Below are 57,671 nucleotides of genomic sequence, written 5' to 3' on the forward strand. Positions count from 1 at the left end.
GCGTTCACTGTATGGTTTTTGGATAACAATCCAATAGGCAATAAAAAGAGCCCGCTTGCGCGGGCTCTTTTGTTTTAACAGCTAAAGCTGGAAAGGGGCAGACCCATGCGGGTCTGCCCCTTTTTTGTGCCCTCAGACCCTTGTCTATGGCTCTGTCTACAAGGAAGAATGCTCTTCACAGACACACTGGGATAGAGTAGAACCATGCACTACCCCATGTTTTCCCACGCCCCAGAGCCAGTCGATCAGCATCACCAACACAACGGTGAAGAACGAACGGTAGCACTCTACGTAGAGAGCATACTGGAGCCTCACGAAACCTGGGCGGCACTGACCGAATACATTCACCTCTGGTGGCCCAGGCAGCTCCTACAGAGCGAGGAAAGCCATATCGACCTCTCCACCGAGCTACTGCTCGAAGAGACCGCAGACGGGGATATTATTCCTGTCGCACGCATTATCCAGTGCGAGAACGAAGACGTCCTCACCATCGCACCCTACCCGGGTACACGTCTGGGGCGGCTCATGGGCGTAGCTGAAGAATCAGAAGAAAGCCTGAGCTTCATCCTGGATGCTCTAGCCCCGGAGACTGCAGAAGGACCGTTATCCCTGCTCGAAATCAGTAGCGGTACCTACACGGGTCGTGAGGACGAGGAGCTAGGCATCTACGAGGAACAGGAAGAAGCAGCTGCCCTCCTCATGGGCGCCTACAGCCGCTTTATCGGAGCTGAACTCCAGCGAGAAGAACTATAGGGGCCTTCGGATAAAAGAGGTTCTCAACCCCTGTAGAGTGGTATGTCATGAGCGCACAGGACCAGAACACCCCGCAGCAGAAGGACGCACGCCCATCTGGGCGCGGCTGCGTGCTAAAGCCACTGCAGAAGCGGTGCAACCTCAGCATTACACCACTCAGCACTACAGCAAGGCTGACATGCTAAAGCAGAGCAATATCTGGTTCCGTAAACAGGGCGTGCCCCTCATCATTCCTGCACGTCAACGTGCTCTCGATGCGTTCCCACGCTCTGTACCGTGGATCCTGTGGGCTGGCATCATGCATATCTGCTATATCTTCCTGCGCGACCTTCTCCTCTTCGTCGTAGAGGACGTGAAAGGCTCCCTACCGGACTACATCAAAACTCTCACACGCGATAGTACCCTCAGCAACGAAGTGCTCCCAGTGCTCGTACTCGGTGGGATTTTCCTCATTATGCCGATCATCTCCGGTGTGTTCATTGCTCTTGCCCACGTGCTGATGGTCCGCTCCCCGCGGTGGGTTCAAATCACCACGGGTATTCTTACCGTACTTTCTGCTGGAATGCTCTTTACCGCCGGTGTCTTTGCATCCAACACCCTCGACGGCCTCGACTTCGTCTACGACGGCGGCCAAGTATTCCCGCTCATCGTTATCGGAATCTACCTCGCCATCTTCCTGGGCGTAGATACCGTACTCGGCTGGTCCCTTAAGCACGCCATCCACCAGCTTGCATCCCTGCCGCCCATGATCGCGAAAGTACTACCCGTACTCATGGTGTCCGTACTCTTTATCTTCGTGAACGCAGACCTCTGGAAGCTTGCCAACGGACTCAGCTTCCCGCGCACCTGGGCGGTTCTGGGCCTCATGGGGCTACTCGCCGTGTTCGTGGTCGTCACAACCTCCCTGGAACGCACAGCGCGCCTGCTGGGGCGCTCGAGAGGCGACGACATCGCACGCTTTAGCGACAACGACTACGAGCATGCCGCAGCCCTCGAAGGCGGAATCTGGAACACCGCCCAAGACTGGGTCGAAGAGAAGAAAATCCTCGAACACCGACCCCTCAAAATCGCTCCCTGGAGTAACCTCATCATCATCCCCATGATCGGGCAGATTATTCAGGCGACCTTCTTCATGCTGCTCGTCTTCGGATTCTTCATGGGTTTCTCGTCCATCGCCATTAGCGACACCACCATCGAATCCTGAATGAGCATCAAACCCGAACACCTCAAAATCCTCGGCGTAGACACCAACATCAACGCCGTCGTCATCAAGGTGTCCATGATCGTTGCCGTGTTCTCCGGGCTCAGCTTCGTTGCAACCACCAGTAGCGACGAAAAATACGCCCGAAGCTTCCTCAAGCCCATGATTGAGCGGATCAAGCACATCCTGATCATTCGCGATATCTACTTGGGTCTACTTACCTTGCCCAAAAATGAAGTGCTCATACCCCTCGAAGAGGAGAAGAGCACTGAAAAAGAGACTGACAAAGCATAAAGAGCCAAGTCAGGGGGTAAAAGTTAATGGGTCGACAGGTTCATCGTCAGCAGGTTGAACACCAGGTACGCCATCAGAAGAGCCGTCGCACCATCCAAAACGCGCCACGCTGAAGGGCGCGCAAAGAGCGGACGCAACAGGCGCGAACCATAGCCCAGCATCAAAAACCAGATCAGGCTACCGCAGCAGCAACCCAGGTAGTACCACCAACGGCCAGGATCGCCCTGGGCGTTTGCCAGCGAACCTAAAAGAATAGTCGTATCTAACCATGCCAGCGGATTCAAATACGTCACCGCCGCCGTGGTCAGCAGAGCCGCCTTCAACGACTGAGAATCGCCCTCCGCATCATCAACCACGATGGAGTGCGTAGTAAACACGCGGCGGCCAGCCTCAAAACCAAACCACGCCAAAAACGCCGCACCCACATAACGGAACACCTCAATAAACCACGGCGCCGCATCCAACAGGGCACCCAGACCCACAACGCCCAAGCCAATCATCAGAGCATCCGACAGAATGCAGAAAATAATAATCGGGGTAATGTGCCGACCCAAAATACCCTGACGCAGCACAAAAGTTCCCTGGGCGCCAATAGCCGCCACCAAAGAAATCGTGGTGGTAGCGCCCAGAAACAGCAGGGAGAGGGATGCGGACATCGTGAAACTTTCTATGTTGATCAAACGGGGTATGAACCCGCGTACGTAGTGGCGGGTAGCGGCTCTCTTACTACCAGCTTGCCAGGCAAAAGCTCGTGATGCAGGGATAAAGCCTGCGTTAGCGGAAGTGTGAAGTGCCAGAGACGAGAATACGGGAAAAAGGACCCTAAATCTATCTAAATATTTTCACACTGCGTAAGATATTCTTATGACACGTTTCAGTACCGACCAGCTCACCACTTTCGCCACCGTCATTGAATACGGCACCTTCGACGCGGCAGCAGATATCCTGCGAGTGAGCCCCTCCGCCATCTCCCAGCGCATCAAAGCCATGGAACAGATCGCCGGAAAGGTCCTGGTACGCCGAAGCAACCCCGTCACCCCCACCGACGCCGGACAAAGCGTACTGCGCATCGCCCGACAAAGCGAATTCCTGCAGCAAGAAATGGAACGCGAACTCATGGGTGCCGGCGGCTTCCAGAGCATCTCCGTTGCCGTCAATGCCGACTCACTCGCCACCTGGTTCATCGACGCCGTAGGAACCCTCAGCCGCGAAGACAGCATCTTCTGCGACCTGCGACGAGAAGGTGAATTCCACTCCTCCGCCATGCTCCGATCCGGAGAAGTCATGGCAGTCATCACCTCCAAACCCGAAAAAATCCCCGGCTGCTCCGTCGAAACCCTCGGCGTGGCACGCTACTGGTGCGTTGCCACCCCTGACTACGTACAGCGGTACCTACCCGGCTGGCCCAAGACCACGAGCCACGAAGAGCTCAATCATGCCCCCGTTGTCGAATACGACCGTAAAGATTTTGTGCAGGATATAGCACGAGCCCTCATTGAAAAAGAGGTAGGTCTAGAGGCTGAAGAAACCTTTATCCAAAGCCCCACCATCTACATTCCCTCATCTCCGGACTATGCGCGAGCCGTCAGCTCCGGTATTGCCTGGGGCCTCATTCCTGAGGCACAATGCGCCGAAGAACTCGAAAGCGGGCACCTCGTGAAGCTCGCCGCAACCCCCGTAGAATTCCCCCTCTACTGGCAGCGGTGGAATATCAACTCGCCCGTCATGGAGCCCGTAACCCGCCGCGTCCACGAAGCGGCGCGAGGCGACCTGATCTACTAGAAGAGGATGACTTTGGTGAGCTTTATGGAACGTCACCAGGTGGCCCTCTACCTTGGCTCCATGATCGTGGGAGCTGCCTGCGCGGGTTTGAACGGGTGGAGTCACGCTTCTGAACAGCTCGTGCCTTATGCGCTTGGCGCGCTACTGTGGAGTAACTTCGCTCTCATGCCCCTGGCCGGCATGAATGTTGGTCAGCATAAGATGCTTGTGCGCACGGTCGTGCTGGCGGCTACCCTTGGAACCCCGATTCTAGTTGCGCCTCTGGTCTCCCTCTTTATCCCTGAGGGAGGCCCCGTTGCTCTAGCTACAGTGATTGTTTTGCTGGCTCCATGCGTGGATTACGTGGTGGTTTTTACGTGTATTGCCGGAGGGGAATACCGAGGTTTGCTAGCGGCAACACCCTACCTGCTCGGCGCCCAGCTTATATTTATTCCTATCTGGACTAGTATATATTCTTATATAGGAATAATAGATATGAGGGTGGCGGGAGAAATTTTCCCCCTCCCCGCTGAAAGCTACCTCAGCCTCACACCGCTCATCGCACCTCTAGTAGCCGCCTACCTCGCGCAACGCTGGTTAACCCGCTCACCGCAGCGCCAACAAACCTACGAACGCCTACGTAGTATGAGCGATACCGCGATGATTCCCCTCATGTGCCTACTTCTTGCCCTCATGTGCTCCGCCTACACCCCGGCGGTACTGAACGAAACGCAGCTCATTCCCCGACTCGCCGGACTCTACCTTACCTACGCTATCCTCGCAGGAGTCGCTGCATGGCTCCTTAGCAGAATGATGAGCCGACCGGAACGTATCGCCGTAACCTTCAGCGCCGTCACCCGCAACGCCCTCATCATCTACCCCGTCGTAGCGCTCTGTGCACAACGCCTGGCGCACAGCGGGAACCCCGAAGCAAAGCTCATGAGCGCTACCGTACTCACCCAAACCCTCACCGAACTGCTCAGCATGGTCGCCATGACCGCGATCTTCCGGACAGCGCTTCAGAACAGAAAAAGCGCCGCAGAGGCTCCCTAACCCCCTAGCTCCAAACGTAGAGAGGCGGCCGCCCCACACGGGACGGCCGCCTCTCTATAAGCTCTAACGTCTAAACTCTAGCGCCAACGAGTCATCATCAGCATGCTCACCATCATGGCGCCCACACCAACACTCACATTCCACATACCCAAATCAGGAATCGGGAACAGGCCCTGCGTAATGTAGAAAATAATAATCCACAGAATGCCCACCGCCAACAGCGAGAACATAATCACGCGGTACCACAACGGAGTCTGCTCCTTCAGCTGCGTGCCGCTCTCCATCTCACGAGCAATCTCACGCAGACGCAGCTCGCTCGCATCCTCCACCTCAGACTTAGCAGACTTCTGAGACTTCTTCTTGGACGATGCCTTAGCCGAGTTGGTCGACATACTTCCTCCGCTTATTGTTGTATGGGTAACCTAAAAATATATGTTCACACCTATCTTTGCAGACTTACGGGATGATTTCACCTTCTCCGTGCGTTGAAAGATAAGGAACGCCACCCGGCGCCCAAGAACATACACAACCCAAAGGACAAAGGAGAACGCATGAGCCAAGGAACGGCACCCACCGCAGAGCGCCGCCCCCGTACCGTGCTGCACTGGATTATCCAGATTACAGGCGAACTCCTTATTACCGTCGGCCTGCTGCTACTGCTCTTCGTCGCATGGCAGCTCTGGTGGACCAACATCGACGCCGACCGCACCCAATCCCAAGCCGTCAGCACCCTCGTCCAGGAATTCGACTCCAACCCCGCCGAACCCCTCCCCAACTGGGATCCCAACACCCCTCCCGCAGGTCTGAGCGAACCCGGCCACGGCGAAGTCTTCGGCGTCGTCTACATCCCCAAGTTCGGATCCGACTACCAGCGCCCCGCCACCCAGGGCACCAGCTCCGACGTGCTCGACTCCCTCGGACTCGGCCACTACGAAGGAAGCGCCATGCCCGGACAGGTGGGCAACTTCTCCCTTGCCGGCCACCGCCAAACCCGCGGTAAAGTCCTCAACGACATCGACCTGCTCACCGAAGGCGACCACATCTACGTGCGCACCAAAGACGGCTACTACACCTACACTGTCTACAGCCACGAAATCGTGCAGCCCGACCAAGTAGAAGTCATCGAACCCGTCCCCGGACAGCCCGGCGTAGCACCCACCGAGCGCCTCCTGACGCTCACCACCTGCCACCCGCGCTACGGCGACACCGAACGATACATTGTCCACGCCCGCCTCGAATCCTGGCGGCCCGCCGCAGCCGGAGCGCCCGCAGAGATTGCCGCCTCCGTAGCAGGATCCTAAACTCAGAGAGGAAAAGCAAGATGTACGCATGGATTTTCCGCCACCTTCCCGGCCCCCTGTGGGTTCGCATCATCATCGCCATCGCGCTGATACTCGCCGTAGTCTACCTGCTCATGGAATTCGTCTTCCCCCACTTCGCAGAGTACGGCCCCTTTAACCTGAACGTCACCATCAACCATTAGCGCTAAGGACGTGCCATGACCCGCATCCTTGTCATCGACAACTACGACAGCTTCGTCTTCACCCTCGTCGGCTACATCCAGCAGCTCGGCGCTGAAACCACCGTCATCCGTAACGACGAATACGAACTCGACGCCGTTATCAAGCTCGCCGAAGAACACGACGGCGTGCTCGTCTCCCCGGGCCCCGGCGCCCCCGCAGAAGCAGGCGTCATTATTGACACCATCCGCTGGGCAGCCGAAGCGAAGAAGCCTCTGCTGGGCGTATGCCTCGGCCACCAGGCCATCGCGGAGGCATTCGGCGGCACCGTCACCCACGCCCCCGAACTCATGCACGGCAAGACCTCCCGCCTCGTGCACGAGAACGTCTCCGTATTCAAGGACGTGCCCAACCCCTTCACCGCGACCCGCTACCACTCCCTGGCAGTCGTACCCGAAACCATGCCCGAGGTCCTGGAAACCACCTCCACCACCGATAACGGCATCATCATGGGTCTGCGCCACCGTGAAGCCCCCATGCACGGCGTGCAGTTCCACCCCGAGTCGGTCCTGACCGAAAGCGGATACCTCATGCTCGGTAACTGGCTCGAAGAAACCGGTCTGCAGGGAGCCGCAGAGCGCTCTAAGAGCCTCTCACCCCTCATGGCTTAGTAACTTTAGCTTGGATTGCCATCAATGGCTTATATCGCCTCCAGAAGCCCCGTAGCAGGCATGCTACAGGGAAACTGGAGGCGATAACTCTACTCCCTCGCACACTTCCTACCCCGAACCCAGGTACACAAAAAGGGGCGGCACCCCACACCCAACGGTGTGGAGCGCCGCCCCTTTTGCTAACCGCTAGAACCCCTTAGCGGGCGTTAGCGTTTGTGTTGTTCGCATTGGTATTCGCGTTAGTACCCTGAATCGTACGGGTACCCGCAGCAGTGGACGCAGCCGGTGCCGGAGTAGCCGTAGCGGTAGAACGCTGCTGGTTCTGGTTACCGGTCGCCGCCGCAGGCTGAGTAGCCTGCTGGTTAGCCGCGGTAGAACGCTGCTGGTTCTGGTTACCAGTAGTAGCGTTCTGGTTACCGGTCGCCGCCGCAGGCTGAGTAGCCGCAGTAGTCGGAGCGGTCGTCTGAGTCGGAGTAGCAGCTACACGGATCGTCACAGTGCTGTTCTGAGCCACCAGAGTACCCGCCGCAGAGCTCTGCGAAAGCACAGTGCCCGCAGGACGCTCGTTAGTCTGAACAGTCTCAATGTTGGTGTTCAGCAGAACATCCTGAGCGGTCAGAGCAGCAATCGCCTGATCCTTGGTCAGACCCACCAGCGAGGGGACCTTCACCTTACCGGAAGACAGGACAATGTTCACGGTGCTACCAGCCTCAACGGTCTGAGCCCCCTTATCATCGGTCGAGTCCTTCTCAGGGGACAGCTCCACAACCATACCCGCAGGAACGGAAGCGCTCTCCACAGTGGAGACGCGGCCATCCACCAGACCCAGGTCCTTCAGAGCGTTACGGACATACGCCTCACTCTGACCCTGCAGGTTATCCGGCAACTTGACCTTCTCCGGACCGCTCGAAACAGTCACAACCACGGTCGAGCCCTTATTAACCGTAGAACCGACACCCGGCTCAACGTTGATAACGTCGCCCTTCTTGATGTTGTCCGAGTAGCCCTGACGGTACTCCACCACGAAGCCTCGGTTACGCAGCTGGTTATCGGCATCATCGCGGGAAACATTCACCACAGCCGGAACCTGAACCTGCGGAACCTCATTGAGCTTGTTCTGGTAGTACAGAACCGAGCCGACACTGAAAACCAGCAGAGCTACAATCAGAGTACCCACAAGGAAACGAACCCACGCACGCTTACGCGGCGAAGACTCATCGTACTCTGCGTACTCTTCCTCGTCATACAGTTCCTCATCGTCTTCATACTCGAAGAAGCCGTTGAGGCCGCCGTCTTCCACCGAAGCCTCAGTAATCGAGGTGGTGTACGGGGCGTAATCCTCACCCAGGGAAGCAGTAGTCGCCGAAGGAACAAAAGCAGTAGTCATCGCTGCATCCTGAACCACGGTCTCTTCACCCGGGCGAACAACCGACGCCAGAGCCTGAGCGAACTCAGCAGCACTCTGATAACGCTCATCCGGGTTCTTCGCCAGACCCTTCAGAATCACAGCATCCAGACCAGCAGGAACCTCAAGCGGGGTGAACTTGCTCGGAGGCTCAGGGGCATCCGAAAGATGCTTAGCCGCCAGATCAACATTCGACTCAGCGTCAAACGGAGAACGACCAGCAATCATCTCGTAAATCACGCAAGCAGCAGAGTACAGATCGCTACGGGCGTCAACATCCTTGCCGCTCACCTGCTCAGGGGACATGTAGCGTGCGCTACCCATCACCACATTAGCCTTGGTCAGCGCCTCGCCAGCTTCCTCAATGGCACGGGAAATACCGAAATCCATGACCTTAATCTGGCCCGGCTGACCCTTAGCGATATCCTCGCTGGTACGCTCCAGCACCATAATATTCGCCGGCTTAATATCGCGGTGAATGATGCCCATCGAGTGGCTGTATTGCAAAGCACCCAGCAGCTGCTCGGAATAACCCAAAGCATCACGGACCGGCAGATGACCGCCACGGGATAGGATGGAACGCAGAGTATGACCCTCCACGTACTCCATCACGATATAAGGAATAGCGGTGCCCTCTTCCGAAGAAGCAGACTCCCCACCATCCTGCGAAGGGTTATACGAACCGGTGTCATAGACAGCAACAATCGCAGGATTGTTCAGAGACGCCACAGCCTCCGCCTCACGCTTAAAGCGTGCGCGGAACGTATCGTCCTGGGCCTGCTCCGGGCGCAGAATCTTAAGCGCAACCTTGCGGCCGAGGCGAGTATCCTCGGCAGCATAAACGGTTGCCATCGCACCGGTACCGATTACCTCGAGTACCTTGTAACGGTTATCAACCGTGTCGGGAACCGACAGGTCCATAAGTTCTCCTGGATCACTAAAACTAAATCAAAATGTAGGGGCTAACGCGCCGACGCGGAAGCGGAAGCAGAAGCCGACGCAGACGGTGCAGCAGAAGCGCTCGCACTCGAACCCCTACCCGAACTGGAAGAGGCCACATACATGTCTACATTACTACCAACCGTGACCTTGGTGCCAGATGAGGGGGTAGTACGAAGCACCGTACCGGGGGCCGCCGTGTCCGAATTCTCATAATGCAGAGAAACATTCACACCCAGAGCGGCAACAGCCTTCGACGCCTCATCAACGTTCTTACCCTCAAGGTTCGACGGCAGAGTCACCGACTTCGGACCGGTTGAATAGCGAACAGTCACGCTATTACCCTGCTCCAAAGTACCCGTCGGAGAAACCGAAATCACCGTGTTCTCCGGCTGAGTAGACTCAACACCCTCAGTCTTGGGGGACAGACCAAGGTTCTTCAGCTCGTTCACTGCATCCTGCAGCTCGCGACCCTCATAGTTAATCGCGTTGATGGTCACCTTCTGCTTTGCGGCACGGGCAGAAGCAGACTCAGTCGGCTCCACCGTCGAAACGGTACCCGTGTTCGTCGGAACAACAGACGAAGAAGCGCTCGGAACCGAATCAGTCGAACCGCCACCATTATTGGAGGAGAGGACCGTCCAAATACCACCAGCAATCAGCACAATCGCCAACAGCAGCGCAACCCACATCCACACGTTCGGTCCACGCTTAGCCGGAGGAGCAACAGCAGCCTTCACACGACCCGAAGCCGGACGTATGGTCTGCTCACTCGTACGAGGAATAGGTGCCGTCGTCGGCTCCGGCGAAAAACGACCACCAGAACCAAAACGCGGAGTAGCAGAAGCGCTAATCGGCTCCGCCGCCACATCCATCGCAGTCATAGCGACAGTAGAGTCGTCAGCATTCTCCTCAGCCAAGAACTGCGCCAGCGGAGGAACAGCCTTCACCGCTGCCTTCAGATCGCGGCGACGAATCGCATCCACCGCAGACGCCAGAGCGGTCGCATCCTTAGGACGCTGAGCCGGGTCCTTTGCCAACAAGCACATGATGAGCGCACGAGCAGCAGCCGGAATAGTTTCCGGAAGCGGTGGCGGCGGATCATTCACCTGAGCCAAAGCAATCGCAATCTGCGACTCACCCGTAAACGGACGACGACCCACCAGGCACTCATAACCAATAATGCCTAAAGAGTACATATCCGAAGATGCGGTAGCAGCCTGACCGGTTGCCTGCTCCGGCGCCAAATACTGGGCGGTGCCCATCACCTGGCCGGTAGCCGTCAACGGCACCTGATTAGCCAGACGAGCAATACCGAAATCAGTCACCTTCACGCGATCATCCGGGGTGATGATAAGGTTACCCGGCTTCACGTCACGGTGCACCAGACCCTGCGAATGAGCCGCAGCCAACGCGCGAGCAGTCTGAGCAATGAAGTTCAGAACACGGTCCGGCGGCAGGGTAGTCTCGTGCTCAATGATGCTAGAGAGTGGATTACCCGGGACCAGCTCCATGACCAGATACGCGGAGTTGTCCTCCTCGCCGTAGTCGAAAACATTCGCCACGCCGGGGTGGTTCAACAGCGCCGTATTGCGGGCCTCAGCGCGGAAACGCTCCAAGAAACCCGGGTCACCGGTGTACTCCTCCTTGAGGATCTTGACCGCAACGATGCGTCCAAGCACCTTATCGCGAGCTTTCCACACCTCGCCCATACCGCCAATCGCGATACGTTCGGTTAGGGTGTAGCGCCCGCCCAAAGTGATATCAGCCGCAGGCCTCACTTGTTCAACACCGCCTCAAAGAGTTGCTTACTAGTACTGGTTGCCAACTGGGCACCGGTTGCCACGTCAATATCCTCATAAACCACAGCAATCGCAATCTGAGGATCATCAGCCGGAGCAAAACCGGTAAACCAAGAATTATTCAAACCTGCCGTCGTCTCCGCGGTACCGGTCTTACCCGCCACCTTCACACCGGGGACACCAGCGTTGCGTGCAATACCATTATCAACCGAATTGACCATCCACTGCTTGACCTGGTTAGCAATTTCAGGACTAGTGGACGTACGCAGCTTCTCAGGAGAGAACTCCTGCAAAGTGCTCAGGTTGCTGGTCTTCACCGAACGAATCAGATTCGGCTTCATCTGCACACCGCCATTCGCAATCGCCGCAGACATCATAGCCACCTGCAGCGGAGTGGTCTTCACGTCATACTGACCAATCGCCGACTGGGCCAACTGGCTCTGCGTCAGATTTGACGGGAAAGAAGACTTAGAAACCCTCAACGGAATCTTCAAATCCTGGCCGTAACCAAAATTCTCTGCAGTTTTCGCGATACGCTCCTGACCCAAATCCATCGCAATCTGCGCAAAAGGCGTATTACAGGACTGAGCCAAAGCCCACTCAATCGTCGCCTGAGTGCGGGTTCCACACTGACCGCCCGTATAGTTCGGCAGGCTAATGTTCGTGCCCGGCAGCGGCAACTGTGCGGGGTTCGCAATGACCGAAGATGCGTTGTACTTGCCGGACTCCAGCGCCGCCACCGCATCAATAATCTTGAACGTCGAACCCGGCGAATAGGTGTTACCCGCAATCGCACGGTTGAACAGGGGGCTGTCCTCATCAGAAGTCAGCGCCTGATAATTCGCCAAAACCGAAGAGCTCGTATGAGCCGACAGAAGATTCGGATCATAGGACGGCGAAGAAGCCATCGCCAGAATCTCACCGGTCTTCGGGTTCATCGCCACCATAGCGCCCTTACGGCCCCGCAGAGCGCTATACGCAATATCCTGAAGCTTCGAATTAATCGTTAGATCCACGCTAGCGCCCTGCGCAGAAGAACCACTGAACAGCTGCGCCACACGGTCGTAGAACTGGCTATCACTCGTGCCGGCAAGCTCCTTATCCATAGCAGCTTCCAAACCGGTCGCACCATAAATCGTGGAGAAGTAACCCGTCAGAGCCGCGTACTTGAGCGGGTGGTTATACACACGCTGGTAGTTGTACTCATCATCAGACTTCACCGACGAAGCGATCTCCGTACCGTCAACCACGATTGAGCCACGTGCCGAACCGTAATTATCGTAGAGAGCTCGGGAATTCCACTGATTATTCATCAGAGTCTTCGAATCGAAGAACTGAATATAGCTGAGGGTGCCCATCAGCAGGACAAACACGCACGCGGCAGACATCCACATGCGGCGAATAGCCCTATCCATTCTTCTCACCTCCAGAATCCTTAGCCGTAATACGCGCCAGAACGCTAGTAGCACCCTCCGGCTCGTAGCTAGTGTCCGCATGGTCAATACCCTGAGGAGCATCATAACCAGCCACCAGGTGAGGTGCGCGGGCACTATGAGAAATAGACAACCACAGCGCCACAATAATCCAGTTAGCCACCAACGAGGAGCCACCGGCAGACATGAAAGGAGTCGTCAGACCAGTCAGCGGAATCAGGCGAGTCACACCGCCAATCACCACGAACAGCTGCAGAACCATGACCGTAGACAGACCGGCAGCCAACAGCTTGCCGAAACCATCACGAGTACCCAACGCCGCACGGTAACCGCGCGAAACCAGGAGCATGAACATCATCAGGATGGCACCCAGACCCACCAGGCCCAGCTCCTCACCCAGGGAGGAAATGATCATATCCGAGTTAGCGTACGGGACGAGGTTTGCGCGGCCCTGACCCCAACCGCGGCCAAAAAGACCGCCGTAAGCCAGACCAAAAACGCCCTGCAGAATCTGACCCGAACCACCAGGAGACGCCTGGTAAACCTCAGGTTCAAATGCATGCACCCACGCATAAATACGGGCGTGCACGTGCGAGACATAGTGGTACGCAAAATAGCCACCCACAGCTATTCCGACACCCGCAACTACCAGCCAAGAAACCCTGCCTGTCGAAAGGTACAGCATCGCCATGAACAGGCCAAAGAACATAATTGCTGAACCAAGGTCCTTCTGGAACACCAGAACACCCAGGCTCACAATCCACGCCAAGAACACCGGCGCCAAATCACGCAGACGCGGCAGGTTGATAGGACCGATGCGGCGGCCAGCCACCAGAATCAGGTCACGGTGCGTCGCCAAATAGCCGGCGAAGAAGATCGCCAAAGTAATCTTCGCGACCTCACCCGGCTGGAATGTGCGGTTACCGATATGAATCCAAATACGAGCACCATTGAGCTCCATACCCAGACCCGGAACCAGCGGCATGATGAGCAGAATCATCGACAGCACCAGGGAGGTGTACGTGACCTTACGCAGCAGACGGTAATCCCTGAGCACAAACACGATAATCGCGCACAGCACCATAGACACGCCGGTCCACATCAGTTGACCATCACCCACCGGAGCCGCAATTTGCGGATCCAGACGATAAATCATGGTCAAACCAATACCGTTCAGAGCCACCACCAGCGGCAGAATAAACGGATCAGCGTAACGGGCGCGGAACTGCATGACCAGGTGAATCAGAAGAGCACCGGCACCCAGCACCACCGTGCACGGTAGCCACTGGCTCTTCGACGTATCAAAAGCGTGCTCCGGATTAATCAAGTACATGCCGAAGGAACTGATACCCACCGCCAAAACCAGCAGGAAAAGCTCCGTAAAACGGCGTGCACGAGGCGCATCCGACTCACGGCGGAACGAGAAGAACTTAGCCATTGTTCTCACCGCTCTCTGCAATAGGCGCGGAGGAAACCGTAGCCAGCTCAGGAGCCGGGGACGCCGAATCAGAGCCCGGTGCCCCAGAGTTCGGAGCCTCACTGGGCGTCTCAGAGCTCGGGGAAGCAGAAGCCGAGGCAGACGCGGAAGCAGACGCAGCGGCCTGCTCCGCCTTCTCACGAGACTGATCCGCCTGAGTCTTCAAACGAGACACAATCTGATGCGCGTCCTCTAGGTCCTTCGCCGTAATCGCATTACGCAACAAAGAACGAGTATGATCGCTCAGCTCACTCGTCTGAATATCGGTATTCTCCACCACGTAAGAAAGGCGAATCGGACCCAACGCATGCGGAATACCGTTGTACACTGCAACCGTGCCGTCACTCTCACCCACATAGTAGCTACGCTCCACATAGCGCAGACCAGTCCACGCAACCAGCGTCAAAATAGCCGCAACCAGCAGAGTAATGAACAGGCGAATCGACCACGACCGCGGGCGCGAACGCTCAACAGTATCCTCAGCGATCAGCTCCTCCAGCTCAGCCGGCAGGGTCGCCTCATCAGACTCCACCTTCAAAGGCACACGCTGAGCCACCGTCGCACGATGCTCTAGGGTACGAGAAGTAACCGCCGGAATCATGCCGGTCTCAGTAGCCACCGAAGCGGCACCAACCAGCTGATGCGGGCGGGAACCCAATTCGCTACGCAAAATCGCAGCATTCGTAAGAGCCGCATCCACGGCGTTATCGTACGTACCGATATGGTGACGCACCGCCCCAGAACCACTGTGCAACAGGGTTCCAGAGAAGTCACGAGCACGACGGAAACGGCGCAACGACCGACGATAACGCTCCTCAGAATCCTCATCATGGTGCGCGCCCAAAATAGCCTCAGCAGCCTCAGCGGTGGCAGCAACCTCGGGAAGCTTCTGAGTGTTCGTGCTGACCTCCTGCTCCGCCACAATCGAATCAGGTAGGGCAGACTCAGGCAGGCTCGAAGGACCCACCGGCTCATCCACCGGCAGAACCTCACGGTCAATCACCTGCAAGGACACAACCGTCACGTTATCCGGCGCGCCGCGCTCCAAGGTCATCGCAATCAGAGTGTCAGCGATCTCAGACAGGTCATCGGTAGAACGCATCACCTGCTCAATCTCCGACAGGGACACCACAGCATCCAAACCGTCCGAAGAGAGCACCCAGCGCTCGCCGGGAACAGCGTCCAGAGTCTTCAACTCCAGCTCGGGGGAGGCATCAACATCACCCAGAACGCGCATAATCACGTTCTTATGCGGGTGGTTCTCTGCCTCCTGCGGGGTAATACGACCCTCATTGAGCAAGCGCTGCACAAACGTATGGTCAGTAGAAATCTGCTCAAACTCACCATCAGCGCCCGGACGCAGACGATATGCCCGTGAATCACCAATATGGGCGAACTCAATGCAATCACCATCAATCAGCAAGGCAGTACAGGTCGTACCCATACCCGCCAGCTGAGGGTCATTAGCGGCCAGCTCATTAATGATCAGGTTCGCGCTCTGAATCTCATCAGCCAGATAAACGCTACCGGTACCATCCTCAAAGTCAGGGTGGTCAAGCGGGGTCAAATTCAAAACCGTCGTAGCCGACGCAACATCGCCGCCCACGTGACCGCCCATGCCATCAGCAACGACAGCAAGGAAACGACCACCGTAGCCGGAGTCATCATTCTTCGAGCGTTTCAGACCCGTATCAGAGCGGGCCTCAAAACGAAAAGCGATCTTCATACACTAGCCCCTCAACTGCATGGTGGTACCGCCAACGCGGAAATCATCACCGGGCTCAATCGGGGTCGCACGAGTCAGACGCTCGCCATTGACGAACGTGCCATTAGTAGAATTCAAATCCTCCAGGAACCAGCGGGAACCCTGAGGGAACAGACGCGCATGGCGGCCCGAGGCGTAATCATCCTGCAGGGACACCTCAATGTCATTAGCGCGGCCAATAGTAATCGGGTGGTCCCCCAACTGCATCATCGCGCCAGCCTGCGCCCCCGCAGTAATCACAAGCTGTGAAGGACGAGTCGGCGGAGGCGCAATATGGGTAGCCTCCGGAACCGCATCAACCGGTGCCGCACGATAGTTCTTACCCAAACCAAGGTCACGGCGAGCCGCCGAAACCACCAGGAAAACAAAGAACCAAATCAGAGCCAGAAAAGCGTAACGAAGGATAGTAACGGTCAATTCAGACGCCATTAACGGACACCTCCGGTCGAACTATGGAAGATGATGCGGGTATTACCCATGCGAAGCAGAGAACCGTTCGCCAGCACCACCGGCGCACGCAGAGGCGCACCATTAATCAACGTGCCGTTGGTAGAACCCATATCGGAGGCGACCACCGCACCACCCTGCATCGAAAGCTGCAGGTGACGGCGAGAAACACCCTTATCGTCCAGACGAAAATCAGCATCAGAACCGCGGCCCAGCACAAACGGCAGGTGGTTCACCGGGTGCATGCGACCCTCAATCTCCAAGAAGAAACGGGGAGCACCCGCCGCAGGAGGCGGTACTGGCATGCCCGGGCGACCCACAGGAGCCTGCTGAGGCGCAGGGCTGGGTGCAGGCTGAGCCGGCTGGGCAGGCGGCTTCGTAATGCGGGTCGGCAAAGAAGACTCACGCGGCGGACGCACCGGCGCGTAGTTAGCAGCGCCGCGCAGAGACGAGGACGCGGGAGCCTCCGGCACAGAGAACGGCTCGAAGGTTGCAACAACCTCAAACTCGCCCTCAGAGAGAGAATCAAGAACGTTGAACGTCACGCGAACCGCACCAATCAGGGTGTAACCCTGCGCGCGGGCGTGCGAAATCGCCAAATCGCACAGCTCAACAGCGAACGGGTTGCCCCACTCGCGCACGCGAGGGAAATCAACCGGTGCGAAACGGAGAGTATAGACATTAGGAGCCATAGTGCGGCCACTGCCGTCCACATAGGACTCGTCATCCATCATGATGCGGACGCGGTTAGCAACATCCGCCTTCGCAAAGGTGCCGAAGCCCTTGGAAAGGCCGACAGTGCGACCGATGCCTTGCTCCAGCTTGCCCAGCTTGTCGAAAAACTTCATGCCGCCTCCTTCTCAACGACCATTCCGAGCAACAGACCGCACAAACGGTCTTTATCCGAAAGGCTCAGTTTAACGAGCGTGTCTGTGCGTTAGCTGTGTGCCCTGTGAATGAACACACCCGATTCTATTTTAGGTGATGCACTTGCCCATCGCTCTGGAACCCCGTCATTTAGCGGGGAATTGGTTATGGATATGAAAAAATCCCCGGTTCTTTCGAACCGGGGATCGTTGGTGCGCGAGGGGGGAGTTGAACCCCCACGCCCTCACGGGCACACGGACCTGAACCGTGCGCGTCTGCCTATTCCGCCACTCGCGCATGTGTCTTACGATGTGTCACCGCAGGCAACACATAAAACTATACGGACTGCGCGCGGTGCTGTCCAATTGGGAGAGTGTGACCTTCGTTACTTAGTGGTGGTAGGGGTGTCAGAAAGAGACTCCGAAGCACTATCGGAGGTGCTATCGGGGGCACTATCAGACGCTCCACCGGAAGCAGCCGCATCGGAAGCAGCCGCGGAACCCCGCGCCATACGCTCCTGTTCAGCACGCTCCCGGTCAATACGCTCCAAACGCGCACGCAACAACCATGTCACCGGACCCACATACGGCAGGCACAACACCAGCAGAAGCCACTTCAGCTTCTGCACCTCCGAAAAATGCGGGTTCCGATGAATCGTCACCAAGCACAATAGCGCCAACGCAATACCAGCCAGAAACACGACCGTGACCACCAGCTCCAGTACGGCACGCCAATCCATAAACCCTCCTAATATCCTTCCTAAGCATACAGACCCATTAGGAGCCCGCATTAGGAGCTTGCAGACCCTCAGAATAGTCCGAGGAGGCGTTCAGAGCCTACTACCGTAGCAAGGACACCCTCCACCATTCACCTCAGGTACGCAAAAATGGCCCGCCCCGCGCACAGCAGGACGGACCCTCCACAAAGCCTTACGCAGAAACCTGCGTGTAGCTCACAAACTAGCGGCTAGCCTTCTTCGCAGCACGACGCTCAGCAGCCTTTGCATCATACTCAGCCCAGAACTCACGGGTAGTCACCTCATCAGTGCCATCCCATGCCGCAAGATTCTTCAACTCAGGCATATCCGAAGCCTTGAAAATCGGCTCCAAACCAGCCTTACGCTGAGCCTCATAGTTCTTCAACACCGCAACAACCTGCGGAGTCATCAATAGAACCGCCGTCAAGTTCACAATCACCATGCCGGCATTCAACATATCCGCAGTAGTCCACACCAGATCCAGCGAGGAAATCGCACCGAAGAACACGAATACCAGAACCAATGCACGGAAAATATTCATCGGCAGCTTACGCTCAGTCACGAAACGCATATTCGACTCGCCGTAGTAGTAGTTACCAATCACAGTCGAGAACGCAAACATGAAAATCGCTATAGTCAGGAAGTGAACCGCCCAATCGCCCAGCTGCATAGCCAACGCCGACTGAGTCAGCGACGCACCACGAGAACGATCACCATAAGTCGGGTTCGACAGCAGAACAATAAACGCAGTCACAGTACACGCCATCATGGTGTCAAAGTAAACACCCAAAGTCTGCACGTAACCCTGCTTAGCCGGGTGAGAAATAGTAGCGGTCGCACCAGCGTTCGGAGCAGTACCCATACCCGCCTCATTAGTCAGCAGGCCACGCTTCATACCCCAAATCACGGCACCCATGGTACCGCCGGTCACAAACTCCTTGATGCCAAAAGCACCCTGGAAAATCATCAGCAGCATATTCGGAACCTCGGTAATGTTCAGCAGAACAACCAGCAGGCCCAACAGTAGATACAGCACCGCCATAATCGGAACCAGCCACTCAGTCACCGAAGAAATCGCGCGAATACCACCGAAAATAATAGCCGCAGTCAGCGCCACCATAATCAGACCAATAGTGATGCGGAAACCCATAGAGTTAGTACCCGAAACATCAATATTGAACGAGTTCGCCGCAGCATCCACCACGGCATTCGTCTGAACCGCCACAAACACAAACGCGTAAGTGATCACAATGAACGCCACGAAGATGTAACCCATCCACGGAGCATTCAGGCCGCGCTTCATGTAGTACGCCGGCCCACCAATATAGGAATCCTTACCGCGCTCCTTATACAGCTGACCCAGAAGGGACTCTGCAAAAGCAGAAGCCGCACCAACAGCGGCAATAACCCACATCCAGAACACAGCCCCCGGGCCGCCCATAGCAATAGCCAAAGCAACACCCGCAACAGTACCGGTACCCACACGAGAAGCCGCCGAAACAGTAAACGCACGGAACGAAGAAATGCTCTTCTTACCGTCAGCCTCACGAGCAACCGGGTCACCCAGGACACGGACCATTTCCTTAATGGAACGCCACTGCACACCGCGAGTACGGATCGTAATGTACAAACCAGCCGCAATCAGAGCGTAGTAGAGGAAATTACTCCACATCCAGTTCTGCACGGCATCCACGGAGGAAGTCAGTTCCGCAGTCTGCGTATTAATGTCCCCGATGATATTCAGAAGAAAATCCACTCGGCACTCCAATCTTGAAAGCAAAAAGCCCGCACGCTCAAATCCGAAAGACGGACAACGTGTGGGCTACATTGCTGGGTGGCGCGGACTCAAAGCCGCGTAACGGAGGCACATACGCTCCGCATGATTAGTCACCTCATTGTGTCGGCTACGCCACCCGCTCGGCAACTTAAAAAAGGGGCCCAAGCCAAAATGTAACGAATACTTAATATATGGGCAGAGTAAATATAGACTCCGTGGAGGTGTTGACGGCACCGGTAGGGCGGGCACAAAAAGCCCGGCACAAGGCACAAAACCTCGCACCGGGCATAACGAAGAAGCGGGGGTATCAGTCGGGCTACGAACGCTCAGGCTTCACAAACGGGAACGACAACACCCCACGAATCTGAGTCTGAGCCAACAGCATCACCAGACGATCCACACCCAGGCCCAAACCACCCGTCGGCGGCATACCCGTCTCCAAGGCGTAGAGGAAATCCTCATCCACCTCCATCGCCTCCAGATCACCCGAAGCCGCCTTCAACGACTGCTCCGTCAGACGCTCACGCTGCACCAGCGGGTCCGCCAGCTCAGAATAAGCACAGCCAATCTCCATGCCGTTAATCACCAAATCCCAACGCTCCGCCAAACCCGGAACACTACGATGCGGCGCCGCAAGCGGACTCGTCTCGGCAGGGAAATCCGTATAGAACGTCGGCTCCACCGTATGCGCCTCAACCAGCTCACCATACAGCTCCTCAACGACGGCACCCGGACCCATACCCTCATGAACACGCACACCGTGCTGCTGCGCCAAAGCCAGCAACTCCTCAAAATCCGTCTGCACATCCACGCGGCGACCCAGCGCCTCCGACAGGGCATCACACACCGACACCACACGCCACGGATCCGACACATCAGATACCGTGCGCTCGCTCGAAGCCTTATGACCCAACGGCAAAGACACTGAACCAAACACCGACTGTGCGGCATCCTTAATCAGACGCTCCGTCAACTCACGCATCTGCACATAATCCGCATACGGACGATACGCCTCAAGCACCGTAAACTCCGGATTATGGGTCGCATCAGCACCCTCATTACGGAAATCACGACCCAGCTCATACACCGGACCGCTACCGCCCACCACCAGACGCTTCAGGTACAGCTCCGGCGCAATACGCAGAGTCAAATCCTCACCGTACGCATTGATATACGTGCGGAACGGGCGCGCGCTCGCACCACCGTGCACCGTATGCAGAATCGGGGTCTCCACCTCAAGGAAACCCTCCGCATCCAGCCGGGCACGCAGCGCCTTAATGACCGCGGTACGCAGACGCAGATTCTGCATCTGATCCGGATGCACCAACAGGTCCGTGGAACGGCGACGCAGACGCGCCTCCGGATCAGTAAAGGAGTCGAAGGGGATGGGGTGCAGGCTCTTCGACGCCATGTGCCAGGAGGCGGTAATCAGCGATTGGGTGCCGTTACGGCTCACCCCGTAGGTGCCCTGCACGGTGATGATGTCACCGGTATCCAGGTTGCGGGAGGCAAGGCTCAGTGGGCGCTCGCCCACCAGGCTGCGTTCCATGACAACCTGCAGGGTCTTACCCTCTTCAATGAGGGTCACAAAGAGGACTCCACCGTGCTTGCGAAGCGCGCGAATACGCCCCGAAACCATGAATTCCGAATCTGGAATATTTTCAGAAGAGAATATACGCAGGGCATCCTTCACGCCCAGTACAAGAGCACTGGTACTGCCCAAAGAACCACCCAGCGGATACGGCTCCATGCCCGCCACACGCAGCGCCTCCAAATGGCGCAGACGGTGCTGAGTCTGATCGCTACGCGACACCTCAGGAAGCTCTTCCACAGTAGCGAGCTGCATCTGGTGAAGAGCCTCCAGCTCATCTGCAGAAAGAACCTGCTCCTGATCCTGCAAACGGCGCGCCGACAGATTCGGCAAAAACCCCTCCGCCATACCCGCCGCAACCAAAACATTCGCCATCGCCAACGTCGGCTCCGTCGCCAAAAAACGAGGAACCCACAGCGGGGCAAACTTCAGATTGAAACGATACAGGCGGCGCAACTGCAGAAAACGATCCAGCACACCCAAAGAGCGGGAAGCAAAACGGTTCCACGCCGACGCACCCACCTGATCAGCAGCCTCAAAAATATGGCCAAACATCGCAAAATTCAGCGACACCCGCCGCACACCCAAAGACGCCGCCTGCTCCATCAGCGACGCCACCATAAACTCCACCACACCATTAGGCGCCTCAGGGGAGCGGCGCATAACATCCAGCGATAGCCCCGTAGGACCCCACGGGACGAAAGACAGCAGAGCCACCATCTGACCAGCCTCATCATGAGCCGACACCAGAACAGACGAAGAATCCGCCGAATCATTCACACGATTCAGCGCCATCGAGAAGCCGCGCTCCACACGCCCATGACGCCACGCCGAAATATTCTCCGCAACCTGCTGACACTGCTGCTCATCCAGCTCCGCAAAGCGACGCATCTGCGCCGTGTACCCGCCGCGACGCACACGCTGAACCGCCTGACGCACCGGTAGCATCGACGTGTCATTGAGCGTGAAACGGTCCGCCTCAAGGACTGCCTCCTCACCCATCTGAATAATCGACAGGCCCGCACGGTTATAGGCGCGCGCACCCGCCTCACTCACGCTCAGCGCCGCAGGAACCCAACCATAGCTACGCGCCTGCAGCATCCACTGCTCAATCGCGGCATCCCACGAATCAGGGTCACCCACCGGGTCGCTCGACGCCAAACACACCGAACCCACCGAACGGTACGTAATCGCCGCCCTCTGATCCGGAGAGAAAATCACCTGCTTATCGCGGCGCGTCGCAAAATAGGATAGCGAGTCATTGGCACCGTACTGCTGCAGCAGGGCGCGGATCTTTAGCTCCTTCTCGCCGGTCCATGCATCCGGGGCACGGTAACCGCGCGCCAATAGGTACAGTGCCGCAACCAGCGAGGCACCGTAACCAAAAGACGCCAAGAAAGCCATCACATCAGCAGACCAAACACCAGGATGGGTACGTTCAATACCCATGCCGTGCATCAGCAACTCCCACGGGGTCACCGAACGCAACGGCTCCCACACACCAATACGGCAGAGATACCAGAGCACCAAAGTGGTCAGCAGAATACCGCCAGCTGCCGTAGCAGCCGCACCCGCCCACGAGAGGCGACCAATGCGTGCTGGGAACGCCGAACGAATCGAGAAAAGGAAAGGCACTAGCGCGCACGCAAACACAATGGAGAGCGTATCGACCGTCGAGGAGAAAATACGGTCTTTCGGCATAATCCCCGCGGGGAACACCAGCGTGAAGGCGCTATGGGTCGCAATCAGCGCGCCAAGCACCTGAAAAACGATGGCTGCAATGAGGGCGGCACGCTTGCGCACAATCAGCCCGGACACAAGCACAATCATCGTAATGGCGCTGGGTAGCGTGTGCGTGGAGGGAATATTCAGCAGGTCAGCGGTGACTTTCCACCAAGTGAAGCCGCGACCGTGCCGCAGAGGAGAGATAATCCACGCGAACGTGGTCAGTAGCGCGGCAAAAGAATACACCCCAATCACCACGCGTGCTGATATCTCTGCATACATTGAGGGAGGCGCGGGCGCCTGCCCTGCTCGTGCTGTATGGCGACGTGAGGTAGTGCGGTGAGACATCATTATCAGCGGGGATTGGGGTGTAGGGAAGGTGCTAGACCTTAGAAGTTCTTACTAGGCTTCGGTCTTCGGGTCACGGTAGGTGCCCTCGAAGATGTCGGGGATGCCGTTGTCGTCAGCGTCCACGCTTTCCTTCTCAGCCAGGGCACGGTAGTGCTTGTTACGGCGAGACAGGATAGCCGCGCCCACAATGGCAGCCAGAACAGAGCCGACGAGAATCGCAATCTTTGCGTCCTCAGTGTGCGGAGAGCCGTGCGGGAAGGACAACTCAGCCACCAGCAGGGACACGGTGAAACCGATACCACCGGTTGCAGCCAGACCGACCACGTCAATCCATGCAACGTCCGGATCGAGGTTAGCGTTCTTGAAGCGAGTCACAAGCCAGGTGGTGCCGAAAATACCAAAGGTCTTACCGGCAACCAGTGCGACCATAATGCCGACCGCCACCGAGTCGGTGAGGGCGCGTCCGAGGCCTTCAAAGCCGCCCACAGCCACACCCGCGCTGAAGAACGCGAAGATTGGCACGCAGATGCCGGTAGAGAGGGGACGGAAGCGGTGCTCCAGCACCTCCGCAAGACCGTGTTCAGCCTGCGCCGCCTCAGAGCGAGCGGACATCTTCACGGGCACCAGGAAGCCCAGAACCACACCAGAAATGGTTGCGTGAATACCGGACTCAAGGAAGAGCGCCCAGGTGATAATACCCAGAGGCAGCAGCAGAATCCATGCGGCGAGAGGCTTCAGATGCAGCATGGTCTCACCGCGGTAGGCAATGAACGCGAAAAGAGCGAGGGGAATGAGCGCGAAGAGCAGGTACTCGCCGTGGAAGTTATTGGTGTAGAAAATCGCGATAATGCAGATCGCAATCAGGTCATCGACCACTGCCAGGGTCAGCAGGAAGACACGCATCGCCGAGGGGAGGAAAGTACCCACGGCGGCGAGAACAGACACCGCGAACGCAATATCGGTTGCGGTAGGGATTGCCCAGCCGTGCAGAGCGGTGGGGCTGGTGAAGTTCAGCGCCGTGTAGATAATCGCGGGCACCGCCACGCCACCGAAAGCGGCCGCAATCGGCACAATCGCGGTGGAGGGCGACTTGAGGTCACCAATCACGAATTCCTTCTTCAGCTCCAGGCCGGTGAGGAAGAAGAAAACGACGAGCAGACCGTCTGCTGCCCAGGTTCCGATGCTCATCTGCAGGTGGTTGAAGCCGGGGATGACCGGGCCGACCACGGTGTCTCGCAGACCAAAGTAGAAGGTGGAGGCGGGGGTGTTGGCGAGTACTACTGCCAGTACCGTCGCAATCAGAAGTACGGTACCGCCGACTGATTCTGCACGCAGAATGTCGGCTACGCGGCGTGAGTTGCTATATGAGCCGCGGCTGAGGGTATCTGGGTTGGTGTGAGTCATTCTCTCCTCTTTCTGCCGTGATATTATGCGGCATCTAAGGCTTTTAAGTTTACTCTGCACTGTATGAGTATTCGAGTACCCGCTGGCGGCTTTTAGCTCCTGGACGGTGCACCGCGGTGTGCTTTCATGGCGTATATACATAAACGTTCCGCCCTCCCCACTGCACGTGGGGAGGGCGGAACGTTTAATATTTTGCAGATATTCTGCGTGTTCGACTAGTGCTCTAGTCGTGCGAACGCAAGATTAGGAACCAGCGATTGCGGGTGCGCCGGACTCCTGGCCGTGGTCGTGTGCCAGCTCGCGTGCAACGTAGTTCTCCAGGTCGAAGAGGTTGCCGTTTGCGCGCTTCACGATGGTCACCAGGGTCTCCATGGTGGCAACTTCCTCAACCTGTTCCTTCAGGAACCAGAGGATGAACTGCTCGCCCAGTGCGTAGTTCTCAGCGCGTGCTGCGGAGAACAGGGCCTCGATCTGACCGGTGACAGCCTTCTCCTGTGCCAGGGACATGTCAACGATTTCCTGAACGTTCTCGAAGTCGTTCTTGACAGCGGGAACAGAGGGGATCTCGACCTTGTGGCCGCGGTCCAGCTTGTACTGAACCATCATGAGTGCGTGCTCGCGCTCTTCGAGGGACTGCTGGTAGAAGAACTTAGCCAGCTGGGGCAGGTCCTCACCGTCGAGCCAGATAGCCATGGACAGGTACTGGTGGGATGCGGCGAACTCGTGGCCGATCTGCTCGTTCAGAAGGTCGTAGAAAGACTTAGACATATGGTTTCTCCTTATATGGTGGTTGCTTTTGGGCGCCGGGATGGCGCGGTGCAACCTGTTGATATTTATCGTAAGGGGTGGGGTGCGTCATGTACAGAGAGAAAAGGCTAATCGGTGAATCAGATAAGGTACCCCTGACATATTGTCACCACAACCCTTAGTGTGGATGTCCTGAATACTTTCTTTGGGTTGTGTGGTATTGGGTGTGTTTCCTTGAGATTTCGCGGTTTAATAGGGACAGACAGCGGGTTTAAAAACCACAAACCTACGGCTCAAAGTAAACATAGAGATGCCATGTTGGGTGCCTGCGCACGGGGCTAGAGGGCGCAAAAAAATCTTAAAAATCTCTCGAAAATGCGGCGAAACTGATGTGGCCAGAACCCCGATACGCCCCCAACCGCCTCCGTAAAGGTTGTTCTGCGCGCGCCCTAAAATCTGCGCGTGCCCTTAAAGAGATAAGGCACGTTCCCGGTGGGGAATGTGCCTTATCTCTGGTTCTCTCAACTCTCATCCCTCTGTGGGATGGAGGAGGTTAGTGTGCGGGGTATTCCCCACGCTGCAGTGCATCAATCGAGATGACGTTTGAAGGAGTATCACCCAGAACAGCCTTACCGATCTCGGCAAGCTGCTCAACCTGTTCGGGGGTGAGGTGATCGAAAATCTGGCGGCGTACTTCGCCAACGTGGCTGGGGGCGACTTCATGGATCTTCTGCTCGCCTGCCGGGAGCAGGTGGCAGATGCTCACACGTCGGTCTTCAGCACTGAGGGAGCGGCGGACGTATCCATCCTTCTCCAGGCGCGCTACAACTCGTGAGAGGCGTGCAGGAAGAGTGTTCGTAGTGATTGCCAGCTCGGTCATGGTGAGGGAATGATCCTTGGACTCGGAAAGCATTGCGAGCACCATGTATTCAACGAAGCTGATGCCAGCCTCGGTCTGTAGCTGGTTTTCCATCTTGCGGGTGAGGCTGAAGATGATGGAGCTAATAAAGAGCCACCCTTCTCGCTCTTGCTGGGAGAGCCACTGGATGGATTCGTTGTGTGCGGTATTGTCAGACCGCTGCGCAGACGTGGTTGGTATGGGCACGGGATTGGTTCCTCTTTTATCGGATATGGAGCTCCCTTATTAAGGGGAGGTGTGGTGTGTTGGCACCCATTGTAGCGAAAGGTCTTGCCCGGTAACCCTAAATTGGTACGGTCAAGTAATGCTTGACACTTTGGTGCTAATTTTTTGAGGGGTGCCAGGGGTATCTTTTTGTACGCAGTGACTGCAAATACCCGGGGTAAGCAAGTAAAATGCGACATATTCAAAAAGATTTCCAGTACAAGTATAGACAAGACCGTACCAAGAAGCACTTCCGTGCATAATGCTAACTTCCGCGGAATATCAAGGTTTTTTGGGTGATGGAAGAAAATTCTTGGGTTGGCAAAGAGTGTTCCAAGGTCGAAAAATAACGAAACGATAACAAAAATTTTAAAAAAATCTCGGTTTTGGCTTTGCAACCGTAATGAAACCGTGTACACTAATTATATAACGGGGTCGAAGGAAGCCTCCGAGGCGAGACCGGAAGCTCGCTTCGATAGGTTCGACTCTCTATTTATCGGTGATTGTCGTCGGTGTACGAGTAACTCGTATTTCTACCGACGGATGTGCGGTGCGGGTGCAGTTCGTGGTTGGGCTGCATTCCGTACCGTATCTTTTTAACTCAAATTTCTATCAACTCACTCTAAGAGCATCCAATGGTCGGGTGCTCTTTTTTCTTTGCCTTCATAGGGATTAGTAAGAGCACCCCTATGGACTAGGGGAGAAGCATGAGTTGAGGGGTCTGCGTACCTGCACTGCGCACCTTGCAGCTGTGGTGTTACTGTGCCGTATCGCGCCAGGGATGTTACCCACAGGGGTTATCCACAATGGTTATCCACAGTGTGGAGAACTTACACGCATGTGATTTGGCGAAGCTGGCGATGGTGGCAATGCGAGACAAAAAGAGGGGTTCAGTCAAAAAATTCTTGTAATTACAGGCTTTCACAGTCATTAAAACCGAGGGTAAGTTCTTAAACAGAAGACCTTTTCACCTTTAAACCCGCGGAACCCGAAAATTTCCACACCTGTGGATAACCCTGTGCACTTAATCCACCGCCTCCGGCATAAAGAGGTATGGAAGACCGATCAACGCACCTTTCAGTGTTCAATATTTTGGCTAGTAGAAGGAAAAACGCCCCGAATGAGGGTGAAAATTCTGCATTTTATCCCCCGCGCATCCCCAAAAAGAGCTGTTATCCACAGTAGTTATCCACAGTGTGGAGAACTTACAGCACTGTTATTCACATGAGTGCATACCCCGGTATTTCAAGGCAGAATAGGGTGCCGGCTCTGAAAAGCCTGTTGATATACAGGGTTATCCACAGGTGTGGGGAAAAGTCTCCGCCTAAAATCCACAGGCTCGAGCGAGGTCTTACATACATGTGACGCTCCCCAATTCGTGAAAAGTAAAGTAAACGCTACGCTGGTAATCTTTAATACGAGCCAAGTTTTCTAATGAAAGGCATCATCATGGCTGAAAAGTACACTCTCCCCGAGCTTCCCTACGACTACGCGGCGCTCGAGCCCCACATCTCCGCAAAGATCATGGAGCTGCACCACGACAAGCACCACGCAGCATACGTTGCAGGTGCTAACGCAGCTCTTGAGCAGCTCGAAGAGGCACGCGAGAACGGTGCGTACGGCAACGTCTCCAAGCTCTCCAAGGACCTGGCGTTCAACCTGGGTGGCCACACCAACCACTCGATTTTCTGGAACAACCTGTCCCCCGAGGGTGGCGACAAGCCCACCGGCGAGCTGGCAGCAGCAATCGACGAGTTCTTCGGCTCCTTCGACAAGTTCCGCGAGCACTTCACCAACGTTGCACTGACCATTCAGGGCTCCGGCTGGGCAATCCTCGCGTGGGACACCGTTGGCAAGCGCCTCATCATCGAGCAGCTTTACGATCAGCAGGGCAACATCTCCGTTGCACTGATCCCCGTTCTGCAGCTGGACATGTGGGAGCACGCATTCTACCTGGACTACCAGAACGTTAAGGGCGACTACGTCAAGGCATTCTGGAACATTGTGAACTGGGCTGACGTTCAGGCTCGCTTCGAGCGCGCAGTGTCCCAGACCAAGGGCCTGGTCCTCTAATCTAAGTTTTCGTCAGCGCGGTGAAGTAGCCGCGGTGAGATAACTGAAACGGGTGCCCGGCGCCTCCATATTCGGAGGTGCCGGGCACTCGTTTGTTGTATTCAGATGTTGCTCCGGGGGTGGAACCCTAGAGCGCCAGCGTGCGGTCAATGCGGATGCGGCGGCAGAAATCCTCATCATGGCTCACCACGATGAGCGCACCGGTGTAGGCTTCGAGTGCCTGCACCAACCAATCCACCGAAGAAATATCGAGGTTGTTCGTCGGCTCATCCAGCATGAGTAGCTGCGGTACCGGATCAGCCAGAAGCACCTGCGCCACCGCTGCGCGGAAACGCTCACCGCCGGAGAGCTCACCGGTCTTATGGTGCACGCTCTCGCGACGGAAAAGTAACCGCGCCAGCTGATCACGAAGGTGCTGTTCGCTCACCCCGGGGTTTGCCCGCTGCACGCTCTGCAGGAGAGTCAGCTGTGGATCCAAGCTAATGCGCTGCGGAATATACGCCCCCTCGATGCAATAGTCGACGCGATAGGCGGGCTGTACGGGGGAGAGGTAGTCCGCCTCGCCGGCGTGGGCAATTGCCTCAAGGAGGGTGGTTTTGCCACTACCGTTTGCACCGGTGATGCGCAGGTGCTCGGGGCCGCTGAGAATCAGGTGCTCGGGGTGCTCTGCTGGGGTTCCCTGTTGGCTCTCGCTATCAGCCTCTGCGGGCGAAAAATGCAGAGAATCAACCTTGGTGGGTTGCTGAACGGCAAATGTTTCACGTGAAACTGGGTGGCTATCAACCCTGCTCAGCTCCAGCACCTTACGTCCCGCGGGCAGGGGCTGCTGGCTCAGCTCTGCATAGATTTTCTCCTGTGCCCGCACCTGCTCCTGAGCCTTCTGATACGCCTCCTGAGCCTGCTCCTGCTTGCCGATGCGCAGACCGCGAAGCTTCACCGCCGCCTGCCGTGAGGCGTCCTTGGTGAGGGCAAGAATCGTATCCGGCTGGTCATCTTTCCACACCTGCGCCATGTTCTTCGAGATAATCTCCTGCGCATGCACCCACTCACGGTGCGCAGAACGCACCCGGTTCTTCGCCTCGGTGACGCGACGCTGAGCCGCCTGCTGCTCGGTGTCCAGCGCCTGCCGGTAGGTGCTGTAGTTACCCTCGAAAAGGCGCAGATGCGCCACCCCCTGGCGGTCGGCGTGAAGCTCGGCAATCACGTTTACGCGCTCCAGTAGATCGCGGTCGTGGCTGATAATGAGCGCCGGGCAGGGCAGCGCCTCCAGTGCGGTGAAGAGCTGGGCTTTCGCCGCGGAGTCTAGGTTGTTCGTCGGCTCATCGAGCAGAATGAACTCGGGGTCAGAAATCATCAGCGAGGCAAGCGCGGCAATGACCGCCTCACCACCGGAGAAACTGCGCATGCTACGGGCAAAGAGTGCGCGAACCGCCTGCGGGTCGTCACGGTTAACCAGGGCCGCCGGGGTGAATCCGTAGGTCGCAAGAGTCGCGAGGGTGCGCTCATCAACGTCCCAGCTATCCCCGATGATCTCATAGAGTTCGGGGGAGTACTCGCCGGATTCCAAGGCCTGCAGCGCCCGCAGAATCTCGGAGATTCCGCAGAGCTCGGCGAGGGTTTGATTCCGATTCAGACCCATATCCTGAGGTAGATACGCCATGTGTTCCGGCGCCGCCAAAGAACCGGAATCCGGGGTCAAATCACCCAAAATCAACCTCATAAGGGTTGTTTTTCCGGCGCCGTTATCGCCGATAAGTCCGGTGAGTGGCGCAGAAAATACCGCGGAAAGGTCGGTGAAAAGTGGGGGCTCACCCGGATGTGCGTACGAAATATGGTCGAGTGTAATGTGACGTGACATGGGCCGAGTTCCTTCGAGTAGGTGCTCGGACTCCTGCCAGCGCACATGAAGGCATGAAGGCATGAAAAAACCCGAGCGTAACGGTGGATGTACCTGTGCCCGGTGCGTGCGCGCTGATGGAGACACGCAGAAAAATGGAAGTGCGCAGAGAGAATGTGTCTGCGCAAAAAGCTGCGTGAGCGCACGAAAAATTCTTCTGAGTCCGGGCTTATGCTCGGTGGGTCATTTCTTTGATGCCTCCTAGATTCCGAAGGGCACCCCGGTCGTGCCTTGGGTGGCTTCGGTCAAACGATACGTTCAGTCCCTTAGGCTACCCCCCCCCACGGTGGGGTAGCGCGGATAGAGAGCTGATGGCTCAAGCATAGAAACTGTGTGGGTGCTGAGTCAAACACCCTCCCGCAAAACCGCCTGACAAGTGCCGATACCCCTTAGAGAACGCAAAAGGAGGGGCGACACCATTCGGTGCCGTCCCTCCTTTTAGGCATTAGATCTTAGGCATTAAATCTGCGCGCGTACAACGCGCGAAATGCTATTACGCCTCGTGGCGCTCGCGGTACATGCCCAGCGGGCCCGCATCCGCGTACGCCTGAGCGTCGTTGTAACGGTACAGGCGCGGCGGGCGGTGACGGGTGCCCTCGACGCGGCGGCCGGTGTCAATAATCGACTTCGACGCCGCAATCTGGCGGCGGAAGTTCGCCGGATCCAGGGTGCGACCCAGAATCGCCTCGTACACCTCACGTAGCTGCGCCAGGGTGAACTCCTCACCCAAGAAAGAGTGCGCAATACGCGAGTACTCGACCTTGTTCTGCAGGCGGTAGAGCGCATACTCAATGATTTCGTTGTGGTCGAAGGCGAGCTCGGGCAGTTCATCCACCGGGAACCAGCGGATGTTCTCGTGCACGCGAGTGTTCGCGACCTCAGTGGCGGGAATCGACGCCCAGTACACCACGGACACCACGCGCTCGTGATCAGTGCCGGGTGCCGGTTCGGGCTCACCCACAACGCGGGCGGCACGCGCCTCGGGGGTGCGCAGAACGTCGCCGAATGCGTAGAGCTGCTCCAGGTAACCGGGCTGCAGATTGGTTGCGCGCTTCAGGGTAGAAGCCGCTGCCTCTTCGAGGGAAAGGTTCGGGTTGAGCGGACCGCCAGGAAGCGCCCACTGACCCTTATAGGGCTCGCGGAGGCGGCGAACGAGCGGCAGCCACAGGGTCGGGTGGGTTTCGTTTTCCTTGGGGCGCAGTGCCAGAATAACGGTCGAGACGGCGAGGGATACAGAGGTGTGGTCCACGTCGTTGTGCTCTTCGACGGCGACTGCGCCGGGAAGAGGCTGGGATGCGATGCTCATTCAGACCTCCTGTGCGAATGGGTATCGATAGGTGTGCATACTCTACCCATTTTAAGGGGTTAATAGGGTAAAAATGCACGCAAGGCACCCGCTGAGTCGAAAACCGGTACCATCCGCGTCGTGTCAAGGGGAAAAGTTCAGGTACCGGACACACCAAAGCGCCTCTCCTGCCTGTCCAATAGGACAGAGAGGAGAGGCGCTCCAGCGTCTACTTATGCAACGTCTAACTATGCAGTTTTAGGTGCATATCAGGGGTGCAGACTAGTCAATCTGCAGCTCGCCCATTGCTTCCCAGTCGTCGCCGTCGATCAGGCGAGAAATAATCTTCGGGGTTGCAGTCAGCAGCGGACGCATGTCCTTCATAGCCTGCTGGAAGTGGTCAGAGTTCACGTGCGGGCCAGCTGCGTCGTCGTTGAAAGCCTCGAGCAGAACGAACTCGTTCGGGTCCTCAACGCTGCGGGACCACTCGAAGAACTTGTTGCCTTCCTCGGCGCGGGTTGCCTCGGTGAAAGCGCGGGTCTTCTCAATCCACTGGTCAGCGTATTCGGGCTTGACGGGGAACTTTACAGCAATGAAAATCATCGGAACTCCTTGGTTGAAGAGTAGATATGTACCTTTCCAGTTTAAGCCCCGGGTGCTCGCCGGCGCTGAAGAATAGGGTTTGAGGTAGCGGTTTTAGCTTGTGGCTTTAACCGCTGTGTCGAGTGGCTTTTGTGGTTTAACGAGCCGCCGCCTTGAGAACCTGCAGGGCGCGTTCGAGTGCCGCACGGTCTGCCGCGATGGCTGCGGCCCTCTGCGGGCTGGCGGAGTCGCCTCCGAACGCCGCGTTGTAGTACATGCCGTCACCCAAAAGCAGCACGGTGCGGGCAATCTGCTCATCACCCAGCTCAGCGAGGACGAGCGCATGCCAGCCATCCTGTACGCGGCTCATGGTCTGCTGGGCAAGCTCGTTATTGCTCTGTGCCAGGCGGCTGAGAGCAATGAGGGCGCGGTCGAAGGGGGAGTTATCTGGCGTGGAGGAATTGATGTAGTAGGCGCTTGCCCCCTCAGGTGCCTGCTCCATCGCCGCGAAGTCCTCTTTAGCCAGGGTGAGGGTGTGTTCTGCGAGCGCCTCAAGTAGCGCCTTCTTGGAGGCGAAGTGGTAGAGTAGCCCGCCCTTGGAGACCTTGGCGGCGGTGGCGACGGCGTCGAGGGTTGCGGCGCGTTCTCCCGAGCGAATCAGCAGGTCGACGTAGGTGTCGAGGATGTGTTCGCGGGAGTTGTTGGCGCGCTGTTTGCGGTGGTTGGGTGTGGTCATGGGTACCAGTCTAACCGCTTGAAACTATACCGTCCAGTTGGTATAGTTAATCTTCGTTTGTGGACCCGCCCGGCACCCTAAAACCTCCGGGTAAGCCCCGAAACCTCACTAAAAGCCCTAGTCCAAAAGATAGGCCGGGCCGATGCCGCCGCGTCCGCCGCATCAGCCGAAATCCCATAGACGCAGGAAAACAACCCATGACGAATCACAATCCGCACACCACGGCTCTGCCCATTCACGCCCCCGACCAGAAGACCAAGCGCTGGGCGGCACTCGGCGTGCTCATGCTCCCGGTGCTCCTGGTCTCCATCGACAACACGGTGCTCGCCTTCGCGGTGCCCGCAATCGCTAAGGCGCTGAGCCCCTCCTCCGCGGAGCAGCTGTGGATCGTTGATGCCTACTCGCTGGTGCTCTCCGCCCTGCTCGTGCCCATGGGCGCTATCGGTGACCGCATCGGCCGCCGTAAGCTGCTGCTCATCGGTTCGACCGGCTTCGCTGCGATTTCTGCGCTCGCGGCGTTCGCACCCTCCGCACTGATGCTCGTGATTGCCCGTGCCCTGCTCGGTATTTTCGGTGCGATGCTCATGCCGGCGACCCTGTCGATTATCCGCAATATCTTTGTGGATGCGACCGAGCGCCGCATCGCTATTGCCGTGTGGGCTTCGGGCTTCTCCGCCGGTGCGGCGCTGGGCCCGATCGTGGGTGGCTTCCTGCTGGAGCACTTCGACTGGGGTTCGGTGTTCCTGCTTGCTGTGCCGATTCTGATTCCTCTGCTGATTCTTGCCCCGATCATGGTGCCCGAGTCTAAGGATCCGAATCCCAGCCCGGTGGATCCGCTGAGCATCCTGCTGATTATGACCGGCATGACCGGCATTACCTTCGGCCTGACTCACACCTCCGAAACCGGTTTCGATGCAGTGGCTATTAGCACCATCCTGGCTGGCCTGTGCTTCATCGTTCTGTTTGTGCTGCGTCAGCTCAACCGCGAGAAGAACGATATTCAGCCCATGCTGGATGTGCGCCTCTTCCGCAACACCGTGTTCACCGGTGCGATTACCGCAAACCTCATCTCGATGATGGTGTACGTTGGCTCCATCTACTTCGCCTCCCAGCACCTGCAGCTGGTCTCCGGCCTGCCGCCCATGTACGCCGGTATGCTGCTGATCCCCGGCACCCTGGCGGCCATTATCGCCGGTCTGGTGATTGCGCGCGTGGCAGTGTACTTCCACCCGGCGCAGGTGGTGTCCTTTGGCCTGGCGCTCAACGCTGCCGCGTTCGCGGTGCTCGCCTTCCTGGGTGCGCACAACGACTTGGTGATTATCCTGATCTTCATTGTGCTCGGTACCGGCATCGGTATTGCGCAGACCATTTCGAACGACCTGATGCTCTCCAGCGTGCCGCCGCGTAAGGCTGGTGCGGCATCCGCGATCTCGGAGACCTCCTACGAGACAGGTGCGGTGCTCGGCACCGTCATCATTGGTGGCATGCTCACCGCCGTCTACCGCGCAAATGTGGTTGTACCCGACGGCCTGGATGAGACTCTCGCCGACCACGCCCACGAAACCCTCGGCGGTGCCGTGACGGTCGCAAGCCAGGTGGGTGGCGAGCAGGCGAACCAGCTGCTCTCCTCCGCATTCGCTGCCTTCGACTCCGGCGTGGTGCTGAGCTCCGCATTCAGCGCCGTGCTCATGGGTGTTATGGCCGTCATTAGCTACTTCATGATCCGCAAGGCACCGCGCGAAATGAAGCCCGCTGACCACTAATTCCGCGCACTAACTCTGCGCGCTAACCCAGCGAGAACACTAATTCGGAATACATGAGCCCCGCCTCCTGACGCTACCGCAGCATCGGGAGGCGGGGCTATTTTTACGCACCCACCTGCGCATTTAAAGGTTCAGCACAGGTGCCGGTGGTACGGTAAACACAGTGGGCTCGCGCCCGCAAAGGACGCCCCAAAAAGACATCCTGAAAAGACGCGCTGAAAAGACCGAGGAACCAGCGGCTCCACACAATCAAGGAGGAACGCCACCATGGGACTCAAAGACTGGATAGCACCCTTCATCACGCTACTGATTGGTGCCAGCACCATCTTCATCTCCTACAAGAACTACCAGGCGCAGGCGGCGGCAAAACCCTCCGAACTGGCGCGCTTAGAGTTGTGGAGCAAGCTACTGACCGAAGCTGGCATGGACATCAGCGCGCTACCCGACCCGGAGAGCCTCACCTCCGACCAGCGCGTCGTCCTCGAAAACTACCGGGTCTTCCTCAAACGTGCCTCCCTCGAATCGAAGCTGCGTAAAGTCGGCATCGACAGCAACCGCGTGTTCAGCCTGCTCATGAAGCGTGCGCACTCCTCCGTGAAGCCCACGCCCATCGCCATTGGGGACTCGGTACGCTACTACCGCCTGATTCTGCGCGGCCTGCTGTACATTTGGACGCCCCTCGCCGCGGTGTTCATTGGTGTGCCGATTATCGTGGCAACCATTGCCTACCTGGTGCGTATCTTCACCGGCCAGCCGGTGGACTGGACCAGCTACAGCCTGCCGCCCATCGCAGTGGTTCTGCTGTTGGTGGGTGCCGGTGCGGTGGGTGCCCTCGTGTACCTGCAGGACCGCATTATCTACGCGATTATCGCGAAAAACGTGTACTTCTACTTCTGGGATATTTACGGCTCTAAGAAGGGCACCCGCGATTCGAAGGACGCTTACAGCGAGCGCCTGGCGGCTAAAACCTACGCCGACCAGCTGTTCTTGGGTCAGCAGGAGTTCGCCCAGCAGTTCCGCGAAAATATGTACATGGCGGGTATTCAGGAGATTGACGAGTACCCGCGTGTGCTCAGTGATAGCGTGATGCTGCCGCGTAACTACCGGGTTGTGGAAACTACCGAGGGTGAGGACCGCATTGACCGGATGGTGAACTGGGTGCGCTCCAAGATCGGTTTTGAGCGTCTGGAACCGCGCATCATCTACACGCTCGAACATAAGGACGCGCACAAGGATGCACAGAAGGGTTCCGCGCACGGTGAGCCGGTAGCTACTGAGCAGGGTGTTTCTGGGCAGCCCGTAGAGACTCCGGCTAAGGATAAGCAGGAGGATGCGCAGAAGGCTCCGGAGGCGCCCGCCTCGGAAGAACCCATCGTTGCGGAGGTGCCCGTTGAAGCGCCTGCCGATAATCCTACTGACGTGCTTGCCGGGGATCTAGCAGATGCACCCACCGAGCCCGTCACCGGAGGCGCCACCGAACCTTCCGCTGTAGCCGAGGTATCCGTCGCAGCTGGGGCAGATGACCCCACGGAGGCGTTCAACCCCATTACGCAGAACGCCGCTATCGGCGAGAAAGCTGACGGTGAGAAGCCCAAAAACTAAATAGCCGCCCTAGAATCCATCGGGCATGAGAAAAGGGTCGCAGCCTACGAATCGCCATTGAATCGTAAGCGTGCGACCCTTTTCCTTTCCCTTCAAGGAGGAGCAGAATCGGAGGTACCGCCCGACCAAGAAGAGCCAAATGATGCGCCCCTCCACCAGTAGAGGTTGCCTGGCAGAAGAACCCGCAAGAGCGGGTCGGCAGAGCGCCTGGCGGAGGGTGCATCATGCTTGAGGAACCGCCCCTCAACCCACCAAAAAACAGGTTGAGCCCGCCAAAGAACGGGTTGCCCAAAGAATGGGTTGAGGGAACAGAAAACCCCGAGCTGGCGTATCTCTTGAATTTTCAGACAATCTTGTCTCTATAGAAAATAACTACATCTCGGGGTAGGGGAAGGCGATTCGCGCTCCGGGTGGGACCTACCCTCTCCCACCCGGAGGCGAATCGTGGGGATGTTCGCAGTGTAATGAAGACATCCCACCGAAATCCCTAACAAAAGTTCGGGGTTTCAGTATGAGCGGTATATGAGCCTACCGCAGTCTATGCCGCAACCTCGGGGTTACGGGAGATAACAACCTTCACCACGTTGTGCTCAGCAGCGTGGGAGAACAGGTCGTATGCCTCCTCGAACTGGTCGAAAGTGAAGCGGTGGGTTGCCATAGCCTTAGCGTTCAGACGACCGGAGCGGACCATGTTCAGCAGGTTGCCGACGGTGTTGCAGTTGACCAGACCCATGTTGATGCGGACGTTAGAAATCCACATGGTGTTCAGGGGCAGCTCAACGGGCTTGCCGTGCACGCCGGCGTTAGCGATATTGCCGTAGGGGCGAACAATTTTGGTGCAGGTCTCGAAGGTCTGTGGAACACCCACAGCCTCAATTGCCACGTCCACACCCAGGCCGTCGGGGGAGAGAGCCTTAATCTTCTCGATGAAGTCCGGGTCGCCCGCGTTGACCTTATCGGTTGCGCCCAGCTCCAGTGCCTTGTTCATGCGGTTCTCGTCGAAGTCGACGGTGATGACGCGGCCGGCACCGCAGAGGTTAGCGGTCATGATTGCGCCCAGACCCACGGGGCCTGCGCCCACGACAGCGACGGTGTCGCCGGGCTTGGTGTTGCCGTTCAGAATACCGATCTCGAAGCCGGTGGGCAGTGCGTCGGTGAGGAAGAGGACGTCCTCATCGGTCAGGCCCTCCGGAACCAGGTGGACCGAGGTCTCTGCGTAGGGAACACGCACGTACTCAGCCTGGGTGCCGTCAATCATGTAACCGAAAATCCAGCCGACACCACCAACGGTCTGGCAGTGCGAAGGCTGGTTCGCCTTACAGTAGGAGCACTTACCGCAGCTGGTCACGGCGGGGATGATGATGCGGTCGCCGACCTTCAGGTCAGTCACCGCGGAGCCAACCTCGGTAATGGTACCGACAGCCTCGTGGCCAAGGATGCGTCCGTGGTCCACCTCGGGGCAGTCGCCCTTCAGGATGTGCAGGTCAGTACCGCAAATGGTGGTGGTGTCGACACGGGCGATAACGTCCGTGGGCTCAAGAATGGTGGGGTTCGGGACTTCCTCCCAGGCGCCCTTCTGGTCGGGGCCGTGGTATACATATGCCTTCATGATCACTCCTTCTTTGAAGCTCTAATGAGGGTGCAGTGACTGTTTTATCACTACATGTATCAACCCATAAGAAATATTTGATAGGTTGTATTTTTATTAAACCCGACATGTTGAATTATGCGCTTTTATTACGCGGAGTGTATCTTTTGGTTCTTTAAACATGAACATGATTCACTTTGGGTATTTAAGACCTGTAAAAAACGCACGAGGCGCACCCCTCAAACAGGGATGCGCCTCGTGCGTTTAATCGAGAAAAGTTGGATTGAGTCGAGGTTGAGCTGGGTTTAATTCTTCAGCTGGGCACGCGCTCGTGAACGAACCGCCGTCACCGCCCATACCAGCACAAAAGCCGCCACCATCGACAGCACAATCGTGCCACCGGTCGGTAGGTTAAACGCCCACGACAGGTACAGGCCAACAATCGAACAGATACCGCCAAACACCGGCGAGAACACCATCATCGATCCCAGTCGGCGGCACGCCAGGCGGGCTGCCGACGCCGGAATCACCAGAAGCGCCAACACCAGCACATTACCGAGTGTCTGCAGACCCAGCACCACAGAAATGGTCACCAGAACGTACAGCACAATATCCAGGGCAAGCACCGGCAGACCCATCGCCCGGGCACTCTCACGGTCCAGGCTGACCGTCACAATCTGGCGGTGGAACAGCCACAACACCAGCAGAATAACGGCACCCATAATCGCAGCCTGGGTAATGTCCTCATTCGAAACACCCACAATCGAGCCGAACAAGAAATCCTGCACCGACCCCGAATAGCCCGGCGCCAACGAAATAATCACAATACCCAACGCAAAGGAAGCCGCGAAGAAAATACCAATCACGGAATCCTCGCGCAGCCGCTGATTCTGACTAAAAATAGCCACCAGAATAGCTGTCACCACGCCCGCGGTCAGACCGCCCATCACCAGGTTGCCACCCAGCACGAACGCCACCGCAAGACCCGGGAACACCGAGTGCGCTACCGCATCGCCAATGAAGACCATGCCGCGCATCAGCACGTGGCAGCCCACCACACCGGTAACCACCGATGCGAGCAGCACCGCCGCCAGGGCGCGCGGAAGGAACGCCAGAGACGGGTTGAACAGGTCGGCAAGAAAATCGATAGGAGTAATCAACGGGCACCCCCGGTAGAAGCAGTATGGGCGGGGGAGAGGGAATGATCAGAAGCGCAGGAATCAGGCAGCTCGTGGCCGTACTCATCCAACGCACCACCGGCACAGGTGAAGCCCGTGCGGGCGTGACCCTGCGCCTCCTCAATATCGTGACCGTGCAACCACGTATGCAGCTGCTCCAGGCTAAAGGAGTCCGCCGGACCATCCAGGTGAATATTGCCGCGCACACCGCACAGACGCGAGCAGGACTCACGCGCCGCCAGCATGTCATGCGTAGACATCAGAATCGTGATGCCCTCAGATGCCAACTCACGGTACAGGCGAGTCAGAGTGGTCTGAGTCGGCGCGTCCACGCCCGTAAACGGCTCATCCAGCAGCAACAGGGAGGGGTTCGCCGCCAAAGCGCGCGCCAAAAGAACCCTCTGACGCTGACCACCGGAAAGCTCCGCAATGGAAGCGTCCTGCAGGTGCAGAACATCGGTGCGTTCCATCGCCGAAAAAACCTGCACCCAATCCTTCTTCGCCGGGCGGCGGAAGAACCCAATCTCACGCACGCGACCGGTCATCACCGTGTCCTTAACGGTCAGCGGAAAATCCCACTGGAACTGGTGCTTCTGCGGCACATAACCAATATGCGCACGCGCCACACGCGGCGACTCACCCAGCACCCGAACCTGACCGGACGCCGGGCGAATCAGACCCAAAATGGTGCGCAGCAGCGTGGTCTTACCGGCACCATTAGCGCCAATCAGACCCGCAAACTCGCCGCGCTCCAGGGTCAGGGACAGATCCTTGAGGATGGAACGGCGCGCGTAGCCGGCGTACAGGTTTGAAATCTCAAGAACGGGCTCAGTACCCGCTGTTACCGACGCGCTCACGAACGGTCACCGCGCACTTCATCCAGCGCCTCACGCTGCGCGGAGGAGCGGCGACGGAACGAAAGGAACGCACCCACGGCAATCACAGCTGCCACGCCTGCGGCAATAGCACCCCAGGGGATAGTGAACTCTGCCTTGTAACCGCTCTGGTCGCTCGCTGCGGCGGCAGACGAAGAACCGGATGCCTGAGAAGCAGAAGAAGCCGACCCCGAGGACGCAGAACCCGAGGAACCGCGCGCCTGCGCCTCCATCGCGTACAGGGCATCAGCGCTCGCAGAATCACCCACCGCAAACTTCAGGTAGCGGGTATCGGACACGGTCGAACCGTCAGACAGCTCAGCGCTCGCGGTAACCTTCAGCAGGTACTCGCCGGGGGCGGTGAACACCCAGTTTGCGTGGGTGTGAGTGTTCTTCTCCACCCACAGCTTCTGCGGCTCACTCTTGGTCGAGGACCACAGCACCTGCGGTGCCGAGAAGTTACCGTTCTCCAGGTACAGGCTGAACGTGCCGGGGCCGCTCACCTGCTCCAGGGTCAGGTTCACGCCGCGGTTCAGCTTGGACACCAGCTGCGGATCCTGAGTGTTCCAACCCGGCCAGATAACGCCCTTAGTTTCGGTCTGCGGAATTACGTACACCTTAGAGCCGGCGGGCGCACCCACGAAGGAGTAGCGCGGGTCGTTCGGCACCTCAAGGATCGCCTGGTCGCTACCGCGGTAGATGACCTCGTCCAGGCTGCGCCAGACCGGGGTTTCACCGTGGTCGTCGTGGAGCATGAGCTCAAACTTACCGTTGTTGAAACGAGGACCCATATCCACGTGACCGGCAGAAATTTCGGTGCGGCCGGATGCGACCGGCTGCTCCGCCGACAGGGTCTGGGTGAGGGCGCGCTCGCCGTGGCTGAGGTTGCTGTCGCTCGGCTGAGCCGAGGCGCTCTCGGTGGTTGCCTCAGCGGTTGCCGGGGTGGTCTCCGCGTGTGCGACACCCAGGGGTGCGAGCATGAGACTGGCGCCCAGAGCCAGGGTGGGCAGGCTACGGGAGAGGCGGGTGGTTGAGTTCATCATGAGGACTTCCTTGAATCATGACCGAAACGGTGTGTGAAAGATTATCTATATGCTGATACTGGTATATGAGCTTGTGGGGAGCTTAAAAACCGGGTTATGAAGTGCTCGTCTCCGAGCAGCTAGCGCCCGAAGAACTATCGCCAGAATCGCCGTTAGAGCTGTGCCCAGAGCCATTCCCTGAGCACAGCGCAATCGTGTGAGCATTCGCCAACATCATCTGCGCGTAGTGAGGAGCCTGCGCATCCAGAGTGTCCGAATAGAGCACCCCGGTACGAACCTCAGCCTCCCGAGCCAGCTCCGTGAGAACCGGTGAACGCATCGCCGTGGACTTATCCAGATAAATCGCTGGAACCTTCAAATCCTCGACCGTGCGACGCAGGCGCTGACGCTGCTGAATACTCGGCTCGCCGCTGGCGCTGGCACTCACGAAACCGGCAATGTGCAACCCGTAGGTGCTCGCCAGGTAGCGGTAGCCGTCGTGCGTGGTGACCAGGTTGCGTGCCGACTCCGGCAGGGATCCGTACACCTGACGCAGCTGAGCGTCCAGGGCATCAAGATCCTTCATCACCTGCTCGGTGTGGGCCGCATACTCGCTCGAACCCGCCGGATCGGCGGAGATGAGCGCGTCACGAATGACCTGCACGCTTGCTTTCGTGTTCGGCACCGAATGCCAAATGTGCGGGTCGATTTCGCCGTGCACGTGCTTGCCCAGAACGGCCTGCGCCAGCAGATACACCTGACCGCGATGCTCCGAAGCACCCGAACGCAGGAAACGGTAGCTACCGCCGGCGGGCACCTCCTGCAGGGTGCGGGAGGGGACCGCCACCACGGTGCGTTTCAGCTCGTACTCTACGGCACCCTGGGAGGAATCCGCGCGAAGCACGAGCCTACCGTCGCCGGTGCGTGCCGTAATATCGGCGTGACCTGCCGAAAGAACCTTGATGTCCGAGGCGGAAACGTTCTGTTCCTTCGCCAGACGGTCCACCAGCTCCTGCGGGTCACGACCGACCGCGCAGTATAGGGTGCCGCGCGAAGAACGCACCGACTCCGGCGCATTGACCGCGGTGGCACTCAGCTCAATCGCGTACTCGCCGGCATCACTAAACGCCCACGACAGGTGCGTATGCGCCTGCAACGGAAGCTCCAGCGAACCCATATCGCCGGTACGGATCGCGGTGTCCCCCTCACGGGTGAGGTTCACACCGCGCGCATGCGAATCGCACAGCATCTCCACCGCACCGAAGGTCTGCGTAATGAACGCCGCCAACTGCGCATTCGACGAATCGGTAGAGGTGCGCGCCCGCACGCTGTGCACCTCAAAGCGCATGCCCGCATCCGAAGAATCGGCGGGGGCAGATTCGTTCTGCCCGCCCTCTTCAACGCGCAAGCCCAGCCAGATGGAGTCCAGGGAGGCATCCTCAACAATGGCTTCCAGCTTGCCGCCGTACTGCTCAATCTTCTCCGCAACTGCCACGGACACAACGCCTGCGGGCAGGTTCGCCTCAACCATTTTGCTGAGCTTACGCTGCTCCAGCAGCAGACCGTTCGTCAGGGCGCAGCGGGCGTAGGCGACATCGCGGATATCGCGCAGGCTCGGCTCATACGAGTGCGGGTCAGCACCGGCGGGCACCAGGGAGTGCACGCTGGCGCGCTCGCCTGCAATCTGCTGCGCCAAATCCGCCAGGATCGGGGTCGTGGCGACCACGCGCATCCGGTCGGAGGAAGCGTTCACGGTGCTGGCGCATCCGCTCAATGCGAAGGCACCAGCCCCCACCCCCGCACCCACCGCAATACGGGAGGCGAGGGTGAGGGCGGTACGCCGACTATAGGTGTGCGCGCCGGTATGCCCGCTATGCGGTGTCACCGCTGCGGCCCTTTCGGCGTGCCGAACGCAGAATCATGGCACCGAGTGCCAGCGCCAGAATGGAGGTGCTGACCATGAACGGATCGATGACCACACCGGTGTTCGGCAGCTTACCTGCCGCGGCTGCCTTCTGGGCGTTCGCGAGTTCCTGGCTGGTCAGGGCGCAATCCTCACCGGAGGCGGTCTTACCGACGATGCGCACCTTGGATCCGTCGGGCTTGGTGACGACGCCGGTGGCTTCGTCGACGGTGCCGTTGACGGGGTTCTTTGCGGTGCTCTTCTCGCCGCCGTTGTTGGCGCCGTTAGCGCTGTTAGCGTTGCCGCCGTCCTTCTTGGTTTCTGCCGCACCCTGCGCGTTGTTGCTTGCCGGGGCGTTATCGGGGTTGCCGACGGTGAAGTGCAGAACCGATTCGCTGCTGACCTGCTGACCGTTCTTCAGGCGTGCAGTCCAGCCGATGGTCACGGTGTAGCGACCCTCAGCGGTGAACACCCAGTTGCTGTGCTGGTGAGTGTTTGCGGGCACCTGGAAGGAGCCGCCGCTACGCGAATCGAAGACCTGCTGACCGGCGGAACCGAAGTTGCCGGAGAGGAAGGTGGACATGGTGCCGGGGCCCTCAAAACCGTTGAGGCTCATGGTGACGGGGCCGTCGAGCTGCTTGAGTAGTTCGGGGTCCTGGGTGCTCCAGCCGAGCCAGGGCACGCCCTGCTGCTGGGTTGCACCGATCATGTGCACGGGGGTGCCCGCTGGGGCGATGTTCTCCATGCCTGCGGGCAGGTTGATCTTCGCGGCGTCATTGAGTACGAACTCGAGGGCGCCGGGGGAGACGTGGCGGGCAGGGCTGGTGCGGTCGTCCTTCACGCTGCTGGTGAGGTTGCCGCCGTTGAGGATCGGGCCTACGTCGAAGTGGCCGTGGGTGACTTCTTCACGGCCGCTGTGCTCGGCAGTGTTGACTACAGCGAGTGTGGGGATGCTGGTCGGTGCCTGGGCTGCCTGGTTGCTCTGCTTGTTGTTCTTCTGAGCGTCCTTGGAGTCCTTAGCATCTTCGGCGGGAACCTCGGTGGCGATGCACTGCTGGTTCAGGCTGCCGGGCAGACCGGAGGACAGCACACCGTTACCGGTAATGCCGCCGCCGTTGCTGGGCGCGCTAATGTTCTGGGCGTTGGAGCCCTTCACACTGGAGCCCTTCACACTGGTGGCGTTGCCGTCTTTGTTTTCAACCTTGTCAGAGCCGTTATTGGTGTTGTCGGTGCCGCTGATAGCGGTTACACCGGATCCACCCTGGGATGCCTGCTCACCATTTGCTGCTGCCTTCGCGCCGTTCGGGTTGGTCACCTGCGCGGCGTTCTGACCGTTCACGGATCCATCCACGCGGCGAATACCGGTGGATGCGCTCGCCTCAGCAGATGCACTCGCCTCAGCACTTGCGGAGGTAGAAGCAGAAGCGGATGCACTGGGGCTGTTGGTGGCGCTCTCGGTAGCGGTGGAGGTCGCCTCGGGGGTAGTGGTCGCCTCGCTCGTGGCGTCCTTGGTTGCTTCCTTTGCGGCGTTCTGCGCGTTCAGGAGCTTGAAGCCTTCCTCAGTGTTAGTGCCCACGGCGATGGTGTAGGTCGCCTCGGAGCTGACCGGGGTGCCGTCGGTAAGGATTGCGGTGGCGCGGAACGTCAGCTGGTAGATGCCTTTGCGGGTGAATGCCCAGCTGAGGTGCTCGTGGCCGCCAGCGGTGATGGTGTGCGGTGCGAGCTGGTCGTTGGTGCTGAAGACGCGCGGGTTGTCGCGACCGGATTCGGTGAAGACTTCGGCGCGGCCGCCTTCGGGTACGCTGCTGCGCACGAGTTCAAGTTTGATGGTGTTGTCCTTGAGTGCGCCGGGGCGGATTCCTTCCGCACCGAGGCCGGGGTAGAGCAGGCCGCGGGTGCGGGTGGAGGGAATGTAGAAAATGTCGGTGTCTTCGGGGGCAATGTAGTCGTAGCCTGGTACGACCTTGGTGTGTGCATCCTCGACGTCGGGCAGGTGGAAGACGGTGCGGGCGGGGTTGAATCGTCCCTGCTGGCCGGGGCCGGTGTCTGCGAGGGTGCCGAGGGTGAACTGGTTGCCGTCGAGGAATGCGTTGAGCATTTCGGTGTGTACGCCCGCGATGACGTAGTCACCTTCGTAGTTGACGTAACCGCGCGACTCGGTACCTGCCTGGGTGCCGGTCTGGTTTTCCTGCGCCTGGTTTTCCTGCGCCTGTGCGGCGGTGAAGGTGCCGACCTGGGGGAGGGCGAGGGGTGCCCCGAGTGCGAGGGTGCATCCGAGGGTGGTTGCGCTAAGTAGGCTCAGGGGTTTGGTGCGTCCTTGCATGGTGGCTCCTTGGATGACTGCTCGTTGGCTGGCGCGTTGCCCGGTGCTTTCGGGGCTTGCCCGGTGCTGGGTCCGGCGGCCTGTTGCCGGTTTCTCCCCTGCGTCCGGGGTGCGCTCTGCCGTGTTTTTCTCTTTGTGGATGTACGTGGTGTGCGTTTTTGGGCGCGCCTCGGCGCACACATGTTTCTGGGAATCACTATACTCACTTAGGTTATAAATGACAATTATTTGCAAAAGAGCTACCCTAGGAAATAGAAAAATGAGAAAGGTTGTCATGAAGTCTCAGAAGCAGACCCAACGACGGGTCACCACACACACCCCCGCACTCTTCATCCCCGGCGGCAAGCCCGCCCTCCGCCGCGCAGCCGCATTCCTCTCCGCTGCAGCACTGCTCGCGCTCGCCGGCGCTGCCCCCTCCCTGCCCGCCGCCGCAGGCCCCGACGACGGCAAAATCGTCACCACCAAGGGCCACGTTGACGCCCCCAAGGCATACTGGGACGAGCAGAACGGCACCTTTGTCCTCATGAACGAGGCGAACCCCTACAAGACCGGCGCAGACACCTACGAACTGGACAAGACCGTCAACTGGGTCGGCAAGGGCTACAGCACCAGGGACGGCAAGTCGCAGTACACCATGACCCTGGGCGAATCGCCCTCCCTGGCGTTCCTCGGCGAACCCGGCCAGACCCTCTACATGGCACCGCACCTGACCTACGGCAACCAGGACCCCATCTGGGCCGGCCTGGGCGCATCCACGAAGGTGCCCACCGAGCGTTTCCGTGACGGCGTGTTCGCTACCGACATTCTCTCCGTTGAGGGCCCCGGCCGTATGGAGCTCTTCCGCTACAACCCGGACGACGCCCCTGCCGACGTGTACCGCATGCTCTCCAGCAGCTCCACCGGCTGGCACTCCTGGCTGCTCGACAAGGGTAGCCACACCCACAACACCACGACCTTCACCCGCCCCGGCCGCTACGTGGTCACCTACCGCACCGTGGCGCGCTCCACCGACGGCCGCATCATTAGCTCCAAGCCGTCGAAGCTGGTCTGGCAGGTTGGCGGCATGCAGCCCGTGCTCGGTGACGGCACCCCCACCGCCGTGCCCACGGTCGACCGCTACAACGCGGCACCCGTTGGTGACCTGGACGCCGCAAAGTACGTGCTGTCCGTGGCACCGCACCGCCTGGATGCCGACCCGGCAAAGAACAAGGATGCCGACGACAAGCTCAGCGACATCACCTTCACCGCCGCGAACAAGAACCTCAAGGGCACCCTGACCCTGTACAACAACGGCTACTTCCTGACCGACCTGCCGGTCGTGAACGGTACCGCCACCTGGTCTGAAATGCTCGGTAGCGAGGGTTCTCAGCTGCAGGCGGTCTTCACCCCGGATACCTCCGACGAGAATAGCGCGGAGGCGTCCCGCTGGATCTCGCACAAGCTCACCTACGAGCCCGGCAAGGCTGAGAGCGTGTACAGCGATGACGGTAACGGCTCCTGGCCCGAAGAAACCCCGGATCAGGCGAACACCGTACTCAGCACCCAGCAGTACACGCCGACCAGCATGGACTACGACGTGACCGTCACCCCGAACGGCAACGGCTTCAGCACCGTTGAGGTCCGCTTCAAGGACCCGAAGGTGCGCGGCTTCATGCGCGGCGGCTTCTACGCCCAGGATGACCCGGTCTACCCGTATCTCGACCTGGAGGGCTCCGTCGAGGATGGTGTGGCGCGCTTTACCTTCCGTGACGAGTCGTTCTACAAGGGCACGGCTCTGCGCGTGAAGATGCTGACCCACCCGGATATGAACGCTTCCGCCTCCACCACTGAGGTTGCGGCGAACTACGAGCCGGGCACGAAGTACACCGCGCACGGTGCTTTGGCTCCCGATAGCGCACCCATTAGCGATGCGCCGAAGCCTGCTCCGGTGGATCCGTCGCCGAGCGCTGAGCCTACCGTCGCGCCCTCTGCCGAGCCTTCTGCTGAGCCGAGCGAGGCTCCCTCCGAGGCACCCAGCGAGGCTCCGACCGCTGAGCCCAGCACCGTTCCGTCGGTGTCCCCCAGCGAGGTACCGACCGTGCCTGCGGTGCCGACCGCCTCCGCAGAACCGAGCGTGCCTGCTCCGGTGCCCTCCACTCCGGCTCCGACGACTCCGGCGCCCGCGAACCCGACCCCGAGCGCACCTGCTCCGACTAGCCCGGCACCGTCTGCGCAGCCGTCCACCCCCGGAACCCCCGGTAACCAGTGCGTGCCCGGCCAGATTGACGGCCGCACCAAGATTTCGCACGGTCACCTGGACATTCAGGCGACCCTGAAGGACCGCCAGCTGTCCGTGGGTCTGCGTGACGACAGCGGCATCATTGACGCTGATTCGACCGTGCGCCCGCTCGATTCGGTCGTGTGGACGGTCAGCGAGAACGCCCGCCGTGTGCGTACCGAACGCATGGCTGATGAGAAGCTGAACTTCATGGGCCCGGTCGGTACCGCCTTCTACGGCCTGCCGCAGACCCAGCAGAGCGGCCTGCCTTGGCCTGGCTACAACACGCAGGACATTGACTATTCGCAGCTGCGCGGCCCGGTGCGCCTGCACGTGGTTCCGAAGGTTATGCCTGAGGGTGCGCGCTTCGGCATGTTCACTGAGTCGCTGAACGGCGCGGATGTGCTGCTGGATTCGACGACCGGCAAGACCACGATCGACATTGATTACGCGACGCACGCGCACGCGAACTGGGTGTTCTCTGAGCCCGGCCAGTACATGTTTGACGTGCACTATTCCGCGACCCTGGCTGATGGTACTGAGGTGAACAGCCCGGTGCAGCAGCTTGCGGTTGCTGTGGGTAAGAATGCGTCGGATGCGTGCTCGTTTGAGACTGCCGTGCCGAAGGACCCGAACGCTGCGTCGGATGACTTTAGTGGTGTGCGCCGTGTGGATTCGGCAACCCCGGGCGGTACCGCTGGTGCTAACCAGCCTGGCTCCGCACAGCCTGGTGTTGCGCAGTCCGGTCAGGCTGGTGCTTCTGGCGCTGCCGGTGATGTGAACGCGAAGGGCTCCTCTGAGGGTTCGACTGATGGTTCCGCTGGTGGCGTGTACCCGGGCGGTATTTCCGGTGGTGGTACCGGTGGCGGCTCCCTGGGTCAGTCTGGTGTGTCTGCCGCGTCGGGTGGCGTGAGCTCCCAGCAGGGCGGCCTGGCCCGCACCGGTTTTGGTGCGGTGTCTGTGGCTGTGGGCGGCGCGCTGGTGCTCGGTGCCGGCACTGCGATGGTGCTGCGTTCCCGCCGCCGCGCTTCTTAGCGCTCGCCGCGTGAGGACACGCTGATACGGTGAAGCCCCCGCGGCTGAGAGGATGACTCTCGGCCGCGGGGGCTTTCTCTATGCGGGTGCTACAAGTCGAACTTTTGTGCTTATTTAGTTTGATGTATCCCGCCGGCAGGGTGCTGAGAGCCCAATATTTCAACAAAAATTGTGTCGAAAAAACACTGGAAAAACGTGGACTAGCCCGCATGGTTTAAGCCTCAACTAGAAGGTGTACTCTGCACGTAAAAACAATAACGTTGAGGCTTACAATAAGAAATGGTCAATGCACAGCCGCATGCCGTGCACGCACCTGTCACTTCACAGAAACACCGACCCCGAAAGGCACATCATGGCCACCAAGAAGACCGTACGCCTCACCCGCCGCGCAGCACTCGCCGCCGCAGGCGCAGGTGCAGCAACCGCCCTCGGCGCACTGCTCACCCCCGCACAGGCAACCACCTACCGCCCCACCGTGCGCCGCAACCCCTACTACTCCAACCGCTACGGCCGCCGCACCCGCATCGTCATTAGCGACTACTACGGCAGCTCCTACAGCCACTACTACTATTACGGCGGCTAAAGGAATCCCAAGCCAAAAAACATATACTGGAAGACGGCACCACACCCCGTGTAGTGCCGTCTTCCCGTTAGATGCCCTAGGCATCACCCGCACCACGGTGCGGAAATCACACCACAGATAGAGAGAACCCATGAAGAACGTAACCCGCCGATCCGCCCTCGGCCTGCTCGCAGCAACCGGCGGCGCGACCCTCCTGGTAGCATGCGGCGCACAGTCCCAGGCAACCAGCGGCTCTGTATCTGCATCCGGTAGCGCATCTGCTTCCGCATTTAAGACTGCACGTAGCGACTACTCCGGCGCGGCAACCCTTGACGGTTACACCTCCAAGCCTTCCGACTACCAGCCCGCAACCCGCACTGAGCCGTCCAAGAACGCCCCCGTGCCGACCAAGCCCGCCGTCGCTAACGAGAACAGCGTGGAGGGCCTGTACCAGTCCATCGCGTTCTTCGGTGCAGCCCTGGAATACTACATGCGCACCGGCAAGACCGAACCCCTGCGCGAATGCGCGGTTGACAACTCCGAGCTGAAGAGCATGCTTGAGCCCGAGGATGGCACTATCGGTTCAGGTATGCAGCAGGGCAAGGTGTGGATGCACGACCCGTCTGTTGTCATCACCATGCTCTCCGCACAGCCCGAGCGTGACGGTGGCGCCTACAACTGGGATATTCGCCTGACCATGGATCCCGGCGAGTTCATTGCAAGCAAGGACCGCGTGGAGGAAGCTCCCTCTGAAGTGGAACGTAAGGACGAGGTGGAGCGCACCCTGCACGGTGTCTACGAGAACGGTGCGTGGAAGCTGACCGGTATGCGTACTTCTTCCTCTTCTTCGGCTTCTGCTTCCTAAAAGCTTCAGCGAAGAAGCGCGTAGCTTCTACAACAGAAAGGTGCCCGCCTCGTGGAATAAGCCCACGAGGCGGGCGCCTTTCTTATATGCACAATAAAACATATACACTTATCGGGATGCTACCAGATGCGCACGCGCTCCTCCGAAGCCAGGTACAGTGCATCGCCCTCAGAGACACCAAACGCCTCGTAGAACTCATCAATATTGCGCACCACACCGTTCACACGGAACTCATCCGGCGAATGCGGATCCACCGAAATCATCACCTCAGCATGTTGCGGGCGGGACTTCGTGCACCAGCCACGAGCATTCGAGAAGAAGAAACGCTGAATACCGGTCATACCGTCAATCACCGGTGCGTCATCCAGCGACTCAATGCCCTGCTTCTTCAACGCCAGACGGTACGCCTTCAACGCAATCGACATGCCAGCCAGATCGCCAATGTTCTCGCCCAGAGTCAGCTCACCGTTCACATGGAACTTCGGGTCCAGACCCACCGGAACGTACGCGTTGTACTGCTCCACCAGCGCGGAGGTGCGCTCCTTGAACTTCGCGTAATCCTCCTCAGTCCACCAGCTCTCCAGCTTGCCGTCACCGTCATAGCGGGAACCCTGATCGTCAAAACCGTGACCAATCTCGTGGCCAATAATCATGCCGATATTGCCGTAGTTCGCCGCATCGTCAGCTTCCGGGTTGAAGTACGGCGGCTGCAGAATCGCTGCCGGGAACACAATCTCATTCGCCGGCGGCATGTAGTACGCGTTCACGGTCTGCGGAGTCATCAGCCACTCCGACTTATCCACCGGCTGACCCTTGCGGGCAATCAGCCAGTCAGCGTCAAACGCACCGGTACGGCGCAGGTTCTCGAACAGGTCACCGGGAACGAGCTCCAGCGCGGAGAAGTCACGCCACTTATCGGGGTAACCAATCTTGGTGACGAACTTCGACAGCTTCTCCAGCGCCTTCTGACGGGTTGCCTCAGTCATCCAGTCCAGCGACTCAATAGACTCGCGGTACGCCTCCAGGAGGTTGCCGACCAGAACCAGCATCTTCTCCTTGTGCGAAGGCGGGAAGTGCACAGCCACGTACTCCTGGCCAATCTCCTCACCCAGAGCCTTCTCGACAGCGCCCACGCCACGCTTCCAGCGCTCACGAATCTGCTGAGTACCGGAAAGGGTCTTGCCGTAGAAGTTGAAGCTCTCCTGAACCAGCTCGTCGTACATGAACGGCGCACGCGAACGCAGAACAGTCCACACAGCCCACAGCTTCCAGCTCATCAGCGGGATGGAGGTGAACAGCTTAGCCGCACCCTCAAAGAAGGACGGCTGAGCCACAATAACCTGACCCAGGGTCTCCGGGTCAGCGCCAAGAGCCAGCAGCCACTGGGAGAACGGGAAGCCGGGGAACTTCTCGTCCAGCTCGGTCGCCTGGTACGGGTTGTAGGTCGCCTCGGCGTCGCGGTTCTCCACGACGTTCCAGTGCAGGCGAGCCAGCTCAGACTCGTGAGTGAACACCAGCTGAGCCGCCTGCTCGGGGGTCAGGCCGAAGCCCTCAGCCAGACCGGTCAGCTCAAACATGCGGGCAATATGCTCAACATACGCCGCGCACGCCTGCTCGTGCTTCTCTTCACGGTAGTAGGATTCATCCGGCAGGCCCAGACCCGACTGGTACAGGAAGAACGTGTAATTCTTCGGGTCCTTCGGGTCGTTGCTGGTGTACCAGGCGAACAGCTGCGGCAGACCCGCACGAGACAGCAGTGCCAGGGTCACAGCAAGGTGGGAGGGGGTTGCCGAGTTCAGAATCGGGGCGATTTCCTTCAGCAGCGGCTCCAGGCCGTCCGCCTCAATCTTCTCAACATCCATGAAGGAGTTGTACAGCGCGCCAATACGGGACTCCGGCTGCTCCTTCGCGATCTTCTCCACCAGCTCACGCACGTGCTTCTCTGCGTTATCGCGGAGGGTGTACAGGCCGCCGTCCTTGGGGCGGTCCGCCGGGATTTCGTGGGTAGCCAGCCACTTACCGTTGACGTGGCGGAAGAAATCGTCGCCCGGCTTGACGGTTTCATCCACCCATTCTTTAGTGATTCCAGAGTTAGTAGTCATGGTTCCATTCTAGGTTCTTAACCTAAGAAGCCACACGATTACCGACAAGCCACCATATGGTGACTCACCAGCAAACGTGTGGCTTCCCTACACGAAAGACCGGGCAATTATGCCTGAGCCGCCAGCTTCTCTGCACGCTCAGCCATCAGACGCTTCTCAGCACCATTAACCAGCCAGAGGAACAGAACCGCCAGACCCGAGCACACAATCATGAAGACGAACGCGGTGCTCCAACCCCAGTGGTCAACAATAATGCCGATACCGGCAGAAGCCAGGGTCGCACCCAGCGCGTAACCGAACAGGCCGGTGAAGCCCGCAGCGGTACCCGCAACATGCGAGGGGGACAGGTCAATAGCCTGCAGACCAATCAGCATAACCGGGCCGTAAATCAGGCCACCAATCAGAGCCAACGCAACGTACGCAATCCACAGCGGCGCATCCGAAGAAGGCAGCCAGTACAGCAGAATTGCGCCAACGGTTGCAATCAGGAACAGGATACCCGCGGGGGAGCGGCGACCCTTGAACATGCGGTCAGAAACGTAACCGCACAGGACGGTGCCACCAATGCCGGCAAGCTCCAGAATCGAGAAGCCCGCAATACCACCCTCGAGGGAAGCGTGGCGCACATCGTGCAGGTACTTCGGCGCCCACACCAGCACGCCGTAACGCAGAGTGTACACGAACACGTTTGCCAGAGCCAGGTACACCATGGTCGAGTTGGTCAGCACGTGCTTACGGATGGTGGTCCAAGTGGACTCTGCACGATCCTCAGCGGTGGACTCAACCTTGTGCGGGTCGTTGCGGTACACGTCAACGGTGGGCAGACCCTCAGCCTCGGGGTTGTCACGAATCAGCAGCCACGCCACGAACGCCAGAACGAAGCTGATAACAGCCGGGAACCAGAAGGCAACTTCCCAGGTCTTGCCGAACATGGAGAAGCCCCACGCAACCAGCAGACCGGACAGCGCACCACCAACGTTGTGAGCGGTGTTCCACCAGGAAACCTTCGTGCCGCGCTCGCTGGTGGAGAACCAGTTCACGAGCACACGACCCGAGGGAGGCCAACCCATACCCTGGAAGATGCCGTTGAAGACCATGATGGTCGCCATGATGGAGGCGATAGCGGCACCGTAGCCTGCCGCACCTGCGCCTTCACCCATGTAACCGGTCATTGCCAGCAGGATGTTTGCAACACCCGAGAGCACCAGACCGATGGGCAGGAACAAACGCGCGTTCGAGCGGTCAGAAATCATTGCGGTGAAGAACTTGCTGAAGCCGTAAGCGAGCAGCAGTGCCGTGGACAGTGCACCAATTGCTGCGTTGCTGAAGCCAAGTTCCTTGGTCAGAATCGGGGTGACCAGCGGGACGTTGTTACGAATCAGGTAGAAGGTCGCGTAACCGATGAAGATACCCATGAAGACCTGCAGACGCATGCGCGGGTACTTTGCATTAACTTCAGCCTCACTCAGTTGAGGCTTGGGTGCCGGAATGGCGAGCCAGCGGGGTGCAGAACCCTTCTTCTTCTTCTTTGATGAAGTGGTAGTAGTCATGCTGGAATTCTAAAAACGGCGGCTTATAAAAATGCTAATCCGCTGGAAATGTTTTCAGTAGAATGTTCACTAGGATGAACGGATATTCAGAGTGATTATTCTGTTAATGCTGTTTTTACCCTGGAATTACGGGGAAGTGCTAAATCTGTGTGACGCAGGTCTGTCTATTGGGCAACAGTGTCACAAGTACTGCAATGAATATAAATACTTTCCTTGTTGAGTAAGTATGTGTTTTGGTCAGACCACATTTAAATTTAGAGTAATTTATACCCTAAGTTCAAAAAGAAAACCACTTGAACACCACAAAATCGGTGCCCTAAAACAGCACAGAAAAGCCCGCCCGCACGGTGCAGAAGAAAAACCGTACGGGCGGGCCTGTTATCTATCCACAAAAGCTCGGCATACAGTCGGTACGCATACCGGCACAAAGCCGAACAGCCGCCACCTGCCGCAGGTTACCGCGAGCAAACCATCATCCGGTTAACCCGCAACAGGCAGCGGAACCAATAGGCGCCTCCTAGAGGGATGCGCGAATCGCCTTGGTGGCGTCCACCAGGTGACGCAGAGACTGCTTGGTCTCCTCGTAATCACGAGTCTTCAGACCACAGTCAGGGTTTACCCACAGGTCAGCAATGGTGCCGTAACCAATCGCAGCCTTCAGCAGGGACTCAATCTCATCCTGCGAAGGAACACGCGGAGAGTGGATGTCCCACACGCCCGGGCCCAGACCGGAAACGAAGCTCTCCGGAATATCAGCCAGCAGCTCCATGTGCGAACGAGCCGCCTCAATGCTGGTCACGTCAGCGTTCAGAGCGTTAATCGAGTCGATAATCTCGTTGAACTCCGAGTAGCACAGGTGGGTGTGAATCTGGGTAGAATCCTTTACCGCGCTGGTTGCCAGGCGGAAGGAGTTCACCGACCAGTCCAGGTACTGCGGCTGCTCATCGCGGCGCAGGGGCAGCAGCTCACGCAGAGCCGGCTCGTCCACCTGAATGATGCGGATGCCTGCCTGCTCCAAGTCGGCAATCTCGTCGGCAAGAGCCAGAGCCACCTGGTTAGCGGTCTCGCGGCGCGGCTGGTCGTCACGCACGAAGGACCACGCCAGAATCGTTACGGGGCCGGTGAGCATGCCCTTGACCGGCTTGTCGCTCAGCGACTGTGCGTGGGAGCTCCACGGAACGGTGAACGCCTCACCGCGCAGGCCCTCACCGTGACGCTTCACGTCACCGAACAGGATCGAGGGGCGGGTGCAACGCGAACCGTAGGACTGAACCCAGCCGTGGCGGGTGGTCGCGAAACCGTCGAAGTTCTCAGCGAAGTACTGAACCATGTCGTTACGCTCAGCCTCACCGTGAACCAGCACGTCCAGGCCCAGCTCCTTCTGCAGCGTGATGACCGAAGCAATCTCGTCACGCAGGAAGCCGTTCAGCTCCTCAGCGGAAATCTTGCCCGCACGAGCCTCCGCACGGCGACGGCGAATCTCAGCGGTCTGCGGGAAAGAACCGATGGTGGTGGTCGGCAGCTTCGGCAGGTTCAGGTCAGCCTGAGCCGCGCGGCGAACGTCAATGGTCGGGCGGTCGAAGTCCTCGGGAGTCACAGCTGCGGCGCGGGCACGAATCTCGTCGTTGTGCTTGCGCGGGTCAGCGGCGAAGCGAGACAGCGCCTCATCAGCAGCCTTCAGCTCCGGCTCAACAGCCGCCTCACCCTCAGCCAGGCCACGAGCCAACAGAGCAATCTCAGCGACCTTCTGGTCAGCGAACGCCAGGCCGTCCACAGGAACCTCGGCGGGGTCTTCCAGAGCCAGGTCGTGCGGCACGTGCTGCAGGGAGGTCGAGGAAGCCACAGACACGGCACCCTCGGATGCACCGGGCAGCGCCTCCAGAATCTTCAGTGCGGCACGAACATCGGCACGCCACACGTTACGACCGTTCACAACGCCGGCAACAAGGTGCACACCAGCGGCAGAAACAGACTCCAGCTCAGTCTTCGAGTACACGCCGTGCACCAGGTCAAGGTGCAGAGCCTCAACACCGGTACCCAGCAGTGCCGGCAGGTTCTCACGCAGAGAACCGTAAGGGCTGGTCACCAGAATCTGCGGGCGCTTCTCGCCAGCAGCCAGGGCACGGTAGGTGCGCTCGGCCAGCTGCGCAACCTTCGCGTTGTCGGCACGGTCCACGGTCAGGCCCGGCTCATCCAGCTGAACCCACTCAACACCGCGCTCAGCCAGCTGCTCCAGCACCTGAGCGTACGCGGCAACGAACTCATCCAGACGGTCAACGGGGGAGAAGTCCTCAGCGGAACCCTGCTCAGCCTTAGCGCCCAGCAGCAGGGTCAGCGGGCCAACAATCTGCGGGCGAACCTTCACGCCAGCCTGCTTTGCTACCTCGAGCTGCTCGTCAATAGCCTCAAGGTTCAACTTAATCTCGGTACCGGCACCAATCTCGGGCACCAGGTAGTGGTAGTTGGTGTCGAACCACTTGGTCATCTCCAGCGGAGGCAGGGTCTCGGTACCGCGCGCCAGTGCGAAGTAGCCGGGCAGATCCAGCAGACCGCGTGCATCCTTAGCCTCAGCCAGACGCTCGGGAACCAGGGTGAACAGGCGAACCACATCAAGCACCTGGTCGTAGTAGGAGAAGGTCGCCGGAATCGAGTAGTTATCAGCCTTCAGACCCGCAGCGGTCACGCGCTCAAAGTAGGTGCGCTGCACGTCAGCGGCGGTGTCCTGCAGCTCCTGCAGGGTTGCCTTGCCCTTCCAGAAAGCCTCCTGAGCCTTCTTCAGCTCACGGAAGCGGCCCACACGGGGGTAGCCAACAATGGTTGCGGCGGGGAATGCGGTGTTCGACATAATATTTTTTCCTTTACTGGGGATAGATAGGGGAGTCAGTTCCGGCGTTTTACCACCCGACTGTGGGTGGTGAAACGGAGGACTCAACAACTCCCGGAATATTTGTGGGGGAGACAATGGGAACGCATCCGACAAGGAGCGTTACGGGTTGGGTTAGGCGTATTCCAGTTCGCTCAGCGGCTGAGAGAAACGGTTGCTGTATCGGGGTAGGTCCAGCTGATCCAGAACGTCCAGCACCGCGGCATGCTCGTTGAAGGTGAAGAAGTGCAGGCCCGGTGCGCCCGCATCCATCACGGCGCGGCACTGGTTCAGCGCGTAATCCACGCCGATGCGGTGCAACTCTGCGTTGCTGGTCGCCGTCTCTAGGGCGTAGGCGAGGTCCGTCGGGACTTCCATGCCCGCCATCTGGCAAAGATTTTGCAACCGCTTCAGCGAGGTTACCGGCATGATGCCCGGAATAATCGGAATATCCACGCCTGCCAGGTGCGCCGAATCGACCAGGGCGCTATAGCGTTCATCCTCAAAGAACACCTGAGTGATCGCGAAATCTGCGCCGGCACGCTGCTTCGACAGCAGAATCTCAATATCCTGCAGCAGGGATGCGGACTCGGGGTGCTTCTGCGGGTATGCCGCCACACCAATCGACACCTTGCCAGCAGCCAGGTGGGCGAAATCTTCACGCTCCACGCGGCGAATGAGCTCCACCAGGTATCGGGCGAAAGGAAGTTCAGAAACCTGACCCTCCTGAATATCACCGCGAAGAGCCAGGAAACCGCGCACACCCAGACCCAGAATCAGGCGGACTGCACGCTCCAGCTCGTGCAC

The 57,671-nt window shown here is 58.6% G+C and carries 43 protein-coding genes and 1 tRNA gene (1 of these 44 running past the window's edge); 14 read left to right on the forward strand and 30 right to left on the reverse strand.

Features of this window, described 5'->3' with window-relative positions:
• Nucleotides 1–204: 204 nt before the first annotated feature.
• From HMPREF2779_RS00005 to HMPREF2779_RS09030, 3 genes are all read left to right on the forward strand, one after another.
• A complete protein-coding gene (locus HMPREF2779_RS00005) occupies nt 205–753 on the forward strand; it encodes a GTPase (protein ID WP_070684527.1) in 549 nt (182 codons plus the stop codon).
• A gap of 178 nt (nt 754–931) precedes the next feature.
• Nucleotides 932–1,957: a D-mannonate dehydratase gene (locus HMPREF2779_RS00010; RefSeq protein WP_233992147.1), complete on the forward strand. Its 1,026-nt coding sequence runs from the start codon at nt 932–934 to the stop codon at nt 1,955–1,957.
• A complete protein-coding gene (locus HMPREF2779_RS09030) occupies nt 1,958–2,248 on the forward strand; it encodes a hypothetical protein (RefSeq protein ID WP_233992148.1) in 291 nt (96 codons plus the stop codon).
• Nucleotides 2,249–2,271: 23 nt separating this feature from the next.
• Here the strand turns inward: HMPREF2779_RS09030 and HMPREF2779_RS00015 are convergent, their stop codons facing one another.
• On the reverse strand, nt 2,272–2,904 hold the full coding sequence (locus tag HMPREF2779_RS00015) for a LysE/ArgO family amino acid transporter (protein WP_070684529.1): 633 nt from the start codon (nt 2,902–2,904) through the stop codon (nt 2,272–2,274).
• Nucleotides 2,905–3,112: 208 nt separating this feature from the next.
• Between HMPREF2779_RS00015 and HMPREF2779_RS00020 the strand changes: the two genes are divergently transcribed.
• Together HMPREF2779_RS00020 and HMPREF2779_RS08905 are read left to right on the forward strand one after the other, a co-directional pair.
• Nucleotides 3,113–4,030 (forward strand): LysR family transcriptional regulator ArgP, encoded by a 918-nt coding sequence (locus HMPREF2779_RS00020; protein ID WP_105360497.1) that lies wholly within the window; start codon nt 3,113–3,115, stop codon nt 4,028–4,030.
• A gap of 624 nt (nt 4,031–4,654) precedes the next feature.
• Entirely contained in the window at nt 4,655–5,062 is a 408-nt protein-coding gene (locus HMPREF2779_RS08905; RefSeq protein WP_141754857.1) for a hypothetical protein, read from the forward strand.
• 77 nt (nt 5,063–5,139) lie between these two features.
• Here HMPREF2779_RS08905 and HMPREF2779_RS00030 read toward each other — a convergent pair whose 3' ends face one another.
• Entirely contained in the window at nt 5,140–5,454 is a 315-nt protein-coding gene (locus tag HMPREF2779_RS00030) for a cell division protein CrgA (RefSeq protein WP_070684535.1), read from the reverse strand.
• 159 nt (nt 5,455–5,613) lie between these two features.
• On the opposite strand from HMPREF2779_RS00030, the gene HMPREF2779_RS00035 reads away from it, so the two are divergent.
• The 3 genes from HMPREF2779_RS00035 to HMPREF2779_RS00040 are packed head-to-tail and all read left to right on the forward strand — an operon-like array spanning nt 5,614 to nt 7,193.
• Nucleotides 5,614–6,363, forward strand: a complete 750-nt coding sequence (locus HMPREF2779_RS00035; RefSeq protein WP_005507387.1) for a class E sortase — start codon at nt 5,614–5,616, stop codon at nt 6,361–6,363.
• Nucleotides 6,364–6,383: 20 nt separating this feature from the next.
• Nucleotides 6,384–6,545: a hypothetical protein gene (locus HMPREF2779_RS08995; RefSeq protein WP_005508086.1), complete on the forward strand. Its 162-nt coding sequence runs from the start codon at nt 6,384–6,386 to the stop codon at nt 6,543–6,545.
• Nucleotides 6,546–6,560: 15 nt separating this feature from the next.
• Nucleotides 6,561–7,193, forward strand: a complete 633-nt coding sequence (locus HMPREF2779_RS00040) for an aminodeoxychorismate/anthranilate synthase component II (protein ID WP_049328052.1) — start codon at nt 6,561–6,563, stop codon at nt 7,191–7,193.
• 196 nt (nt 7,194–7,389) lie between these two features.
• Here HMPREF2779_RS00040 and pknB read toward each other — a convergent pair whose 3' ends face one another.
• The 14 genes from pknB to HMPREF2779_RS00110 all read right to left on the reverse strand — a co-directional run bounded on the left by pknB (nt 7,390) and on the right by HMPREF2779_RS00110 (nt 26,785).
• On the reverse strand, nt 7,390–9,519 hold the full coding sequence (pknB, locus tag HMPREF2779_RS00045) for a Stk1 family PASTA domain-containing Ser/Thr kinase (RefSeq protein WP_105360499.1): 2,130 nt from the start codon (nt 9,517–9,519) through the stop codon (nt 7,390–7,392).
• Between the two features lie 41 nt (nt 9,520–9,560).
• Nucleotides 9,561–11,318: a protein kinase domain-containing protein gene (locus tag HMPREF2779_RS00050; RefSeq protein WP_105360500.1), complete on the reverse strand. Its 1,758-nt coding sequence runs from the start codon at nt 11,316–11,318 to the stop codon at nt 9,561–9,563.
• Nucleotides 11,315–12,754, reverse strand: coding sequence for a peptidoglycan D,D-transpeptidase FtsI family protein (locus tag HMPREF2779_RS00055; protein ID WP_105360501.1), 1,440 nt, complete (start codon nt 12,752–12,754; stop codon nt 11,315–11,317). Before HMPREF2779_RS00055 ends, HMPREF2779_RS00050 begins: the two co-directional genes overlap by 4 nt.
• Nucleotides 12,747–14,210 carry an FtsW/RodA/SpoVE family cell cycle protein gene (locus HMPREF2779_RS00060; protein WP_070684547.1) on the reverse strand — a complete coding sequence of 488 codons (1,464 nt, stop codon included), beginning with the start codon at nt 14,208–14,210 and terminating at the stop codon, nt 12,747–12,749. Before HMPREF2779_RS00060 ends, HMPREF2779_RS00055 begins: the two co-directional genes overlap by 8 nt.
• On the reverse strand, nt 14,203–15,975 hold the full coding sequence (locus HMPREF2779_RS00065) for a PP2C family protein-serine/threonine phosphatase (RefSeq protein WP_105360502.1): 1,773 nt from the start codon (nt 15,973–15,975) through the stop codon (nt 14,203–14,205). The genes HMPREF2779_RS00060 and HMPREF2779_RS00065 overlap by 8 nt, the downstream gene beginning before the upstream one ends.
• Nucleotides 15,976–15,978: 3 nt before the next feature.
• Nucleotides 15,979–16,443 carry an FHA domain-containing protein FhaB/FipA gene (locus tag HMPREF2779_RS00070; RefSeq protein WP_005507379.1) on the reverse strand — a complete coding sequence of 155 codons (465 nt, stop codon included), beginning with the start codon at nt 16,441–16,443 and terminating at the stop codon, nt 15,979–15,981.
• Nucleotides 16,443–17,309 carry an FhaA domain-containing protein gene (locus tag HMPREF2779_RS00075; protein WP_070684551.1) on the reverse strand — a complete coding sequence of 289 codons (867 nt, stop codon included), beginning with the start codon at nt 17,307–17,309 and terminating at the stop codon, nt 16,443–16,445. Before HMPREF2779_RS00075 ends, HMPREF2779_RS00070 begins: the two co-directional genes overlap by 1 nt.
• Before the next feature lie 229 nt (nt 17,310–17,538).
• Nucleotides 17,539–17,625: transfer RNA gene (locus HMPREF2779_RS00080), tRNA-Leu, on the reverse strand.
• An 88-nt stretch (nt 17,626–17,713) separates the two neighbouring features.
• Nucleotides 17,714–18,067 (reverse strand): PLDc N-terminal domain-containing protein, encoded by a 354-nt coding sequence (locus tag HMPREF2779_RS00085; RefSeq protein WP_105360503.1) that lies wholly within the window; start codon nt 18,065–18,067, stop codon nt 17,714–17,716.
• A 220-nt stretch (nt 18,068–18,287) separates the two neighbouring features.
• A complete protein-coding gene (locus HMPREF2779_RS00090) occupies nt 18,288–19,841 on the reverse strand; it encodes an alanine/glycine:cation symporter family protein (RefSeq protein ID WP_105360504.1) in 1,554 nt (517 codons plus the stop codon).
• A 337-nt stretch (nt 19,842–20,178) separates the two neighbouring features.
• On the reverse strand, nt 20,179–23,460 hold the full coding sequence (lysX, locus tag HMPREF2779_RS00095) for a bifunctional lysylphosphatidylglycerol synthetase/lysine--tRNA ligase LysX (protein ID WP_105360505.1): 3,282 nt from the start codon (nt 23,458–23,460) through the stop codon (nt 20,179–20,181).
• A 120-nt stretch (nt 23,461–23,580) separates the two neighbouring features.
• The gene (nhaA, locus tag HMPREF2779_RS00100) at nt 23,581–24,933 is read right to left on the reverse strand and encodes a Na+/H+ antiporter NhaA (RefSeq protein WP_105360506.1); all 1,353 of its coding nucleotides are present in this window, start codon (nt 24,931–24,933) and stop codon (nt 23,581–23,583) included.
• A 243-nt stretch (nt 24,934–25,176) separates the two neighbouring features.
• Nucleotides 25,177–25,701, reverse strand: a complete 525-nt coding sequence (locus tag HMPREF2779_RS00105; RefSeq protein ID WP_070684562.1) for a ferritin — start codon at nt 25,699–25,701, stop codon at nt 25,177–25,179.
• 532 nt (nt 25,702–26,233) lie between these two features.
• On the reverse strand, nt 26,234–26,785 hold the full coding sequence (locus tag HMPREF2779_RS00110; RefSeq protein ID WP_105360507.1) for a MarR family winged helix-turn-helix transcriptional regulator: 552 nt from the start codon (nt 26,783–26,785) through the stop codon (nt 26,234–26,236).
• 1,467 nt (nt 26,786–28,252) lie between these two features.
• Between HMPREF2779_RS00110 and HMPREF2779_RS00115 the strand changes: the two genes are divergently transcribed.
• Nucleotides 28,253–28,876, forward strand: a complete 624-nt coding sequence (locus HMPREF2779_RS00115) for a superoxide dismutase (protein ID WP_044150883.1) — start codon at nt 28,253–28,255, stop codon at nt 28,874–28,876.
• A gap of 127 nt (nt 28,877–29,003) precedes the next feature.
• Here the strand turns inward: HMPREF2779_RS00115 and HMPREF2779_RS00120 are convergent, their stop codons facing one another.
• From HMPREF2779_RS00120 to HMPREF2779_RS00135, 4 genes are all read right to left on the reverse strand, one after another.
• Nucleotides 29,004–30,734 carry an ATP-binding cassette domain-containing protein gene (locus HMPREF2779_RS00120; protein ID WP_105360508.1) on the reverse strand — a complete coding sequence of 577 codons (1,731 nt, stop codon included), beginning with the start codon at nt 30,732–30,734 and terminating at the stop codon, nt 29,004–29,006.
• Nucleotides 30,735–31,266: 532 nt separating this feature from the next.
• Nucleotides 31,267–32,079 (reverse strand): NUDIX hydrolase, encoded by an 813-nt coding sequence (locus HMPREF2779_RS00125; protein WP_070505485.1) that lies wholly within the window; start codon nt 32,077–32,079, stop codon nt 31,267–31,269.
• A 261-nt stretch (nt 32,080–32,340) separates the two neighbouring features.
• Nucleotides 32,341–32,661, reverse strand: coding sequence for a putative quinol monooxygenase (locus HMPREF2779_RS00130; RefSeq protein ID WP_049333773.1), 321 nt, complete (start codon nt 32,659–32,661; stop codon nt 32,341–32,343).
• Nucleotides 32,662–32,797: 136 nt separating this feature from the next.
• Nucleotides 32,798–33,376, reverse strand: a complete 579-nt coding sequence (locus tag HMPREF2779_RS00135; RefSeq protein ID WP_105360509.1) for a TetR/AcrR family transcriptional regulator — start codon at nt 33,374–33,376, stop codon at nt 32,798–32,800.
• A 197-nt stretch (nt 33,377–33,573) separates the two neighbouring features.
• Here HMPREF2779_RS00135 and HMPREF2779_RS00140 point away from each other — a divergent pair, with 197 nt between their 5' ends.
• Nucleotides 33,574–35,139 carry an MFS transporter gene (locus tag HMPREF2779_RS00140; protein WP_105360510.1) on the forward strand — a complete coding sequence of 522 codons (1,566 nt, stop codon included), beginning with the start codon at nt 33,574–33,576 and terminating at the stop codon, nt 35,137–35,139.
• Between the two features lie 267 nt (nt 35,140–35,406).
• Entirely contained in the window at nt 35,407–36,741 is a 1,335-nt protein-coding gene (locus HMPREF2779_RS00145) for a CoA-disulfide reductase (protein ID WP_105360511.1), read from the forward strand.
• Nucleotides 36,742–37,279: 538 nt separating this feature from the next.
• On the opposite strand, the gene HMPREF2779_RS00150 is transcribed toward HMPREF2779_RS00145, so the two are convergent.
• From HMPREF2779_RS00150 to HMPREF2779_RS00175, 6 genes are all read right to left on the reverse strand, one after another.
• On the reverse strand, nt 37,280–38,350 hold the full coding sequence (locus tag HMPREF2779_RS00150; protein ID WP_049352853.1) for an alcohol dehydrogenase catalytic domain-containing protein: 1,071 nt from the start codon (nt 38,348–38,350) through the stop codon (nt 37,280–37,282).
• A 284-nt stretch (nt 38,351–38,634) separates the two neighbouring features.
• Nucleotides 38,635–39,489 (reverse strand): anchored repeat-type ABC transporter permease subunit, encoded by an 855-nt coding sequence (locus HMPREF2779_RS00155; protein ID WP_012904337.1) that lies wholly within the window; start codon nt 39,487–39,489, stop codon nt 38,635–38,637.
• Nucleotides 39,486–40,364, reverse strand: a complete 879-nt coding sequence (locus HMPREF2779_RS00160; RefSeq protein WP_105360512.1) for a metal ABC transporter ATP-binding protein — start codon at nt 40,362–40,364, stop codon at nt 39,486–39,488. The genes HMPREF2779_RS00155 and HMPREF2779_RS00160 overlap by 4 nt, the downstream gene beginning before the upstream one ends.
• A complete protein-coding gene (locus tag HMPREF2779_RS00165) occupies nt 40,361–41,425 on the reverse strand; it encodes a TIGR03773 family transporter-associated surface protein (protein ID WP_105360513.1) in 1,065 nt (354 codons plus the stop codon). The genes HMPREF2779_RS00160 and HMPREF2779_RS00165 overlap by 4 nt, the downstream gene beginning before the upstream one ends.
• Before the next feature lie 94 nt (nt 41,426–41,519).
• The gene (locus HMPREF2779_RS00170; protein ID WP_105360514.1) at nt 41,520–43,289 is read right to left on the reverse strand and encodes an anchored repeat ABC transporter, substrate-binding protein; all 1,770 of its coding nucleotides are present in this window, start codon (nt 43,287–43,289) and stop codon (nt 41,520–41,522) included.
• Nucleotides 43,276–45,630 (reverse strand): TIGR03773 family transporter-associated surface protein, encoded by a 2,355-nt coding sequence (locus tag HMPREF2779_RS00175; RefSeq protein ID WP_105360515.1) that lies wholly within the window; start codon nt 45,628–45,630, stop codon nt 43,276–43,278. The genes HMPREF2779_RS00170 and HMPREF2779_RS00175 overlap by 14 nt, the downstream gene beginning before the upstream one ends.
• Before the next feature lie 274 nt (nt 45,631–45,904).
• On the opposite strand from HMPREF2779_RS00175, the gene HMPREF2779_RS00180 reads away from it, so the two are divergent.
• The 3 genes from HMPREF2779_RS00180 to HMPREF2779_RS00190 all read left to right on the forward strand — a co-directional run bounded on the left by HMPREF2779_RS00180 (nt 45,905) and on the right by HMPREF2779_RS00190 (nt 50,349).
• Nucleotides 45,905–48,922: a choice-of-anchor M domain-containing protein gene (locus HMPREF2779_RS00180; protein WP_105360516.1), complete on the forward strand. Its 3,018-nt coding sequence runs from the start codon at nt 45,905–45,907 to the stop codon at nt 48,920–48,922.
• Between the two features lie 352 nt (nt 48,923–49,274).
• Nucleotides 49,275–49,505: a transcriptional initiation protein Tat gene (locus HMPREF2779_RS00185; protein WP_070684587.1), complete on the forward strand. Its 231-nt coding sequence runs from the start codon at nt 49,275–49,277 to the stop codon at nt 49,503–49,505.
• A gap of 130 nt (nt 49,506–49,635) precedes the next feature.
• Nucleotides 49,636–50,349: a DUF6318 family protein gene (locus HMPREF2779_RS00190; protein WP_070684588.1), complete on the forward strand. Its 714-nt coding sequence runs from the start codon at nt 49,636–49,638 to the stop codon at nt 50,347–50,349.
• Nucleotides 50,350–50,468: 119 nt separating this feature from the next.
• On the opposite strand, the gene HMPREF2779_RS00195 is transcribed toward HMPREF2779_RS00190, so the two are convergent.
• The 4 genes from HMPREF2779_RS00195 to HMPREF2779_RS00210 all read right to left on the reverse strand — a co-directional run.
• Nucleotides 50,469–52,451 carry a M13 family metallopeptidase gene (locus HMPREF2779_RS00195; protein ID WP_070684590.1) on the reverse strand — a complete coding sequence of 661 codons (1,983 nt, stop codon included), beginning with the start codon at nt 52,449–52,451 and terminating at the stop codon, nt 50,469–50,471.
• A gap of 107 nt (nt 52,452–52,558) precedes the next feature.
• A complete protein-coding gene (locus tag HMPREF2779_RS00200; protein ID WP_105360517.1) occupies nt 52,559–54,001 on the reverse strand; it encodes an MFS transporter in 1,443 nt (480 codons plus the stop codon).
• Nucleotides 54,002–54,518: 517 nt separating this feature from the next.
• On the reverse strand, nt 54,519–56,846 hold the full coding sequence (gene metE, locus HMPREF2779_RS00205; RefSeq protein WP_105360518.1) for a 5-methyltetrahydropteroyltriglutamate--homocysteine S-methyltransferase: 2,328 nt from the start codon (nt 56,844–56,846) through the stop codon (nt 54,519–54,521).
• Nucleotides 56,847–56,999: 153 nt separating this feature from the next.
• A protein-coding gene (locus HMPREF2779_RS00210) for a methylenetetrahydrofolate reductase (protein WP_049340837.1) crosses the window boundary here: on the reverse strand, nt 57,000–57,671 show its 3' portion. It continues 234 nt past the right edge of the window; only the last 672 of its 906 coding nucleotides appear in the window; the start codon falls outside the window, past its right edge; it ends in the stop codon at nt 57,000–57,002.

Origin of the sequence: Rothia sp. HMSC069C03 (assembly GCF_001811075.1) — a bacterium.
GTDB classification, from domain to species: Bacteria; Actinomycetota; Actinomycetes; order Actinomycetales; family Micrococcaceae; genus Rothia; species Rothia mucilaginosa.

Bases quoted from the DNA above. Each gene is read 5' to 3' on its own strand.
- HMPREF2779_RS00005 (WP_070684527.1), top strand. From the start codon at position 205: ATGCACTACCCCATGTTTTCCCACGCCCCAGAGCCAGTCGATCAGCAT.
- HMPREF2779_RS00010 (WP_233992147.1), top strand. From the start codon at position 932: ATGCTAAAGCAGAGCAATATCTGGTTCCGTAAACAGGGCGTGCCCCTC.
- HMPREF2779_RS09030 (WP_233992148.1), top strand. From the start codon at position 1,958: ATGAGCATCAAACCCGAACACCTCAAAATCCTCGGCGTAGACACCAAC.
- HMPREF2779_RS00015 (WP_070684529.1), bottom strand. From the start codon at position 2,904: ATGTCCGCATCCCTCTCCCTGCTGTTTCTGGGCGCTACCACCACGATT.
- HMPREF2779_RS00020 (WP_105360497.1), top strand. From the start codon at position 3,113: ATGACACGTTTCAGTACCGACCAGCTCACCACTTTCGCCACCGTCATT.
- HMPREF2779_RS08905 (WP_141754857.1), top strand. From the start codon at position 4,655: ATGAGCGATACCGCGATGATTCCCCTCATGTGCCTACTTCTTGCCCTC.
- HMPREF2779_RS00030 (WP_070684535.1), bottom strand. From the start codon at position 5,454: ATGTCGACCAACTCGGCTAAGGCATCGTCCAAGAAGAAGTCTCAGAAG.
- HMPREF2779_RS00035 (WP_005507387.1), top strand. From the start codon at position 5,614: ATGAGCCAAGGAACGGCACCCACCGCAGAGCGCCGCCCCCGTACCGTG.
- HMPREF2779_RS08995 (WP_005508086.1), top strand. From the start codon at position 6,384: ATGTACGCATGGATTTTCCGCCACCTTCCCGGCCCCCTGTGGGTTCGC.
- HMPREF2779_RS00040 (WP_049328052.1), top strand. From the start codon at position 6,561: ATGACCCGCATCCTTGTCATCGACAACTACGACAGCTTCGTCTTCACC.
- pknB (WP_105360499.1), bottom strand. From the start codon at position 9,519: ATGGACCTGTCGGTTCCCGACACGGTTGATAACCGTTACAAGGTACTC.
- HMPREF2779_RS00055 (WP_105360501.1), bottom strand. From the start codon at position 12,754: ATGGATAGGGCTATTCGCCGCATGTGGATGTCTGCCGCGTGCGTGTTT.
- HMPREF2779_RS00060 (WP_070684547.1), bottom strand. From the start codon at position 14,210: ATGGCTAAGTTCTTCTCGTTCCGCCGTGAGTCGGATGCGCCTCGTGCA.
- HMPREF2779_RS00065 (WP_105360502.1), bottom strand. From the start codon at position 15,975: ATGAAGATCGCTTTTCGTTTTGAGGCCCGCTCTGATACGGGTCTGAAA.
- HMPREF2779_RS00070 (WP_005507379.1), bottom strand. From the start codon at position 16,443: ATGGCGTCTGAATTGACCGTTACTATCCTTCGTTACGCTTTTCTGGCT.
- HMPREF2779_RS00075 (WP_070684551.1), bottom strand. From the start codon at position 17,309: ATGAAGTTTTTCGACAAGCTGGGCAAGCTGGAGCAAGGCATCGGTCGC.
- HMPREF2779_RS00085 (WP_105360503.1), bottom strand. From the start codon at position 18,067: ATGGATTGGCGTGCCGTACTGGAGCTGGTGGTCACGGTCGTGTTTCTG.
- lysX (WP_105360505.1), bottom strand. From the start codon at position 23,460: ATGTATGCAGAGATATCAGCACGCGTGGTGATTGGGGTGTATTCTTTT.
- nhaA (WP_105360506.1), bottom strand. From the start codon at position 24,933: ATGACTCACACCAACCCAGATACCCTCAGCCGCGGCTCATATAGCAAC.
- HMPREF2779_RS00105 (WP_070684562.1), bottom strand. From the start codon at position 25,701: ATGTCTAAGTCTTTCTACGACCTTCTGAACGAGCAGATCGGCCACGAG.
- HMPREF2779_RS00115 (WP_044150883.1), top strand. From the start codon at position 28,253: ATGGCTGAAAAGTACACTCTCCCCGAGCTTCCCTACGACTACGCGGCG.
- HMPREF2779_RS00120 (WP_105360508.1), bottom strand. From the start codon at position 30,734: ATGTCACGTCACATTACACTCGACCATATTTCGTACGCACATCCGGGT.
- HMPREF2779_RS00125 (WP_070505485.1), bottom strand. From the start codon at position 32,079: ATGAGCATCGCATCCCAGCCTCTTCCCGGCGCAGTCGCCGTCGAAGAG.
- HMPREF2779_RS00130 (WP_049333773.1), bottom strand. From the start codon at position 32,661: ATGATTTTCATTGCTGTAAAGTTCCCCGTCAAGCCCGAATACGCTGAC.
- HMPREF2779_RS00135 (WP_105360509.1), bottom strand. From the start codon at position 33,376: ATGACCACACCCAACCACCGCAAACAGCGCGCCAACAACTCCCGCGAA.
- HMPREF2779_RS00140 (WP_105360510.1), top strand. From the start codon at position 33,574: ATGACGAATCACAATCCGCACACCACGGCTCTGCCCATTCACGCCCCC.
- HMPREF2779_RS00145 (WP_105360511.1), top strand. From the start codon at position 35,407: ATGGGACTCAAAGACTGGATAGCACCCTTCATCACGCTACTGATTGGT.
- HMPREF2779_RS00150 (WP_049352853.1), bottom strand. From the start codon at position 38,350: ATGAAGGCATATGTATACCACGGCCCCGACCAGAAGGGCGCCTGGGAG.
- HMPREF2779_RS00165 (WP_105360513.1), bottom strand. From the start codon at position 41,425: ATGATGAACTCAACCACCCGCCTCTCCCGTAGCCTGCCCACCCTGGCT.
- HMPREF2779_RS00175 (WP_105360515.1), bottom strand. From the start codon at position 45,630: ATGCAAGGACGCACCAAACCCCTGAGCCTACTTAGCGCAACCACCCTC.
- HMPREF2779_RS00180 (WP_105360516.1), top strand. From the start codon at position 45,905: ATGAAGTCTCAGAAGCAGACCCAACGACGGGTCACCACACACACCCCC.
- HMPREF2779_RS00185 (WP_070684587.1), top strand. From the start codon at position 49,275: ATGGCCACCAAGAAGACCGTACGCCTCACCCGCCGCGCAGCACTCGCC.
- HMPREF2779_RS00190 (WP_070684588.1), top strand. From the start codon at position 49,636: ATGAAGAACGTAACCCGCCGATCCGCCCTCGGCCTGCTCGCAGCAACC.
- HMPREF2779_RS00195 (WP_070684590.1), bottom strand. From the start codon at position 52,451: ATGACTACTAACTCTGGAATCACTAAAGAATGGGTGGATGAAACCGTC.
- HMPREF2779_RS00200 (WP_105360517.1), bottom strand. From the start codon at position 54,001: ATGACTACTACCACTTCATCAAAGAAGAAGAAGAAGGGTTCTGCACCC.
- metE (WP_105360518.1), bottom strand. From the start codon at position 56,846: ATGTCGAACACCGCATTCCCCGCCGCAACCATTGTTGGCTACCCCCGT.